This window comes from Pseudomonas sp. FSL R10-1350 (assembly GCF_009600525.1).
GTDB lineage: Bacteria > Pseudomonadota > Gammaproteobacteria > Pseudomonadales > Pseudomonadaceae > Aquipseudomonas > Aquipseudomonas helleri.
The window spans coordinates 1-57,671 of the sequence record NZ_WIVR01000014.1; the positions used below are offsets into that span (position 1 = coordinate 1).

At 55.9% G+C, this 57,671-nt stretch carries 43 protein-coding genes and 4 pseudogenes (1 of these 47 running past the window's edge); 26 read left to right on the forward strand and 21 right to left on the reverse strand.

Annotation, left to right across the window (positions count from 1 at the left end; all coding sequences use genetic code 11):
• The 4 genes from proB to rplU all read right to left on the reverse strand — a co-directional run.
• Window positions 1-666 (reverse strand): glutamate 5-kinase (gene proB, locus GHO25_RS09105; protein ID WP_153390662.1); only part of this gene is annotated, 666 nt, incomplete at its 3' end.
• 124 nt (window positions 667-790) lie between these two features.
• A complete protein-coding gene (cgtA, locus tag GHO25_RS09110) occupies window positions 791-2,017 on the reverse strand; it encodes an Obg family GTPase CgtA (RefSeq protein WP_048388086.1) in 1,227 nt (408 codons plus the stop codon).
• Window positions 2,018-2,212: 195 nt separating this feature from the next.
• Window positions 2,213-2,488, reverse strand: a complete 276-nt coding sequence (rpmA, locus tag GHO25_RS09115) for a 50S ribosomal protein L27 (protein WP_047273595.1) — start codon at window positions 2,486-2,488, stop codon at window positions 2,213-2,215.
• A 34-nt stretch (window positions 2,489-2,522) separates the two neighbouring features.
• A complete protein-coding gene (gene rplU / locus GHO25_RS09120; RefSeq protein WP_007950961.1) occupies window positions 2,523-2,837 on the reverse strand; it encodes a 50S ribosomal protein L21 in 315 nt (104 codons plus the stop codon).
• A gap of 241 nt (window positions 2,838-3,078) precedes the next feature.
• Between rplU and GHO25_RS09125 the strand changes: the two genes are divergently transcribed.
• The 3 genes from GHO25_RS09125 (at window position 3,079) to GHO25_RS09135 (ending at window position 5,155) form a co-directional block, all read left to right on the forward strand.
• Window positions 3,079-4,047, forward strand: a complete 969-nt coding sequence (locus tag GHO25_RS09125) for a polyprenyl synthetase family protein (RefSeq protein ID WP_048388088.1) — start codon at window positions 3,079-3,081, stop codon at window positions 4,045-4,047.
• Window positions 4,048-4,347: 300 nt separating this feature from the next.
• Window positions 4,348-4,689 carry a zinc ribbon domain-containing protein YjdM gene (locus GHO25_RS09130; protein WP_048367396.1) on the forward strand — a complete coding sequence of 114 codons (342 nt, stop codon included), beginning with the start codon at window positions 4,348-4,350 and terminating at the stop codon, window positions 4,687-4,689.
• A gap of 193 nt (window positions 4,690-4,882) precedes the next feature.
• Window positions 4,883-5,155: a hypothetical protein gene (locus GHO25_RS09135; RefSeq protein ID WP_153326866.1), complete on the forward strand. Its 273-nt coding sequence runs from the start codon at window positions 4,883-4,885 to the stop codon at window positions 5,153-5,155.
• 110 nt (window positions 5,156-5,265) lie between these two features.
• Here the strand turns inward: GHO25_RS09135 and GHO25_RS09140 are convergent, their stop codons facing one another.
• A complete protein-coding gene (locus GHO25_RS09140; protein ID WP_048367400.1) occupies window positions 5,266-5,883 on the reverse strand; it encodes an FKBP-type peptidyl-prolyl cis-trans isomerase in 618 nt (205 codons plus the stop codon).
• A 149-nt stretch (window positions 5,884-6,032) separates the two neighbouring features.
• On the reverse strand, window positions 6,033-6,521 hold the full coding sequence (locus GHO25_RS09145; protein ID WP_048367403.1) for a TIGR00645 family protein: 489 nt from the start codon (window positions 6,519-6,521) through the stop codon (window positions 6,033-6,035).
• 143 nt (window positions 6,522-6,664) lie between these two features.
• Here GHO25_RS09145 and GHO25_RS09150 point away from each other — a divergent pair, with 143 nt between their 5' ends.
• On the forward strand, window positions 6,665-8,497 hold the full coding sequence (locus GHO25_RS09150; RefSeq protein ID WP_153390626.1) for a hypothetical protein: 1,833 nt from the start codon (window positions 6,665-6,667) through the stop codon (window positions 8,495-8,497).
• 8 nt (window positions 8,498-8,505) lie between these two features.
• Here GHO25_RS09150 and GHO25_RS09155 read toward each other — a convergent pair whose 3' ends face one another.
• Together GHO25_RS09155 and GHO25_RS09160 are read right to left on the reverse strand one after the other, a co-directional pair.
• The gene (locus GHO25_RS09155; protein WP_153390627.1) at window positions 8,506-8,823 is read right to left on the reverse strand and encodes a hypothetical protein; all 318 of its coding nucleotides are present in this window, start codon (window positions 8,821-8,823) and stop codon (window positions 8,506-8,508) included.
• Window positions 8,824-9,049: 226 nt separating this feature from the next.
• The gene (locus GHO25_RS09160) at window positions 9,050-11,488 is read right to left on the reverse strand and encodes a Lon protease family protein (protein WP_048367409.1); all 2,439 of its coding nucleotides are present in this window, start codon (window positions 11,486-11,488) and stop codon (window positions 9,050-9,052) included.
• A gap of 269 nt (window positions 11,489-11,757) precedes the next feature.
• Here GHO25_RS09160 and GHO25_RS09165 point away from each other — a divergent pair, with 269 nt between their 5' ends.
• The 4 genes from GHO25_RS09165 (at window position 11,758) to GHO25_RS09180 (ending at window position 15,095) form a co-directional block, all read left to right on the forward strand.
• Window positions 11,758-12,249: a DUF3015 domain-containing protein gene (locus tag GHO25_RS09165; protein WP_048367410.1), complete on the forward strand. Its 492-nt coding sequence runs from the start codon at window positions 11,758-11,760 to the stop codon at window positions 12,247-12,249.
• Between the two features lie 73 nt (window positions 12,250-12,322).
• On the forward strand, window positions 12,323-14,176 hold the full coding sequence (locus tag GHO25_RS09170; protein ID WP_153390628.1) for a DUF4105 domain-containing protein: 1,854 nt from the start codon (window positions 12,323-12,325) through the stop codon (window positions 14,174-14,176).
• Window positions 14,177-14,191: 15 nt separating this feature from the next.
• Window positions 14,192-14,491, forward strand: coding sequence for a chorismate mutase (locus tag GHO25_RS09175; RefSeq protein ID WP_153326873.1), 300 nt, complete (start codon window positions 14,192-14,194; stop codon window positions 14,489-14,491).
• Between the two features lie 97 nt (window positions 14,492-14,588).
• Window positions 14,589-15,095: a GreA/GreB family elongation factor gene (locus GHO25_RS09180; protein ID WP_153390629.1), complete on the forward strand. Its 507-nt coding sequence runs from the start codon at window positions 14,589-14,591 to the stop codon at window positions 15,093-15,095.
• Here the strand turns inward: GHO25_RS09180 and gdhA are convergent.
• Together gdhA and ettA are read right to left on the reverse strand one after the other, a co-directional pair.
• Window positions 15,080-16,417: an NADP-specific glutamate dehydrogenase gene (gene gdhA, locus GHO25_RS09185; RefSeq protein ID WP_048367414.1), complete on the reverse strand. Its 1,338-nt coding sequence runs from the start codon at window positions 16,415-16,417 to the stop codon at window positions 15,080-15,082. The genes GHO25_RS09180 and gdhA overlap by 16 nt on opposite strands.
• A 329-nt stretch (window positions 16,418-16,746) precedes the next feature.
• On the reverse strand, window positions 16,747-18,441 hold the full coding sequence (gene ettA / locus GHO25_RS09190; protein ID WP_153351025.1) for an energy-dependent translational throttle protein EttA: 1,695 nt from the start codon (window positions 18,439-18,441) through the stop codon (window positions 16,747-16,749).
• Window positions 18,442-18,588: 147 nt separating this feature from the next.
• Between ettA and GHO25_RS09195 the strand changes: the two genes are divergently transcribed.
• From GHO25_RS09195 to GHO25_RS09210, 4 genes are read left to right on the forward strand one after another with little or no spacing between them, the layout of a single operon-like run.
• Window positions 18,589-19,854, forward strand: coding sequence for a site-specific integrase (locus tag GHO25_RS09195; protein ID WP_153390630.1), 1,266 nt, complete (start codon window positions 18,589-18,591; stop codon window positions 19,852-19,854).
• Window positions 19,851-21,437, forward strand: coding sequence for a tyrosine-type recombinase/integrase (locus tag GHO25_RS09200; protein ID WP_178110038.1), 1,587 nt, complete (start codon window positions 19,851-19,853; stop codon window positions 21,435-21,437). Before GHO25_RS09195 ends, GHO25_RS09200 begins: the two co-directional genes overlap by 4 nt.
• The gene (locus GHO25_RS09205; RefSeq protein WP_178110039.1) at window positions 21,434-23,662 is read left to right on the forward strand and encodes a hypothetical protein; all 2,229 of its coding nucleotides are present in this window, start codon (window positions 21,434-21,436) and stop codon (window positions 23,660-23,662) included. Before GHO25_RS09200 ends, GHO25_RS09205 begins: the two co-directional genes overlap by 4 nt.
• 2 nt (window positions 23,663-23,664) lie before the next feature.
• Window positions 23,665-24,063 (forward strand): hypothetical protein, encoded by a 399-nt coding sequence (locus GHO25_RS09210; RefSeq protein WP_016779401.1) that lies wholly within the window; start codon window positions 23,665-23,667, stop codon window positions 24,061-24,063.
• A 197-nt stretch (window positions 24,064-24,260) separates the two neighbouring features.
• On the opposite strand, the gene GHO25_RS09215 is transcribed toward GHO25_RS09210, so the two are convergent.
• Window positions 24,261-24,767, reverse strand: a complete 507-nt coding sequence (locus GHO25_RS09215) for a hypothetical protein (protein WP_256677190.1) — start codon at window positions 24,765-24,767, stop codon at window positions 24,261-24,263.
• On the opposite strand from GHO25_RS09215, the gene GHO25_RS09220 reads away from it, so the two are divergent.
• Together GHO25_RS09220 and GHO25_RS26870 are read left to right on the forward strand one after the other, a co-directional pair.
• Window positions 24,753-25,088: a helix-turn-helix domain-containing protein gene (locus GHO25_RS09220; protein ID WP_082158071.1), complete on the forward strand. Its 336-nt coding sequence runs from the start codon at window positions 24,753-24,755 to the stop codon at window positions 25,086-25,088. The genes GHO25_RS09215 and GHO25_RS09220 overlap by 15 nt on opposite strands.
• 440 nt (window positions 25,089-25,528) lie before the next feature.
• The gene (locus tag GHO25_RS26870) at window positions 25,529-25,696 is read left to right on the forward strand and encodes an antitoxin Xre/MbcA/ParS toxin-binding domain-containing protein (RefSeq protein WP_372240930.1); all 168 of its coding nucleotides are present in this window, start codon (window positions 25,529-25,531) and stop codon (window positions 25,694-25,696) included.
• 195 nt (window positions 25,697-25,891) lie between these two features.
• Here GHO25_RS26870 and GHO25_RS09230 read toward each other — a convergent pair.
• A protein-coding gene (locus tag GHO25_RS09230) for an IS5 family transposase (RefSeq protein ID WP_153390632.1) occupies window positions 25,892-26,744 on the reverse strand; the annotation gives its coding sequence in 2 pieces (ribosomal slippage) (window positions 25,892-26,389 and window positions 26,391-26,744; 852 coding nt in all).
• Between the two features lie 346 nt (window positions 26,745-27,090).
• Between GHO25_RS09230 and GHO25_RS26875 the strand changes: the two are divergent.
• The 5 genes and pseudogenes from GHO25_RS26875 to GHO25_RS09250 all read left to right on the forward strand — a co-directional run.
• Window positions 27,091-27,258: pseudogene (locus GHO25_RS26875) on the forward strand (PAS domain-containing protein); the annotation flags it as partial.
• Between the two features lie 177 nt (window positions 27,259-27,435).
• Window positions 27,436-28,545, forward strand: a complete 1,110-nt coding sequence (locus GHO25_RS09235; RefSeq protein WP_372240931.1) for a methyl-accepting chemotaxis protein — start codon at window positions 27,436-27,438, stop codon at window positions 28,543-28,545.
• 36 nt (window positions 28,546-28,581) lie between these two features.
• Entirely contained in the window at window positions 28,582-30,273 is a 1,692-nt protein-coding gene (locus tag GHO25_RS09240; RefSeq protein ID WP_153390634.1) for a bifunctional diguanylate cyclase/phosphodiesterase, read from the forward strand.
• Window positions 30,274-30,523: 250 nt separating this feature from the next.
• On the forward strand, window positions 30,524-30,793 hold the full coding sequence (locus tag GHO25_RS09245; RefSeq protein WP_153390635.1) for a hypothetical protein: 270 nt from the start codon (window positions 30,524-30,526) through the stop codon (window positions 30,791-30,793).
• A gap of 80 nt (window positions 30,794-30,873) precedes the next feature.
• Window positions 30,874-31,727 (forward strand): IS5 family transposase gene (locus GHO25_RS09250; protein WP_153390636.1). Its coding sequence is split into 2 segments (ribosomal slippage): window positions 30,874-31,227 and window positions 31,230-31,727, totalling 852 coding nucleotides; the frame shifts between segments, so codons are not numbered across the junction.
• A 196-nt stretch (window positions 31,728-31,923) separates the two neighbouring features.
• Here GHO25_RS09250 and GHO25_RS09255 read toward each other — a convergent pair.
• Together GHO25_RS09255 and GHO25_RS09260 are read right to left on the reverse strand one after the other, a co-directional pair.
• Window positions 31,924-32,727, reverse strand: coding sequence for an AbiJ-NTD4 domain-containing protein (locus GHO25_RS09255; RefSeq protein WP_169869560.1), 804 nt, complete (start codon window positions 32,725-32,727; stop codon window positions 31,924-31,926).
• A gap of 591 nt (window positions 32,728-33,318) precedes the next feature.
• Window positions 33,319-34,611: a carbohydrate porin gene (locus GHO25_RS09260; protein ID WP_047292077.1), complete on the reverse strand. Its 1,293-nt coding sequence runs from the start codon at window positions 34,609-34,611 to the stop codon at window positions 33,319-33,321.
• An 874-nt stretch (window positions 34,612-35,485) separates the two neighbouring features.
• On the opposite strand from GHO25_RS09260, the gene GHO25_RS09265 reads away from it, so the two are divergent.
• Window positions 35,486-37,885, forward strand: coding sequence for a membrane-bound PQQ-dependent dehydrogenase, glucose/quinate/shikimate family (locus tag GHO25_RS09265; protein ID WP_088500413.1), 2,400 nt, complete (start codon window positions 35,486-35,488; stop codon window positions 37,883-37,885).
• A gap of 791 nt (window positions 37,886-38,676) precedes the next feature.
• Here GHO25_RS09265 and GHO25_RS09270 read toward each other — a convergent pair.
• The 4 genes and pseudogenes from GHO25_RS09270 to tnpB all read right to left on the reverse strand — a co-directional run.
• Window positions 38,677-38,925 (reverse strand): annotated as a pseudogene (locus tag GHO25_RS09270) (integrase core domain-containing protein); the annotation flags it as partial.
• Window positions 38,926-39,400: 475 nt separating this feature from the next.
• On the reverse strand, window positions 39,401-39,919 hold the full coding sequence (locus GHO25_RS09275; protein ID WP_153390637.1) for a GNAT family N-acetyltransferase: 519 nt from the start codon (window positions 39,917-39,919) through the stop codon (window positions 39,401-39,403).
• Window positions 39,920-39,968: 49 nt separating this feature from the next.
• Window positions 39,969-41,494: pseudogene (locus GHO25_RS09280) on the reverse strand (IS66 family transposase).
• Window positions 41,495-41,556: 62 nt separating this feature from the next.
• A pseudogene (tnpB, locus tag GHO25_RS09285) lies at window positions 41,557-41,832 on the reverse strand (IS66 family insertion sequence element accessory protein TnpB); the annotation flags it as partial.
• Window positions 41,833-42,042: 210 nt separating this feature from the next.
• Here tnpB and GHO25_RS09290 point away from each other — a divergent pair.
• A complete protein-coding gene (locus tag GHO25_RS09290; protein ID WP_153390640.1) occupies window positions 42,043-42,369 on the forward strand; it encodes a hypothetical protein in 327 nt (108 codons plus the stop codon).
• Between the two features lie 541 nt (window positions 42,370-42,910).
• Here the strand turns inward: GHO25_RS09290 and avs1c are convergent.
• Genes avs1c through avs1a form a run of 3 tightly spaced genes read right to left on the reverse strand, consistent with a single transcriptional unit; the run spans window position 42,911 to window position 50,179 of the window.
• Complete coding sequence (avs1c, locus tag GHO25_RS09295) at window positions 42,911-43,177, reverse strand: AVAST type 1 anti-phage system protein Avs1c (protein ID WP_178110040.1); 267 nt, start codon at window positions 43,175-43,177, stop codon at window positions 42,911-42,913.
• Window positions 43,178-43,202: 25 nt separating this feature from the next.
• Window positions 43,203-49,001 (reverse strand): AVAST type 1 anti-phage system protease Avs1b, encoded by a 5,799-nt coding sequence (avs1b, locus tag GHO25_RS09300; protein WP_153390642.1) that lies wholly within the window; start codon window positions 48,999-49,001, stop codon window positions 43,203-43,205.
• Window positions 48,998-50,179: an AVAST type 1 anti-phage system MBL fold metallo-hydrolase Avs1a gene (gene avs1a, locus GHO25_RS09305; RefSeq protein WP_153390643.1), complete on the reverse strand. Its 1,182-nt coding sequence runs from the start codon at window positions 50,177-50,179 to the stop codon at window positions 48,998-49,000. The genes avs1b and avs1a overlap by 4 nt, the downstream gene beginning before the upstream one ends.
• Before the next feature lie 286 nt (window positions 50,180-50,465).
• On the opposite strand from avs1a, the gene GHO25_RS09310 reads away from it, so the two are divergent.
• The 5 genes from GHO25_RS09310 to GHO25_RS09325 all read left to right on the forward strand — a co-directional run.
• Entirely contained in the window at window positions 50,466-51,446 is a 981-nt protein-coding gene (locus tag GHO25_RS09310) for an IS5-like element ISPa16 family transposase (RefSeq protein WP_153390644.1), read from the forward strand.
• 640 nt (window positions 51,447-52,086) lie between these two features.
• Complete coding sequence (locus tag GHO25_RS26505) at window positions 52,087-52,209, forward strand: hypothetical protein (RefSeq protein ID WP_256677192.1); 123 nt, start codon at window positions 52,087-52,089, stop codon at window positions 52,207-52,209.
• A gap of 43 nt (window positions 52,210-52,252) precedes the next feature.
• The gene (locus GHO25_RS09315; RefSeq protein WP_153390645.1) at window positions 52,253-56,110 is read left to right on the forward strand and encodes a bifunctional diguanylate cyclase/phosphodiesterase; all 3,858 of its coding nucleotides are present in this window, start codon (window positions 52,253-52,255) and stop codon (window positions 56,108-56,110) included.
• A 92-nt stretch (window positions 56,111-56,202) separates the two neighbouring features.
• Window positions 56,203-57,456 (forward strand): serine hydroxymethyltransferase, encoded by a 1,254-nt coding sequence (glyA, locus tag GHO25_RS09320; RefSeq protein WP_153390646.1) that lies wholly within the window; start codon window positions 56,203-56,205, stop codon window positions 57,454-57,456.
• Window positions 57,457-57,660: 204 nt separating this feature from the next.
• Window positions 57,661-57,671: the start of a type II toxin-antitoxin system RelE/ParE family toxin gene (locus tag GHO25_RS09325; protein WP_048367422.1), read on the forward strand. The gene runs 283 nt beyond the window's last position; the window shows 11 of its 294 coding nt (coding positions 1-11); its start codon is at window positions 57,661-57,663; its stop codon lies off the right edge, out of view.

Sequence of the window (57,671 nt, forward strand, 5' to 3'; positions counted from 1 at the left end):
CAGCTTGGTCTGCATGCCGCCGCGCCCCAGCGCACCGCCGGTGCCGCCCGCCACTGCATCCAGCGCAGGATCATCGGCACGCGCCTCATAGATGAGATTGGCGTCCGGATTGTTACGCGGATCGGCATCGAACATGCCGTCACGGTCGGTCAGGATCACCAGCAGGTCAGCCTCGACCAGGTTGGCCACCAGCGCCGCCAAGGTGTCGTTGTCACCAAAACGGATTTCGTCCGTGACCACAGTGTCGTTTTCGTTGATCACCGGGATCACACCCAACTCAACCAGGGCGCGCAAGGTGCTGCGGGCGTTCAGGTAGCGCTTGCGATCAGACAGATCGTCATGGGTCAGCAGAATTTGCGCAGTGTGCCGCGAATGCTCGGCAAAGCTCGACTCCCACGCCTGCACCAAGCCCATCTGGCCAATCGCAGCGGCCGCCTGCAGCTCATGCATCGCACTGGGTCGGACCGTCCAGCCCAAGCGGCTCATGCCGGCCGCCACCGCGCCCGAAGACACCAGCACCAACTCTACGCCCGCCTCATGCAAGGCCACCATCTGCTCGACCCACACGCCCATCGCGGCGCGATCCAGGCCCTTGCCATCTGCTGTCAGCAATGCGCTGCCGATTTTCACGACCCAACGCTGCGCACCTGTCACCTTGCTCCGCATCATCATCCAACCTATGCCTGAGAGCAGCGCGACCGAGCGCCACCCATGGATTTATTCTTGATTACAGTTTCACAGATACCAAAACGCCGCTCAATTGAGCGGCGCTGTAGTTTACTGCAACGAATCAGTCGCGGACGTAAATGATTTCTGGACCATCTTCGTCATCAACATCTTCTTCGTCCCAGTCATCATCACCCATGTCATGGACGCTCTTCACGCCGCTGCGACGCAGGGCACGTTTGTCATCCAGGGCTTGAAGCTGCGCACGCGCTTCGTCTTCGATGCGCTGATCAAGATCGGCCAGCTCTTCCTTGTACACCGGATCATTGGCCAGACGGTCAGCACGATCTTCAAGATAGCGCATGATGTCGTGGCACAGCTTGTCGGTACCGATTTTGGCAATCGCCGAAATCACGTACACAGGGCCGGTCCACTCCAGACGATCAACCACTTCTTTAACGCGCGCATCGTGCTCATCTTCCGGCAGCGAGTCGCACTTGTTCAGCACCAACCAACGATCACGCTCGGCCAGCGAGGGGCTGAACTTGATCAGTTCGTTAACGATCACTTCAGCGGTATCAGCCGCGCTGTCAGTGCCTTCAACCGGCGCCATGTCGACGAGGTGCAGCAACAGACGGGTACGCGCCAAGTGCTTGAGGAAGCGAATCCCCAGGCCCGCGCCATCCGAAGCACCTTCGATCAAGCCCGGAATGTCGGCAATCACGAAGCTCTTCCAGCGATCAACGCTCACTACACCCAGGTTTGGCACCAGAGTGGTGAACGGGTAATCAGCCACTTTTGGCTTGGCCGCAGACACCGAACGAATAAAGGTACTTTTGCCCGCATTCGGCAAGCCCAGCAGACCGACGTCAGCCAGTACTTTCAATTCCAGCTTGAGGTCACGCTGCTCACCCGGCTTACCCGGTGTGGTCTGGCGTGGCGCACGGTTGGTACTGGATTTGAAACGGGTGTTGCCCAGGCCGTGCCAGCCGCCGTGTACAACCAGCAAACGCTGACCCGGAACCGTCAGGTCACCAATGATTTCCTGAGTGCCGGCGTCAATGACGGTAGTGCCAACCGGCACACGCAGTACCAGGTCTTCGCCCTTGCGGCCGGTGCAATCGGTGCTGCCACCGTTAGAGCCACGCTGCGCGTCAAAGTGACGGGTGTAGCGGTAGTCAACCAGGGTGTTCAGGTTCTCGTCAGCGACCATGTAGATCGAGCCGCCGTCACCACCATCACCACCGTTAGGACCACCGTTTTCGATGAACTTCTCACGACGGAAACTCATGCAACCGTTACCACCGTCGCCTGCTTTTACTTTGATCGATACTTCATCTACAAACTTCATAACAAAACACGCCTCTCGTCATCAGGACGAGCCGATAAAAACCAAGACATAAGACTCTTGCAAAAATGAGCGCAGCGACCCAATCAACAGCCGTTAAATCCAGCGCCTAAGCCCATACAAACAGTTTTGCAAGAGACTCACCCCACAAACGAAAAAGCCCCGTCGCAAGACAGGGCTCTTCCAGCTACCAAGCTATTACGCTGCGACGACTTCAGTCTTCGGAACGATGCTTACGTAGCGGCGACCGAAGGCGCCTTTAACCTGGAACTTGATCACGCCTTCCACTTTCGCGAACAGGGTGTGATCTTTGCCCATACCAACGCCGTAGCCAGCGTGGAATTGGGTGCCGCGCTGACGCACGATGATGTTGCCCGGAACGATAGCCTGGCCGCCATACATCTTCACGCCAAGGCGTTTGGCTTCTGAGTCGCGACCGTTACGGGTACTACCACCAGCTTTTTTGTGTGCCATGAGTCAATTCTCCTAGTGAGGAATTAGGCTGAAATTAAGCCTGAATACCGGTGATTTTGATCTCGGTGTACCACTGGCGGTGGCCCATACGCTTCATGTGGTGCTTACGACGACGGAACTTGATGATGCGTACTTTATCGTGACGACCTTGGGAGATCACTTCAGCAACAACAGTGGCGCCAGCAACAACTGGAGCGCCGATATTTACGTCGTCGCCATTGGCGACCAACAGAACGCGATCAAAAGTGACGGATTCGCCAGTAGCGACTTCCAGTTTCTCGATCTTCAGGTATTCACCCGGTGCTACTTTGTATTGCTTGCCACCAGTAACGATTACTGCGTACGACATGGTATTTCTCCGATAATCCTGCTCACCCAGCGCTTTATAGGTAAAGGTATTGGCTGGCATGGCTGCATGGGGCTGGAACGGCCCAAGTGCAATTGCGTAAGGCAGGTGCTGCCCAGGAAGTTCAGGGTGCGCGATTGTACGCAAGGCACGCGGGTGTTGCAAGGGGCCGTCCATCGCGCCTTGACAGGCCCAGCCCCCCGACCTAGCATGCCGCGCAACCCTTCTGGAGCACCTGTCGCTGATGCAACCCCAAGCTTTCTACCGCGCGGTGGCGGACGATTTTAGCGCCGTCGACGGCATCATCAAGAAGCAGCTGACTTCACGCGTACCGCTGGTCTCAAAAATTGGCGACTACATCACTTCGGCCGGCGGCAAACGCCTTCGTCCTTTATTAGTGTTGTTGTGCGGCAAGGCCCTGGGCCGTGAAGGCGATGACCTGCGCTTGCTGGCTGCCACCATTGAGTTCCTGCACACCGCGACTCTGCTGCATGACGACGTGGTCGACATGTCCGGCATGCGCCGTGGCCGCAAGACCGCCAACGCCACCTGGGGCAACGCCCCGAGCGTGCTGGTGGGCGACTTCCTGTACTCGCGCTCCTTCGAAATGATGGTCGAGCTGGGCTCGATGCCGGTGATGAAGATTCTTTCACAAGCCACCCGCATCATTGCCGAAGGCGAAGTGTTGCAGCTGTCCAAGGTCCGCGACGCCAGCACCACCGAAGAAACCTACATGGAAGTCATCCGCGGTAAGACCGCCATGCTCTTTGAAGCATCGACCCACAGCGCCGCCGCGCTGGCCGGTGCAACTCCTGAGCAACGCGAAGCCTTGCGCACGTTTGGCGACCACTTGGGCGTGGCTTTCCAGCTGGTCGACGATCTGCTCGACTACCGTGGTGACGCCGAAACCCTGGGCAAAAACGTCGGTGATGACCTGGCAGAGGGCAAACCGACCTTGCCGCTGATCTACACCATGCGTGAAGGCACGCCCGAGCAGGCTGCTCTGGTGCGTACGGCCATTCAAAAAGGCGGCATTGAAGACCTCGAAAGCATTCGTGCTGCCGTGGAAGCCTCGGGCTCGCTGGAATACACCGCACAATTGGCTCGCGACTTCGTTGCCCGCGCCATTGCCTGCCTTGAAGCCCTGCCGCCAAGCGAATACCGCGATGCGCTGGTTGAGCTGAGTGAGTTTGCGGTAGCCCGCACGCACTGATGGCGATCAAAGCAGCACTACGCGCAGGCGTGGTGCTGCTGCTTTTTCAACGACCCAAGATCAAAAGATCGCGAGACAAGCTCGCTCCTACCGCCCCATCGGCACGTACCACCCCTTGTAGCAGTTGACGAGCCTGCGAGGCTACGTCCGGCTGCGCAGCAGTCGTAAAACCATCCAACCAAGATCAAAAGATCGCGAGACAAGCTCGCCCCTACCGGTAAAAAACCTGTAGCCCCCCATCGGCACAAAAACCCTATATAATGCGCGCCTTTTAGCCATCCTGACTTTTAAGGAGCTTTAGTGAGCACGTTGCCACCCTGCCCAAAATGCAATTCCGAATACACCTACGAAGACGGCGCACAGCTGATCTGCCCGGAATGCGCCCATGAGTGGTCCGCCAACGGCGATGCTGACGAAGCCAGCGATGTAAAAGTCTACAAAGACTCCGCAGGCACAGTGCTGAACGACGGCGACACCATCACCGTGATCAAGGACCTGAAAATCAAGGGCACGTCCCTGGTGGTCAAAGTGGGCACCAAGGTTAAAAACATCCGCCTGTGCGATGGCGACCACGATATCGACTGCAAAATCGACGGCATCGGCCCGATGAAGCTCAAGTCCGAGTTCGTGCGCAAAGTCTGATCCTGTGGCTGACCTTCCTGCGCCTGCGCAGGAAGGGGTCATTCCCCGCAACACTCTCCCCGCCCTACCCTAAAGCCAGCTACGTTGACCCACGGCAGTTTTTACAAAGAAAAAAAAGAAATCCGCCAATAGGCACTTGCTATTAACTGAATAAGAATTATTCTCATTGTCATTCATCTAGGAGATGACAACGATGACTTATTTAATTGATGCATGGCTGGACCGCCCACACCCTTACCTGCGAATCCTGCACCGGGAAACCGGCGAAGTCTGCGCGGTACTGGAAGAAGAAGCGCTGAATGAACTGCAAGACCAGGGTGACCTGGACTTCAACGGCCTCAACTCAAGCGAGCCGCTGGTGCTCAAAGAGCTGGTGCGTAACCTGTTCCTGTTTTGCTATGCCCGGGCATTGCGCCCCATCGGCACCGCAGTCCATCACGAACACCACGCCAAAATAGAACTATGACCGCACAATGCTAAACGGTCCTGTAGGAGCGAGCTTGCCTCGCGAGCTTTTAAAAGATCAAAAGATCGCGAGGCAAGCTCGCTCCTACAGCTAGCTAGAGCGCTGTGTGCTTACAGAACGTCCAGCAGCTCAACGTCGAATACCAGCACGCTGTGCGGAGCAATGCTGCCAACGCCTTGCGCGCCGTAAGCCAGTTCGCTCGGCACGTAGATGCGCCATTTGCTGCCGGCGTTCATCAGTTGCAGGGCTTCGGTCCAGCCAGCGATCACGCCGCCAACCGGGAATTCAGCAGGCTGGCCGCGCTCGTAGGAGCTGTCGAACACAGTGCCGTCGATCAGGGTGCCGTGGTAGTGAACACGTACGGTGTCTTCGCGGGTTGGCTTGGCGCCTTCGCCAGCGGTCACAACTTCGAATTGCAGACCGGAAGCCAGCGTGGTGATGCCGTCTTTCTTGGCGTTTTCAGCCAGGAAAGCCTTGCCTTCGCCTGCTGCCGCTTCTGCCTTGGCAGCCGCTTCAGCTTGCATGATCTCGCGGATCACTTTGAAGCTGGCCGACATTTCTTCCTGGCCAACACGGCTTTCTTTGCCCGCGAAAGCGTCGGTCAGGCCCGCCAGGATGGCGTCCAGGCTAACGCCCGGTGGCGGGTTGTCGCGCAGTTGGTCACCCAGCTGACGGCCAATGCCGTAGCTAACGCGCGTTTCGTCGGTCGACAGATTTACTTCGGACATAACACTGCTCCGCTATAGAGCGACTCAAAAAAGCCGTTTTTCAACCGCTTTCTCCCAGCCGCCCAAAACCAAAAAAGGGCGAGCAGACTACCACAGCCCCCAAAGCCTTCGCAGCCCGGGTTCGTGTGCTGCCCGTCACGACAACCGCATCAGTGCTTGGTCAGCTTGTCGAGGTAGCCCATGGCGAACGCCGACACCACAAACGTCATGTGGATAATCACGTACCACATCAGGTATTGGGTTTCGATGTTGCGCGCATCCATGAACACCCGCAGCAGGTGGATCGAGGAGATGGCCACAATCGACGCTGCGACTTTCATCTTCAGCGAGGTAGAGTCCATCGTGCCTAGCCAGCTAAGCTTCTCTTTGTTGGTGTCGATGTCCAGTTGCGAGACGAAGTTCTCGTAGCCCGAGATCATCACCATCACCAACAGGCCGCCCACCAGCGCCATGTCGATCAGCGACAGAATGACCAGGATCAAGTCCGATTCAGTTAGCGCGAACACGTTTGGGATAACGTGAAACACTTCCTGGAAGAATTTCAACGCCAACGCCAGTAAACCCAGGGATAACCCGAAGTAAATCGGCGCCAAAATCCAGCGTGAGGCGTACATTGCATTTTCGATAAAGCGTTCCATTGAATCTCGCAGGCTGTAAAAAAAATGGGCGCGAGTATATCAGCCACAAATGGGCAGAGATAAAGCAGCAGACACAGTCAGTAAAAACATTTTCTGCTAGTGTCGACCTCATCAGCATCGTTTACGGACAGGAAAACTGAACAATGTATCTGCGATTCCCCTTGGTCTGTCTCGGGCTTTCCACCGCTTTGCTCATGACGGGCGGCTGCTCGCCTGGCGATAAACACCCGCAGGCCAGCCTGGAAGAAAGAACCGCAGCGTTCGAAAAGAGCCTCGATGCCATCAAGGACCCGCAGCTTAAAGACGCCGTGGCCGACCTCGGCGGCTCATTGCTGCTGCTGGAACGCGCCCGCATCAAGCTGGACGGCAAAACGGTCGAAACCGAATACGGCACCGATGAACTCGCGCAACTCAAGCACTACCCCAACAGCCAGGCCCTGAGCGACACCTACATTAACGGCCTGTTTGTGGTGCGCAAGAACTCCAGTTCCGACTACCTGACCGACCTGGAGCCGATCTTCCCGTTCAGCCAGAACAACGAATCCGATTTCCCGTTCCCGCATGCGCTGGAATGGCAGTCCGTGACGCTGAGCAACAAGCAAGTGGTGCCGTTCCAGGCCGAATGGTCAGAAACCGATTCAGGGATCCAGCTCAGCCCCTCCAGCGCCAACCTGAGCAACCCTGACGACCTGACCGTCACCTACCCCTACATCGACGGCGTCGAAACCTCGAACATCCAGCAGCCTCAGCCCGTCACGCTGCACGGCGAAGCCGAAGTCATCGCCCCCGGTAAAGTGGTCAACCTCACCCTCACCAGCAAAGACGTGGGTAAAACTCGCACCGAAGGCAACATCAGCGTCACCCTGCTGGCACTGGGTAAAAACTTTGCGGAAGTCGACATCAACAACAGCGCCCCGCTCGCCGAAGCAGTACGCGATACCGAACTCAACCCGCTGATCATCCAGGCCCGCGACGCGACTGGGCAGTACCTGGCCCGTGCAGGCTCCATCGACGAAAACGCCGAGCAACTGGCGTTCTATCAACAGCAACTGGCCGAAATGCTCAAGCAAACGGCCTGGAGCGATGAGTTCAGCAAAAAGCTCGACGACGAACAAAAAGCCTTTGATAGCCAACACCCGCATCACTACAGCAAGGTGTATTTCAACGGTCCGATTGAAAACGTCGACATCAGCGTGCTCGACTTCTCGACCGCCAACGTCACCCGCAAAACCCTCGATCTGCCCGTGGTGCGACTCGACAAAAACGTTGTAGGCAAAGACATCCAGGCGCTGCCGCTGTCGGTGGTGGTGTATGACGACCAAGCCGTCAACTACCTCAAAGACGCCACCCTGGACCCCGAGCAACTGAAAAAAAGCGTGGTCATCAGCCAGTCGGTCGATGACGCCAGCGCCGCCACCCTGGAGTTCAGCCACCCGCCGACCTTCAATGACGAACTGCTGGGCGAACTGCCTGACTCGGCCGACACCCCGGTAACCTTCTTTGCTGAAGACCAGAACGGTAAACGCGGCGAACCGCTGGAACTGCCGGCTGAAGCCTTCGACGCTGACCCAAAAACCGGTGTCATTACCTACGACCTCAACCTGTTCCCGGAAACTCCGGCCTACGCCATCGGCTCAATGCCGCTGTATGTGGCCGATATTGCCAAACACACCTTGGACGTCGCCCACCTGCCCAAAGGGCTGGAGCTAAAAGGCAACGCGCTAGTAGTCGATCAGGCGCTGTTCCCGTCCGATGCCTGGCGCTTTTATGCCAAGGACGATACCGGCAACTACCTCAAGGAAGTCCTGGCTGTTAGCCACGGCGAAGAACCCAATGGCCCGGCCATCTTCGACGTGCATTACTTCTACGGCCACCCGACCCAGATCGAGAGCTACGCACGCACCGCTCTGGAGCCTGTGGAGTACGGCTTTGAGGCCAAGCTGGAGAAAGTCCCTGAAGTCACGCCACCGCGCTGACAGACGCCTCAGCGCGAAGCCGGGCGGCGCTCACCATTGATCTGACGCAACTGTGCCTGCACATGCAGGCACCAGATTTGCGGCGTATCGGCTAACCGATAGCCGTGCAGGCTCAGGCTTTCAACAATGGATTGCAGAATGGTTTCGGCCACAAACGGGCCGCGAAACGGGCCCTGGGATTTGATCGTGGTCGGCTGCTCGCCCGACAAACCTGCCGCAAACAGCAAGGTCCACAGGCCGGTATTGCCTGCCAAGGGGCGAATACTGCACTCAATGCGGGTTTCCAGCCCCAGACATTGGCGGGTAAGGCAAAGGTTGCGCGACATGGCGGCGCCCCTCGTAGAGCCTGCTCAACAACACTTACCTGAGCATAGAAGCAAAACCCCGCCCGCAGAGGGCGCCAAGACCAACGGCTTAACACCTGCCCGCAACGGCTCTTGTAGCCGCTGACGAGTAGCGAGGCTGCGATGCGGGCCGCAGGACCGCCGTCTGACGGTCGTTTGGCACATCTCGCAGCCTCATGCTTCGGCAGCGACTACAGACGCCATGGGATCAAGCCGGCTTTTTCGCCGCCAGGGCTTCGGCCAGCAGTTCTTTCTCGGCTTCCTTGAGGTCGTCGTCGTTGACCATTTCGGCAATCACCCGCAAACGCTCAACCACCCGGGCGTTGACGCTGCCTTCGGGGAACTGGCCTTCTTCATCCGGCTCACCGGCAGGCTCGCCCACCAGCAGGCTCAAGGCTTCGTCCGCCTGACGCACGGCGTACACGTGGAACTTGCCTTCACGCACGGCCTTGAGCACCTTCTCATCAAGCATCAAAGTCGCAACGTTAGCTTGCGGAATAATGGCCCCCTGCTCCCCGGTCAGGCCGCGGGCTTCGCAAAGCCGGAAGAAGCCTTCGATCTTCTCGTTCACCCCGCCAACCGCCTGCACTTCACCAAACTGGTTGATCGAGCCGGTGATCGCAAAGCACTGCTTGAGCGGCGTTTTGGAGAGTGCCGAAATCAACGTGCAGGCTTCACCCAACGAAGCACTGTCGCCATCGACGTAGCCGTACGACTGTTCCAGGGCAATGCTCGCCGAAATCGCCAGCGGGAACTCCTGGGCATAGCGGCTACCCAGGTAGCCGGTCAAAATCATCACCCCTTTGGAGTGAATCGGCTGCCCGAGGTTAACCTCGCGCTCAATGTCGACAATGCCGCTGCCCCCCGGATACACCGTGGCCGAAATACGCGCCGGCACACCGAATGCCGAGTCACCGACTTCCAGCACGGTCAGCCCGTTGCACTTGCCGACCGCCGCACCGTCGGTGTCGATCAGAATGATCCCCGCCAGCATGTCGTCCAGAATGCGCGCCGACACGCGTCCGGTACGGGTCGCTTTGGCTTTGAGCGCACGCTCGATGTGGCCCGCATCGGTCATTTCATCGTTGGCCAGATGGCGGATAAAGTCCGCTTCGCTGACCAGTTGGAACAGGTCACCAATGCGCGCCGACAAGCGCCCCTGATGCTCGGCCAGACGCGCGCTGTAGGTCGCCAGACGCGCCACCGCACCTGCCGTCAGCGGCGCCATGCCTTCTTCTGACGTGCGGGTGGTGAGCAACTGGGCGAACTGCTCCAGGCTTTCATCGACCATCGGGATGTCTTCGTCGAAGTCCACCAGCACCCGGAACATCTCCTGGAAGTCCGGGTCCAGGTCTTGCAGCGTGTAGTACAGCTGGCGGGCACCGATGATGATGACCTTGACCTGCAGCGGGATCACCTGCGGGCTCAGGGTCACGGTGGCCATGCGCCCCAGTTCGCCCAGCGGCGATTCCATTTTCAATTTGCGCGATTGCAACGCACGCTTCAGCGCATCCCAGACAAACGGCTCGCTGAGCATCTTCTCGGCTTCAAGGATCAAAAAGCCGCCGTTGGCACGGTGCAAGGCACCCGGGCGCAATTGCCGGTAGGTGGTGTACAGCGCGCCTTGGTCGGTGCTGTATTCGATGCGGCCAAAGAGGTTGTCGTAGGTCGGGTGCGGCTCGAACACCACCGGCGCGCCGCCGCTCATCGGCTGGCCCACCACCAGGCTCGGCAGGTACTGCTCTTCCAGCAACTTGCGCGCCTGGGCGTCAGTTTTGCTGTCGTCGACCAGTTGCTCCACCACCGTTTTGAGCAGGTACACCTGCATGGCCTGCAAGTAACCGCACACCGCGCCATTTTCGGCGTACTTCTGCGATAACGGCGACAACAGGGGCTGCAAGGCCAGGGTGATGGTTTCTTCGTTCAGTTGGCGCAGCTGGTTGTTCGACTCACGTTTCCACTGCGGCAGGCTCGCCAGTTCTTCGTTGAGGCGCTCTTCAAGCCCGGAAATGTCCTCGTGAAAACGCTCACGTTCTTCTTCGGGCAACTGCGAAAACTCGGCCTCGTCCAGCGCCTTGCCGTCACTCATCGGGGTGAAGGCCACGTTGCTGCTGTCGCGGTACAGGGCCACGCCCTTTTCCAGCGCCAGGCGCTCGATCACATCCAGCGCACGGTCGTAGCGCTGGTTGAAACCACGGTCGATGGCGCTTTTGCGCTGCTGGTAGGTCGGGTGTTCAAACACCGCCGGGAACGTCGCCAGCAGGTTGTCGATCAGCCCGTTAACGTCCGCGATAAAAGCACCCGCCGTGCTCGCGGGTAGCTCCAGCGCGCGCGGCTCACGGGGCTCATCAAAGTTATTGACGTACACCCAGTCGCTGGGCGACTTGAGGCGTTTGCCTTCTGCCTTGAGGTAGCGCTTCACAAACGAGAAGCGCCCCGTACCCGGCTCGCCCATCACAAATACGTTGTAACCCGGACGCGGCATGGCCACGCCAAACTGCAAGGCTTCGACCGCGCGCTCCTGGCCGAGAATGCCGCGAAAGGGTTCTAAATCATTGGTGGTCGAGAAGCTGAACTGTTCAGCGGAAAAAGGACGGGTTAGCGCGTCAGGCGCTAGACGCAGGCTGGCAGCAACAGAATCAGGCATCGGGCTTCCTTACATCAGGCAGGGCAGATGGCAGCATTCTGGCGCTGGCTGCACGCCACTGGCAAGGCGCGTTACACCTGAATTATCGGGGCCCAATGTTTGCGGGCGAAAAAACCTCCCGCCCAACGATTGTTTTACAAAAAACCACGGAACCTGCTGATCGTGCCTAGACTCCTAAGTGTTGCGAGGCTGGATTGATAACCGGCCCGTTCTGGCTAATGACGGCCAGATACCCTTGTCCATTGGTTGCACGCATAGAGAACAATGATATGAAACGGATTCTTCTCGGCACTCTCTTTACAGTGGTTTCCCTCAACGCCATGGCGCAAGCACCCGGCGGCCCGAACTGCGGTTGGGGCAACATGCTGTTTGAAGGTCAGCGCGGCACCCCCGCCCACTTCCTGGCCTCCACCACCAACGGCACCTCCGGTAACGCGACCTTCGGCATGACCTCAGGTACCAACGGCTGTACCACCAAAGACGCCCTGACTTACGGCGGCAAATCGTGGATTGCCATGAATGGCATGATGAACGAGCTGTCCGAAGACATGGCCAAAGGCAACGGCGAAGCACTGACCACCTACGCGGTGGTACTGGGTGTGGCCCCTGAAGACCGCGAGCATTTTGCCGCAGTCACCCACGAGCACTTCCAGCAAATCTTCAGCAAGGCTGACGTGACCGCTGACGATGTGCATAACAACACACTGGCTGTTCTCAAAGGCGATGCCCGCCTGTCCAAGTACGCAACCGTTGCGTCGTAACTGAGACTTGCCCGCTCCTTCGGGAGCGGGTACTTCTGTTTCAATTCCATTCGCCTGACAACAGTTGCTCACCATGCTCAAACGCCTTGCCTATCTGGCGCTCTGTGCCTGCGCCCCGCTGTACGCCGCGCCTCAAATCGACAATCAACGTTTGCAGCAACTCGCCAACGACCCGTTCTGGATTTCTTTAGGCCATTACGAAGCCCGCAAACTGGGCGGCTGGCGCAGCTATGTCAGCGACGACAAATTTTTTCTGGCCGCCGACGGCGCCCACCACCCCGATGCCGAACTGCGCGCCACCGTAGAGGCGCTGTATGCCCCGGTGAGCCTGGGCGACAAACACCCGCAGTGCGTATACCCGGCCCGTACCCGCTGGCTCAAGGCGCAACTGAACCTCAACGACCTGCCCAAGGTTGAATGCGCAGAGTTCACCCAGTGGTTCACCGACGTCGCGCCGCACAGCACAGTGATGATCTTCCCGGCGGCGTACCTCAACAGCCCGTCGTCCATGTTCGGCCACACCTTGCTACGTATTGACCAGGCCGATGTGCAGAGCAACAAAACCGCGCTGCTCAGTTACGCGATCAATTTTGGCGCCTACATCGAAGGCTCCGACAACAGCATTCTGTATGCCTGGAAAGGCTTGGCCGGTGGTTACCCCGGCCTGTTTGCCCTGGTCCCCTACCAGGAAAAACTCTCGGAATACCGCAGCCTGGAAAACCGCGACCTGTGGGAATACCGGCTCAACCTGACACCCGAAGAAACCCAACGCATGGTTGAACATGTGTGGGAGCTGAAACAAATTCAATTCGATTACTTTTTCTTCGATGAAAACTGCTCCTACCGCCTGCTTGAACTGCTGCAAGTGGCCCGCCCCGGCTTGCAATTGACCACCCAGTTCCCGCTGACAGCGATCCCCACCGACACGGTTAAAGCGGTCAAAGAAGCCGGCCTGGTAGAAAGCATCGAATACCGCCCGTCCCGCGAACGCGAGCTGCTGGACCGGGCCAAAGTGCTCGACCCCGAAGAACAACAATGGGTACTGCAAGTCAGCGCCGATCAGACGCAATTGCAGAACCCGACATTCATGGCGCTGCCCAAAGCGCGTCAGGCACTGATTATCGACGCGGCCTATCGTCTTGAACGCTACCGGGCCAATGGCCTTGAGCGCGATACCGGGCGCTCGCAACGCAGCTATGAACTGCTGCGCGCCATCAACCAGAACCCGGCGCCAGAGCTGCAAGTCGAGCGCCCCGAGCTTCCCGAAAACGGCCACGAGTCACGCACCTGGCAACTGGGCGCGGGCAGCCGTGATGACAAAGCGTTCGCTGAATACGGCCTGCGCATGGCCTACCACGACCTGAACGACAACGCGCCGGGCTTCCCGCTGGGCGCGCAGATTGAAATCCTCCAGCTCAAGCTGCGCCAATACGAGGGCAACAAGTGGCAAGTCCAGCAGTTGGACCTGGCCAACATTCGCTCCCTGACCCCGCGTAACGCCCTGCTGCAACCCTGGTCATGGCAAGTCGGCGGCGGCCTTGAGCGGGTACTCGGCAAACATGGCAACGAGCGCTTGGTCACCCACGTCAACGGCGGCGCAGGCGGCACCTGGCAGTTAAGCGACAACCTGCTTGGCTTTGCCCTGGGCACCGTGCGGGTCGAGCACAACAACGACTTCGCCGCGTTTGTTTCACCGGCGGCTGGCTACAACACCGGCGTGTTGTGGCGTAACCCGGTGGGCAACCTGAGCCTGGAAACCAAGGCCGATTACTTCACCAACGGCGAAGTGCGCCGTAGCCTGAGCCTGAATCAGCAATGGGAAATCTCCCGTAATCTCGGCCTGCGGTTGACCGCGCAGCGTGAGTTCAGCCACCTTGCCTCACCGGTGAACGAAGTGATGCTCGAACTCAAGTGGTATCACTACTAAAAGGAGCTTTAGAACATGACGGTTAATTGTGATTCTCTGGATCAAGTGCGCGGGCACATTGACGCACTTGACCGCCAGATCGTCGGCCTGCTGGCCGAGCGTGGCGCCTACGTGTCCCAAGCGGCGCGCTTCAAAAAAGACAGCGACGCGGTACGCGCCCCGCAACGGGTTGAGCAAGTGATCAACAAGGTCCGGCACTTGGCCGACGAACTGGGCGCCAACCCGGAGGTTGCCGAAGCGGTATACCGCGCCATGATTGCCGGGTTTATTCAACAGGAGTTGGCCGAGCATTCGGCACTGGAAAAACCTCTGTAGGAGCTGCCGAAGGCTGCGATCTTTTGATCTTTAAAAGCAAAGATCGCAGCCTTCGGCAGCTCTACGGGAGATCACAGTTAACAAAGGGACTGCCATCATGAGCCGTGCATTTGTAAACGAAGACAGCGCCGCCAATCAGGCCGATACGCCGGTTGAGCGTCAGGTCAGCGAACAGCCGAACTACGTCACAGCCCAGGGCCTTGAGCAACTGCAAGCCAAGGTCGCCGAGTTGCAACGCCTGCACAGCCAGGAGGCCGCCCGCAAAGACTTGCCCGATAAACAGCACCTGGCCGACATGGAACGCGACCTGCGCTACTTCAATCAACGCCTGCACAGCGCACACGTGGTCGCCCCGGCGACGTCAACGCACAAGGTGCAGATTGGCAGCTGGGTGACGTACGTCGATGAACACGGCACGCAAAAGCGCGTGCAACTGGTCGGGGAAGATCAGGCCGATGCAGCGCAGGGCCTGATTAACTGGGGCTCACCGCTGGGCCGGGCGCTGTTGGGCGCGCGGCTGGGTGATGAAGTGCTGTGGATCCGGCCTGCAGGCGATCTGCAGGTCGAGATCCTCGCGATCGAACCGGATTACACCACGCCCTGAGCCAGCATGGCGTCAGCCACTTTGACGAAACCTGCGATGTTCGCGCCTTTGACGTAGTTGATACGGCCGTTTTCTTCGCCGTAGTGCACGCACGCATGGTGGATGGACTGCATGATGTTGTGCAGCTTGTTGTCCACTTCACCGGCCGTCCACAACAGACGCATGGCGTTTTGCGACATTTCCAGCCCGCTCACGGCCACGCCGCCTGCGTTTGAGGCTTTGCCCGGCGCAAACAGAATGCCCGCCTCGATAAACAGATCAACCGCCTCAAGGGTGGTCGGCATGTTCGCGCCTTCGGCCACGCACAGGCAGCCATTGCTCAGCAGCGTACGGGCCGCGTCGGCGTCCAGCTCGTTTTGCGTGGCGCATGGCAGGGCGATATCGCACGCCAGGTTCCACGGGTGCTGACCGGCCAGAAACTCCAGGCCAAACTGGCTGGCCAACTCGCTGATGCGGCCACGCTTGACGTTTTTGAGGTCCATCAGCGCGTCCCACTGCTCATCGTTCAGGCCCGCTTCGCAATACAGGGTGCCTTCGGAGTCCGACAGCGAAATCACTTTGCCGCCCAGGTCCATGACCTTGCGTGCCGCGTACTGCGCCACGTTGCCGGAACCGGAGATCGCCACGCGCTTGCCATCAATACGCTGACCGCTGCGCTTGAGCATTTCCTGGGCGAAGTACACGCAACCAAAACCGGTGGCTTCCGGGCGAATCAGGCTACCGCCGTAGCTCATGCCCTTGCCGGTCAGCACCGAGGTGAACTGATTGCTCAGGCGTTTGTATTGACCAAACATAAAGCCGATTTCCCGCGCCCCCACGCCGATATCGCCCGCCGGTACGTCAACGTCAGAACCAATGTGGCGGTACAACTCGCTCATAAAGGCCTGGCAGAAACGCATCACTTCAGCGTCGCTCTTGCCCTTGGGGTTGAAGTCCGAACCGCCTTTACCGCCGCCCATAGGCAACGAAGTCAGGGAGTTTTTGAAGGTCTGTTCAAACGCCAGGAACTTCAGCACGCCAAGGTTCACCGACGGGTGGAAGCGCAAGCCGCCCTTGTACGGGCCAATCGCGCTGTTCATCTGGATGCGGAAACCACGGTTAACGCGGACTTTGCCTTCGTCGTCGACCCATGACACGCGAAACACAATGGCACGCTCTGGTTCGCAGATGCGTTCAAGAATGCCTGAAGTCAGATAATGCGGATTGGCTTCAAGAAACGGCCACAGACTGCGCAGGACTTCTTCCACTGCCTGGTGGAATTCTGGCTGGTCCGGGTCACGTTTTTTCAGACGGGAAAGGAAGTGGTCGACGGATTCGATCATGGGAAAAGTCTCGGCAAATTTGTTGTCGTTAAACGGAGATTGGCCAGAACTTTAACAAGTCATGCCGCACCGCGACAGCGCAAAATGTCGCAGTTATGAATTTAAATGGTGCTTTTATATAAATAGCCCCGGTTTTATGCGGTTTTTGCGCACCAAAAAAGTGATTTATGTACCCAGTTTTGCACCAATAAAAACACGCAATTCTGTAGGAGCGAGCTTGCCTCGCGATCTTTTTAAACGATCAAAAGATCGCGAGGCAAGCTCGCTCCTACAGGATCCCCCAAAAAAAACGGAGCCCCGAGGGGCTCCGTTTTTCTTGCAAACCGGCCTTACTGGGCCAGTTTTTTGTGACGCACGCGGTGCGGCTGGGCAGCCGCTTCGCCGAGGCGCTTTTTACGGTCTGCTTCGTACTCGGTGTAGTTGCCTTCAAAGAAGACCGCTTGCGAGTCGTCTTCGTACGCCAGGATGTGAGTCGCGACGCGGTCAAGGAACCACCGATCGTGAGAGATCACAATGGCAGCGCCCGGGAAGTCCAGCAGCGCTTCTTCGAGCGAACGCAAGGTCTCAACGTCAAGGTCGTTGGACGGTTCGTCGAGCAGCAGCACGTTGGCGCCCTCTTTCAAGGTCAGGGCCAGGTGCAAGCGACCACGCTCACCACCGGACAGGTCCTTGACGAACTTCTGCTGATCGCCACCTTTAAAGTTGAAACGGCCCACGTAGGTACGCGACGGGATTTCGTAGTTGCCGATGCGGATCACATCGGAACCATCCGAAATCGCCTGGAACACCGACTTGCTGCCATCCAGGTCGTCACGGCTCTGGTCAACACAGGCCAGTTGCACGGTTTCGCCCACTTCGATGCTGCCCGAATCCGGCTGCTCTTTGCCCATCAGCATGCGGAACAGGGTCGACTTACCGGCACCGTTACCACCGATCACGCCGACAATGGCGCCTTTAGGCATCACGAACGACAGGTTGTCGATCAACACGCGATCGCCGTAACCCTTGGACACGTTCTTGAACTCGATCACCTTGTCACCCAGGCGCGGACCGGCCGGGATGTAGATTTCGTTGGTTTCGCTGCGCTTCTGGAATTCCTGCGATTGCAGTTCTTCGAAGCGTTGCAGACGCGCCTTGGACTTGGACTGACGCGCCTTGGCGCCTTTACGGACCCATTCCAGCTCGTCTTTCATGGCCTTTTCATGGGCCGACTGCTGCTTGGATTCCTGGGCCAGACGGTCGGACTTGGCTTCAAGCCAACCCGAGTAGTTGCCCTCGTAAGGAATACCGGCGCCGCGGTCGAGTTCCAGAATCCAGCCGGCGACGTTGTCCAGGAAGTAACGGTCGTGCGTAATCGCAACCACGGTACCCGGGAAGTCGTGCAGGAAGTGCTCCAGCCAGGCCACCGAGTCGGCGTCCAGGTGGTTGGTTGGTTCGTCGAGCAGCAGCATGTCCGGGGCCGACAGCAGCAGGCGGCACAGGGCCACACGGCGCTTCTCACCACCCGACAGGTGTTCAATTTTGGCGTCCCAGGCGGGCAGGCGCAGGGCATCGGCCGCCACTTCGAGCTGGCGCTCAAGGTTGTGACCGTCACCGGCTTGCAGGATCGCTTCGAGCTTGGCCTGTTCAGCGGCCAGCTTGTCGAAGTCGGCATCCGGCTCGGCGTATTCAGCGTAAACCTGATCCAGGCGCGCTTGCGCATCCTTGATCACGCTCACCGCTTCTTCGACCACTTCACGCACGGTTTTGCTGGCGTCCAGTTGCGGCTCTTGCGGCAGGTAGCCGACATTGAGCTCTGGCATTGGACGGGCTTCACCGTCGAACTCGGTGTCGACGCCAGCCATGATTTTCAACAGAGTAGATTTACCCGAACCGTTCAGGCCCAGTACGCCGATTTTGGCGCCAGGGAAGAACGACAAGGAGATGTTTTTCAGGATTTCCCGCTTCGGCGGAACAACCTTACTCAGCCGATGCATGGTGAAAACGTAAGAGCCTGTTTTGCCTGCTTTGTCACTTTTTGACATGGTTTGATTCGCCTTTAATCCTGTGTTTTCAGTGCTTTAATGGTAGCGAAAACGCTTAAATTCTGGAAAGCAAAACGTTAGGTTTTGCATTGACCTTACCCTATTCCTGACTATAATTAGAAAAGTTATGTTTTATGAGGGAGCAACATGGATTTCCAGCTCATAGAGCAGATTGTGAATGGTGCTCGTAGAAAGCTGCTGGTGCAAGACTGCATCCCGGTTTACTACCCCAATCTTTACATCACCATGGAGCACTCCGGCAGAGCACTGGAAACAACAAAGAAGTACCTTGAGCATCTGATTGTGCTTGAGCAGTTTCTGTCCTTTTCCTCCATTGATCTGATTTCTCGCCTCGAACAGCGCCCTCACAGCCAATACCTGACAGACAGTGAGCTTTCTAGATTTGTGTCGGACGCGGGGTTTCGCAAGGAAACCTTGGCCATGAAGTATGCGGGGATACGTTTACATCCGACTGCATACAGATCCGTTGGCAAAGCCCATGCGCAGCAGCGAATCGAAGCGGTACGCGACTATCTGGGCTTCCTCTATGACAAGTTGGGTGATCACTCAACACGATATGAGGCGGTGGACGATCTGAAGAAGCGCATCAACCGCAAGATCACAGCGGCCAGACCGGCATGGAAAAAAACGCGAATGCACGAGATAAAGGGGCTCACGAGTCAGGAGCGAACTCGATTGCTGGAAATCATGCATCCGAATAGCGCCGAGAACCCCTTTTCAGATGGCGCAATCAGGCTGCGTAACTACATCATTTTGCTGTTGGGACTCGACATGGGGCTGCGACGCTCAGAGATGCTGCTGATCAAGACCAGCGATATTCACTGGCACAGTCGTCAACTGGCGGTGGTCAACCTGGAGGATGAGAGCCTCGATCCGCGAACGATGGCTCCGCAATTCAAAACCCACGAGCGCATGTTGGTGATGACCGATGAACTCTATGGCGCGATCACTGAGTACGAATCGAAATATCGCCAAAGAAGGCCCCGTAGCGGCACATCGCAAGCGAGGAAGCATCCGTTTTTGCTGGTGGCGCACAAGCGAAATGAGGGCGGGCCTCTGACCATCAAGGCAATCGATGGCGTTCTGTCCAGGGTTCGAGAAATAGCGCCGGAACTGGCTCATGTGCACCCGCATATTCTCAGGCATGACGCGGTCTACACGATGCTGGAAAGCATGCGTGAGGAGCTGGCAGCGTTCACGCCGGAGGATCGCACCACGCAAGTTCAAAAGACCCTCACATGGATGTTCGGCTGGAGTCCCGAATCGAACATGCCCGGCCTCTACGGCGCGAAGTTCTGGAAGGAGGAGGCAGACAAAGCGATACAGAAACGGGCCGAGCGGTTTAAGGCCAATCGTCAGAAAGCCGGCACGACACCAGGAGGTTCAGCGTGAACATCGCCGTCGAAGCACTTCAGGCACCCACGAAGGACAGCCTCGATGTATGGCTGGGCGCGCCTCGCTTGCCGAAATGTGGGGAGGTGTTCACACCCGCAGAACCGATGTGGAAACCGGATAAATCGGCCAGACTCTCAGTGAACTGGGAAGCGGCCCTTGCCTGCGTCTCGCCGGATTGGCAGCCCTGGTTGCACGCCGCCCTGGCGTATCGAATGGCCGATCAGGCAGCGGACTCGGTTGCTCAGCTCGCCAGTGTGTTGTCGCGGGCTGCTCAGGCCGGGCTTGACCCGCTCAACGAGAATCACCTGATCGCTCTGCGGGAGCGCTTTAACGGGAACGAATCCAGTACTCTCGGCGCTTTCATGGCCTTTTGGCACGACTGCGAATCCCTCGAACAACGTCCGCCGCGACCCCTGATCGAGGCCTACCAGGCACTGCCCAGGAAAAAGGGTTCCAGCAAGGATGTGGTCCTCAGCCTGGCCCCCGAAGAAGGCCCGTTCACGCAGGTGGAGCAGGACGCGCTGCACCAATGGATACATGAGCAGTTCTGTCACGGTCAGCTAGATCCCGAGCAGTACCTGTATCTGCGCCTGTTGATGATTTACGGGCAGCGTGGCGCTCAGGTACGCATGATGGTTTTTGGTGATTTCACGAAAACCGACCAGGGCTGCAAGGTCAGGTTTCATTGGGCAAAGCAAAAAGACGACGAGGCGGGTTGGCGAACAAAGTCCGAAACCTTCAGTCTGGATGAGGACCTCTACAACACCGTGCAGGCTTACAAGGACATGGTTCTGGCGCAACTCTGGCAAACCTATCCAGACGGTGCCGACTGGAATGCAGCCATTGAGAATGTGCCGCTCTTTCGTCGGAAGCTGGATGATGAGGCAGAATTTTCGGAGCGGCTTGCCCCCCCTGTTTTGCTGGATAGCCCCCTGCAAAAAGCCCTCGAAGAGGCACCGCAGCCGATCTTTCATGTTGGATCAGCCACGGTTCGGAGATGGCATGAGCGAATCGAGCGGATGGAGGGCTTTCCGATTTCGCCTCGCACCCATCAGCCGCTGAAAGTGACACGGGGACACCGGTTCAGGCACACCCTCGGCACGGACCTGTCCAATGCGGGGCTGGACGAGTGGTCGATGGCCCGCGCATTGATGCACAAAAATACTCAGACAGTGCGAAAGTACCGCCAGGTGTCGGCTGAACTGCTGGCGTTGATCGACGCGAAGATGAGCGACCATCTGGCCTTGGTTGTGAATGCGTTCACCGGGATCATCGTCACGGATCGCACCTCAGCAAAGAACGGGGATCGAGCGGATCGACAAATCGAGGATGTGGCAGTGTGCGGTGCCATTGCCACCTGCCATCTCGATGCCCCCTTCACTTGTTATCCCTGCGGAAAATTCCAACCCCTGCTGGACGCCGATCACGGCGCGGTTCTGGAGCGGTTGGAGCGTCGTCGGGCGCAAACCCTTGCCACGGATAAAACGACCGGCGTGCTCTGGGATCGGGCCATTCTGGCGTGCCGCAAGGTGATTCTGGATTGTGAGGCCATGCGCCAATCAGGGAGGAAAGGCGAGTGACCGAAGCGTTTGATTCTGAGCCGACGAACAATATTGTCGATTTTAAGCCCAGGAGCCAACTGGCTGCGGAGGCTCAGCTCGCGGCGTTTATCCAATGGGCAAAACAGACCCTGCCCAAAGGCATTCCCAATCGCGTGCACGAGAGTATTTGCTGGGAAGACGGCAGTTGGCACGAGCATGGCCTCAAAAGCTGTAGCTTCACGGCACTGGGATCGACCAGAGTTGCCCCGAAGGCGATACAGGCACCCTTCACGGAGTTTGCCAAGGCCATCATGGTGTACCGGCGGGTGTATTTGCAGAAAAAGGCTGTTGGAGAGTGGCTGGATGCCCTGAAGGTGCTGGAAGCCGCCCTGTTCGAGTTGACCGGCACGCGGGATGTGACGCAGGTGTCCGCCGCTGTCTGTGATAAAGCGTGCGAGCACCTGAACCGTCACTGGGCAAAAGGCGACACCGCATACCGTTCCGGGCTGGCACTTGCGGCCCTCATCACCCTGATGCGGGCCAAAAAACTGCTCAAGACCGATTTTCGGTGGACCTCTCCGCTGACGCTGAAGCCCCGTGGCACACTCAAGCAACAAAAAGCGGATCGGGAACAGAAGCTGCCCAGGCCCGAAGCGATCAAAGCGCTCGGGGAGATGTTCAATAACGAATTGACACGCCCGCTCGATATCGTTGTGACATCCGCCTGTGCGCTGTTGCTGAGCGCCCCGAGTCGTGTGGGTGAATTGGCGGATGTTGAATTGGATTGCCTAGTGTTCAAAGAGGACACCCAGGGTAAGGGGCGCCTGTTCCTGCGCTGGTATGCGGAAAAGATAAACCAGGTCACGCTGAAGCCCGTCGTTAAGCCCGAGATGGAGCCGGTCATCGAGAGGGTCATCACCTTACTGCAACCGATCACCGATGAGGCGCGGGCTTACGCCGCCTGGCTGGAAGACCATCCCGATGAGTTCCCGCCCCATGAAGGGCTGCCCCCCAAGGGACCTGATGAACCGCTCACCTGTGCCGAAGCCTGTGCCGCGCTGAAACTCTCCAGTCGTGAGAACGCTTGGCGATCCCAATTCAATGCCAACTTCCTCAAACCCCTGGAGCAGAAAAAGGCGCTCAGCCCCGCCGCCCGAGACCTGTTGGCCGAAATCCGTGAAGGATGGGATACCAGCACAGGGAAGCAGATCCGCGCCAAGGGCAAGCTCCAGGGTGTTGAGTTTGACGACCGGTGTGTGATCACGCTGCGCAAGCTCAATGTGCTGTTGCGGGAGAAGTATCTCCCGAAGGATTTTCCATACACCACTCCGTACACGCAGGGTAAAGCACGGGTGAAGTATCGTGATGCCTTGTTCACCGTGCGCACGGGAGCGCTGGCTGAAGACTCAGGCCACATTGCTGTGACACACGGGTTTGGTGTAGAGATCGCGGTGAGCACTATCCGAATGGCTGTGGAATTAGGCGGTTCGAACAACCCGGTAAGGAAAAGTCTGTTCGAGCGCCATGGATACCCCGGTGTCAAGGTCAACACGCACGCGTTTCGGCACGAATTGAACACGCGGATGCACCAGGCCGGTCTGTCGCAGCTGCTGATTGACGCCTTCTCCGGGCGCACGACGATGGGATCGGTCTACAACCACGAGACCATCGAGGAACGCACTCAAGGGGTTGCGGCGTACCACCCCAAAACCAAGCAGAGCACAGCGACTCAGCGTCTGGAGAAGGTCAAAACCAATCAGCCGCTGAGCCTGATTGAGGTGATGGAACTGCGCGAGGGTGAGCAGGACCGCATTATCCATCAAACCCATCTCGGCGTTTGTGTGCACAACTTCGCGTCCGAGCCCTGCCCGAAAATGGGCGCTTGTCTGGACTGCGGGCGGCTTGGCTGCGTCAAGGGGGATGAGGTGAAGTTGGCCAACCTCAAGGAAGAAAGCGACGACCTCAAACGCCGCCTCGATAAAGCCCTGGATGCACGGTCTCGGGGTGTGTTTGGGGCATCGGAGTCGGCCAAAAAACTGGGTGAGAAGCTCTTTAAGTGCGAGGCGCTAATCCAAATGCTGGAAAACTCCGAACTCGAAAACGGTGACATTGTGTGGAACGCCGATAACGGTTGGACGCTGACCAAAAATGCCGCCGCAATGTCGGGGCTGATCGAGGTCAAAGTCATTGAAGAGAACCAGGCGCAAGAGGCGTTGTCATCGTTGGATGACGTCTTAGCTTTGCTTGATGAGATCGAGGGTTAACGATGGGGCATTTAACGCCAAAGGATGAGAAACGCATCATTAAGCTGATTGAGGAATGGTCAGAGCCGAAGCTGACCTGGCCTTTGCTCGTTGAGGCCTGCAAAGAAAAACTGGGTATCAGTCGTGCTCGCCAGTCCCTGATGAATCTACCTGCCGTGGATTTAGCGATGAAGAATTGCAAGGCGGCATTGAAGGCTCAGAAGCTGAAACCGGGCTGGATTAGCGATATTCAGGCAGCCAACGAGCACATTGAGAAACTGACAGCAAACAATCAGAAGCTGTTAGCTGCTGTTCGAGATATGCATAGCCGTTTTTTGATCTGGCAAGCCAATGCCGATATGCATGGGCTAACGCAATCAATGTTGGAGCGGCCGGTTTCACAGCTTCAAAAGAAGACATGATTGCGCAATAGCGCGTACTGACCAGCCGTTCGCATTCCAGCTGACTTGGAGTTGACCATCTTCACATCTGTCGTTTGGTCAACGACCTCGTAGTGTCGACCAACAGTTACCGTCACGATGTCTCCTGCCCAAGAAACTTTATAGCAATCAGCCCCCTCCCAAGAGATTCCTGATTCGTGGCCGGCTGCTAAGGACTGTTACCCTCCATAAGCTCGCAAATCGCGATCTGCGGAGAAAATTATCTCAGTCACTTTTAGGTTGCTGTGATCGCGTGAGTGGTGGGTGCTGTAACTGACTCCTCCCGCAACCTTGAACAGATACCCTTCGACCTCACCTTTATTGTCTTGAGCAACACCTACCTCAATCAGTGGCTCCATTTTCCAGTTGTCACCTCCTCGTAGATGGCCAGGAGACATCAGGTGTGCTTGGCCGAACCATGAGCGTTCATCCAACTCCGAAAGCATCTGTTGAAGTATCGGCACCGTTGGGACCATCAACATGCTGCCCACGATGTCGTCGCCATAATCCCTCACCAATTCGATGTAGAACCAGGGATGGTGTACCTCCAGCTCAACGAACTGCCAGTAGCTGGCGACGCCACCACCGAAAACGGCTGCAGGGCTGAGCTCTGCATGTCTATACGTTTTGAACATTGAAAAAACCCCAAAAATATTAACAATAGTTAATGGATGTCTGACGTTCAAGACGGCTTCATCATTCCTTTTATGGGAATGAAAAAAATGGAGCTGAAACAGGCATTTGGTAAGGCGTTGAGACAGATGAGGAAGTCTCGTCATCTCAGCCAGGAAGACTTCGCGGGGCATAGCAGCCAGACTTACCTGAGCCAATTGGAAGGCGGCGGAAAGGGCCCTACGCTTGAAATGGTTCAAGCGCTGGCCGCTGCCATGGGTGTACATCCTTTGACGATTTTGACGCAGTGTTACCTTTTTATGGACGAAACCGTCACGCTGGACTCAATGATGGATCGAATTCGAACGGAAATTATTGGGCCTTCACCCCGATAAGCTGTCTTGGTGTGGGCGCTTCCGGCCCTACCATCACTCGCATGGGCCGCAGCAAGGGCTGAGCTATCCTGTGCGGTGTGACTATGGTGCGCGGTGCGTAATTCGGCGGCTGCTGATAGTAATGATTACTGACATTGAGGAGATGGAATGAAAGGCCGGCGCAAAATCAAAACCCGTAAATGGCATGATGCCGCTCAAATGGAAGCGGAAGCCCGAGAGCTGCTACAGAAGAGGTCTGAAAAACGAGGGAGGTTACTCGAAATCGCCGTGCAGAAAGGTAGGGAAATAGAACCGATTGGCAGGCTGTGCGGTTAAACGGTGACATCTTCGAGATGTAATCTATGAATGATTTGCAGATAGTTGCGTTAAGCCCTAGCGCCCCAATTGCGTGCTGGAGCATGGTTCACAGGTGCTTCGCGGGGCGGTCCGAGCAGGTTCTGATGATAGCAACGCGGGTATTTGGAACGCGCAAGCATGCCGAACGCTGGTTGCGTGATCCGGCCTACGGGCTAGGATGGCAAGTCCCATGCGATATGTTGTCGACGCGTTTAGGTTATGAAGATGTGGATAGGTTATTGAATCAGATTGAACATGGCGTTTACGTCTAACATCCTTATGATTGGCGTTGCCCTGTGGAGGTGTTGTCGAATCCTGAACTCGGCTTGTCTATGATGACCGACTGTGGCAGCCGGCAAACGCATAGCCCTAACATTTATTTCAAAGTCCTATGGGATTCCCCATCCCTTCGTCATTGCCGAGTCCTTATCGCATTCACCAGAGCAACGCTCGCCCGATGGTCAGCCCTAGGCTTTGTACGAAAAGTATTGCCGCATGCAACGTAGGCTGCAGGCCAAGGTGACCATGGCTGCAAAGCTCTTGGCCAGCTTGTCATAGCGAGTGCCGATCCTGCGATTTTCTTTCAGCCAGCCAAACATCCGCTCAATGATGTTCCGTTGCCGGTATTTGGGCCGGTCAAACAGTCGGGGCAAGCCAGGTCGAGGTTTGCGCGGCATAGCGCGCAATGGGATTACCGGCTGCATTCGATAACGGTCGCAGTACTGGCGCAGGTGCTCGGCATCGTATCCCTTGTCAGCCAGCAACCACCGGCTACGTTTGCGCGGTCGTCCTGGCTTGCCAGCAATTTTTACAGCATCCAGCAGCGGCTGAGCGTGGGAGACATCACTGGCTTGTCCTGGTGAAAGCCTGAAATGCAATGGCACGCCATTGGCATCGCACCCCATGTGAATCTTGGTAGTCAGACCGCCTCGACTGCGCCCGAAGGCATGGTCTAACGGTTCTTCAGGCCCCCTTTTTCCCGGCGCCTGAAGAGGCTCGGGTTGCTCGTACTGCGGTGGAGTCGATCATCCAGGTGTCCAAGTCGATCAGTCCTTCCCGGTTCAGCCGAATATGCAGACGCTCCAGTACTCGCTCGAATGTGCCGTCGTCGCGCCAGTCACGAAAACGCTGATACACCGTTGACCAAGGCCCAAAGCGTTCAGGCAGGTCGCGCCAGGGAGCGCCCGAGCACAGGATCCACAGAATTCCGTGGAGAACCTGACGATCATCGTTGCGAGGACGGCCCATTTTCTGTTCTGGAGAAACCAAATCCTTGATCAGCTCCCATGACGCATCAGAAAGTTCGTAACGCCTTGCCATACGGGCCTCCAACCGGTCATGGCGGCAATTTTAGCCACAACGACTTTTCGTACAAAACCTAATTCGCACTGGCAGGGGGACTTCAACCGAAGTCACCAGTGTCAGATAATGGTTGCAGCTGAGAACCATGGCTTAGCGTACAAACATCTCAGTGCTCTGTGATTTCCCTTTATTTCGCATGACCCGTTAGTCACGCCCTATGGCATAATGCCATTATTGCTCATGGAGACTCATCTTGCGCTCGAACCTGCCTGTCACAACCGTTGAACAAATATTTCCAGTCCAGCAGCGATTGATCTCTGCTACGGATACGAATGGGAATATTTCCTATGTGAATGACGAGTTTATGAGAATAAGTGGCTATTCTCGTGAAGAGTTGTTGGGCAGTCCGCACAATTTGGTTCGTCATCCCGACATGCCTCCAGCTGTTTTCGGGCTGATGTGGGGCTATCTGAAGGCTGGCAAAAGCTGGATGGGTATCATCAAGAATCGCTGCAAGAATGGTGACTTCTATTGGGTCAGTGCGTATGTGACACCTATTCTCGAAGATGGCCGCTTAACAGGCTACGAGTCCGTTAGAGTCAAGCCGACTCGGGAGCAAATTGATCGCGCACAAAAGCTGTATGACCGGTTGCGTGCAGGTAAAAATTCCATTCCCCAAAATCGTCATTATGCGGCATTCATGAGGAGGATGGTCTTACCTACAACTGCGGCTGCGTTGGCAATAGGTGCGGCTAGCGTGCTGCCAAGCCTGGCAGCACAAGCGGTAACTGCCGTGCTCTTTCTCGTTACAGGATGGTGGTCCTATACGCGGCTGGAACATCAGTTGAGTCATATCATGAAATGCGCCCCTGACGCTTTTTCAGATCCGATTAGCGCCATCACTTACAGCGATACGTATGGCCCTTCAGCGCAGTTGGAAATGATATTGATTAGTGAGGATGCACGCCTTAAAACCGCACTGACTCGGCTAAGCGATCTGGCCAGCCAAGTGGCTGAAGCCGCTGCGCATTCCTCCTTACTCTCGAACCAAACTGAAAATGCCTTGCTGGAGCAGCGAGCGGAAACGGACATGACGGCAGCCGCCATGACGGAGATGGCGGCCTCAATCAACGAAGTGGCAGGGCATGTTCAAAAAACCGCCATGGAAGCGCAAGCAGCAAATGAACTGGCTGAACAAGGTGATAAAGTCGCCGGTACTTCCCGTGAGGCCATTCAGTTGCTGGCCAGTACCGTCACGAATATCAGCACTGCTGTGGATTACCTTGCCAATGAAACCCAGCAAATTATGGCTGCTGCGGGGGTGATTCAAGCCATTGCTGATCAAACCAACCTACTCGCTCTCAACGCTGCAATTGAAGCGGCTAGGGCTGGTGAGCAGGGTCGTGGTTTTGCGGTAGTAGCTGATGAAGTCCGGGCCTTGGCCGCTAAAACCCGCGTATCGACTCAACAAATTCAAAACGTCATTGAAACCCTTAAAAAAGGCGCAGATGAGGCTGTGAGCATTGCCAAACTCGGTATTCGCGAGGCCGACCACGGTGTACAGCAAGTTATAGAGGCGCAGTGTGCTCTCCAAGGCATTCGCGATGCTGTTGAACGGATCAGTGGTATGAGCCAGCAAATGGCAGCCGCTTCAGAAGAGCAGGCTAGTGTCGCTGAAGATATTGCTCGGCAGATTAATAACGTAGCGGGAACGGTTGAGAGAACAGCGAAGAATGCTAACTCCGCCGTGATTCGTGGCCGCGAACTTGAAAGTACATCCCGTGGTTTAAACTCGTTGGTTGAACGGTTCAACAGGTAGTGACCTTATGACTATTTTGGTGAATTAGGTTTATATATGAGTGCAAGATACCGTGCAGCGGTGGATGCGGCAGCTATTTTCTCGGAAACCGATAAATCCGGAATAATCACCTATGTCAATGAACAGTTCTGTGATATTTCTGGCTATAGCGCACAGGAGTTGATTGGGCAAAACCACCGCATACTAAACTCAGGGCAGCATCCCCCTGAGTTCTTTATTGATATGTGGAAAAAAGTTTCACGTGGGCAGGTATGGAAAGGTGAAATTTGCAACCGTAAAAAGGATGGCAGCCTGTATTGGGTAGAGAGCACCATTGTACCCATGTACGATGATGCCAGCCAGCGGGGGCAGAAATACGTTTCCATTCGTTTCGATGTGACCGAAAAGCGGAAGTTTCTGGAAACCTTGCAATGGCAGGCTGAGCACGACGAGCTGACGGGTCTTCCAAATCGTTTTTTGCTGTCCAAAGCGCTTGATCAGGCTATTGTCAAAGCAAAGAGCCAGCCCAGCACGGTTGCCGTGGGCGTGCTTGATCTCGATGGGTTTAAGCAGATTAACGACCGCTATGGCCACGAGATAGGTGATCGTCTGTTAGTGGCGGTGGCTGATCGCCTGAAACATAGTATGCGTATCGAAGATACCGTAGCCCGTTTGGGAGGCGATGAGTTCGTGCTGATTTTGGGTGTGCGGGATCCCAAGGTGTTGGAAAGCGCCCTGCAGAGGCTTTTAGCTGCCCTTTCCGCCGTCTACATCATCGATGGCATAGGCATTAATATTTCCGTCAGTATCGGTGTGACGCTCTATCCAAACGATAATGAGAGTGCCGATACACTGCTACGTCATGCTGATCAGGCTATGTATAAGGCCAAACAAAGTGGCCGTAACTGTTTCCATTTGTTTGATGTATCAAAAGATAAGATGGATAAATCAGCTTTTGATACCGTAATACGGGTTCGCCAAGCGTTACATGATGGTGAGTTATGCTTGCATTATCAACCAAAAATAAGTTTGAGCAGTGGGGCAGTGATTGGTTTTGAAGCACTATTGCGTTGGCAGCATCCGCGAGATGGACTTATATTACCGCAGTATTTTATACCGTTGATTGAGCAGAGCGATCTGATCGTGGAGATCGGCGAGTGGGTCATAGATCAGGCGCTCAGTCAAATAGAACAATGGGCGGACTTGGGTCATTCGTGGTCTGTGAGTGTAAACATTGCAGCATTACATTTGAAAAAAGAAAACTTTGTAAAGTCCCTAAAGTTTTTGCTGGACAGCCACCCTAATGTTTTGCCGCAGATGTTGGATATTGAGATTACCGAATCAGTGGTGATAGAACACTTATCACATGTCACTCAGTGCCTCATTGCTTGCCAGGATCTGGGTGTGACATTTTCGTTGGACGATTTTGGAACTGGGTATTCATCGCTGAGCTACCTTAAACAACTGCCCACGCAGTCAATCAAGATAGACAAATCTTTTATACGCGACATACTCATCGATAAAGACAGCTTGGGGCTGACTAAGGCGATCATCGGCCTAGCGAAATCGTTTAACCGCGAGGTTATTGCTGAAGGGGTGGAAACGGTTGAGCACGGAGTGTTGCTGATGAACCTAGGTTGTGATGTAGCGCAAGGCTATGGTATTGCGAAACCCATGCCGGTAGAAAAAGTGCCATCTTGGGTGGCGAAGTTTGTCCCTGCTCATTTATCTAGAGGGGGTAATAGATAAACCGCACCGTCCACGAACTGATTGCGTCGTCGCAACCTAGTGGATTGAGCGGTTAATTCATTTATCCACCGGTAACGATATACTGTGCGTCCAATGCCATGGATTGGTTATGCGCATGGCTCGACCGACTTTCCCCATTCGCTCGAAATATATTTTTTATGATACACTATCCCAGCTGTTTTTTTCTGGAACAACGAAATAATTAATATTATCATAAACAACAAATCGATAATAATAAAGAGGATCATATATGTCGGATCAAGAGTTAATACTAGAGCAACTCCGTAACGTGAATTATGATAAGTTAAGCAAACAAGATATCGTAACAATGCTAGATGCAGGGGAACAGACTCTAGAAAATATGGCAGCATCAAGAAAAACTGCCGTTGATATAATAGCAGAGGCAATGAACCAAACAAAGAATACGCTTGAGGCACTTGATTATTCTGGAAAGGTAGAAGCTGAAATCAGGAAAAATCTCAGCATACTGAGAGAGCTACTGATGACTGGCGATCTATAGCCCCCTAGACTGGGCGAATTAGGTTTTGTACGAAAAGTCGTTGTGGCTAAAATTGCCGCCATGACCGGTTGGAGGCCCGTATGGCAAGGCGTTACGAACTTTCTGATGCGTCATGGGAGCTGATCAAGGATTTGGTTTCTCCAGAACAGAAAATGGGCCGTCCTCGCAACGATGATCGTCAGGTTCTCCACGGAATTCTGTGGATCCTGTGCTCGGGCGCTCCCTGGCGCGACCTGCCTGAACGCTTTGGGCCTTGGTCAACGGTGTATCAGCGTTTTCGTGACTGGCGCGACGACGGCACATTCGAGCGAGTACTGGAGCGTCTGCATATTCGGCTGAACCGGGAAGGACTGATCGACTTGGACACCTGGATGATCGACTCCACCGCAGTACGAGCAACCCGAGCCTCTTCAGGCGCCGGGAAAAAGGGGGGCCTGAAGAACCGTTAGACCATGCCTTCGGGCGCAGTCGAGGCGGTCTGACCACCAAGATTCACATGGTGTGCGATGCCAATGGCGTGCCATTGCATTTCAGGCTTTCACCAGGACAAGCCAGTGATGTCTCCCACGCTCAGCCGCTGCTGGATGCTGTAAAAATTGCTGGCAAGCCAGGACGACCGCGTAAACGTAGCCGGTGGTTGCTGGCTGACAAGGGATACGATGCCGAGCACCTGCGCCAGTACTGCGACCGTTACCGAATGCAGCCGGTAATCCCATTGCGCGCTATGCCGCGCAAGCCTCGACCTGGCTTGCCCCGACTGTTTGACCGGCCCAAATACCGGCAACGGAACATCATTGAGCGGATGTTTGGCTGGCTGAAAGAAAATCGCAGGATCGGCACTCGCTATGACAAGCTGGCCAAGAGCTTTGCAGCCATGGTCACCTTGGCCTGCAGCCTACGTTGCATGCGGCAATACTTTTCGTACAAAGCCTAATCAGACCTCTCCCCCAAGCGTTGATAGCGTCGCTCGAACGCCTCCGCGCCTCCCTCCATCACTTGCGTTCCACCTGGGCAAGTTCTTCATCAGACAGGGCACTGGCCGTTTTGAGGTGCTCAAGACGATCTGCCATCTCTAGCAGCGGTTGTTTCCAGTACCAGCTCTCCCAGATCATCTTGTGAGCCCTCTTAAGTCACTTCGATTTCTTGATCAAATAGCTGCTGACCGAGGCGCACAGGCCAACTACGAGCTCTGCGTCTTCGAAAGACGGCTCACGCCCCTCTTGGATGTGCCGCCCGAACTCCGAGGCATACGCCCAGGTTTTGATGACAGCCTGATCCAATGGCGCTGGAATCAGAGTTCGGGAATCATTCATGATCTTCCCGAGGGTCGCTTGTTGGTCACCAGTGACCTGCCGAGCGACACACTCCAGCGAAGCCATGGCATGCTGTATTGCCCCCGTCGGGTCTGGAGACGGTCGGCGTGAGAGATCAGCAATCGCCTGGTGCAATTCCTTGCTGGCCGTGACGTGCCCATGTTGATGCTCAGTTTCTTTCGCCGAGGTCAAAACCTGCTCAAAGGATTCAGAACCACGGATTTCGATGCGACCTTCCAGCAGCTTCCACCCTATGCCGTGCTCTATAAAGAACTCGTTCAGCTCAGTAGTGAAGTGCTCGTACACGCCAGAGTCATAGTTACGGTTGCCGAGGTAATCATCGAGCCGCTCAATGACGTCATACACCTTGAACCACTTGCACTGCTCAAGCCGCCGAACGTTTTCCTCGTGGATATTGGGCCTCTCACTCCAGTTCTGTTTGTCGGGCAAGACCTTCAATGTCTGGCAGATTATTTGGCGCAGGTCTGATGGCTTGAGACCACATTCGTAGCTCAATTGAATCAGATACTCCTGCAGCGCTTGCGGTGCGTCTTCCCGGACAGTGATTTCGGCTTCATCGACCTGCGAGAAACCGTGACGCCTTGAAAATGAGTCCTTCACCTTACCCCCCGCCTAACCTAGTCCACTGGCAAATCGCCAAAGCGATCTGGCGCGATAATGCCTGACATTCCGGGCTTGGGATAGATAACGGGGATCGACGCTTGACTTGGCCTGAAGACTACGCACTCACCCGCAGCAATCGATTCAAGCCACGACCTTTGAGGAGCGGCCTCAGGTCTGGCCCGAGGGATTCTCGGCGAGGGCATCAGATTCAGTAAGGCCGAGGAGCAACTGGCGCAGTCAATCATTTACAACACCATCAATATTGAGAGGATGCGGTACAGAACCTGCGACGTCTGGCCAAACTTGCATCTCAAGGGCCACCTTCTACGGGATAGGTGCGCCTGCACGAAGCAAAAACCTCAAACTAACCCATTAACAGAGCAGCAAAGGTCAACGAAGGGCCGAGAAACCACTCAATGTGGTTATTAGGTTCTCCGGTGGTGGTCCTGCCTGAGCTCCGGCGAGCTGAAAATCCGATTTTTTCAACAGAATCGACCCATAGCGGCCCTTTGTGAGGGGGCAGAAACCGGCCAAAAGCAGCCGCTCAAAGTTATCTAGGAAAGCCGGGGCGATTCAAACTCCATTTGTTTAAAACGTCGCTTTGATCTGTAAGCCCACGGCCAAAGCGTTGCCTCTTTTTTTGCCGGAGAACGCTCCAGGCTCAATGTAGTACTGCAGGTCAGGACGCAGCAGCAGCCAAGGGGTGACCTGCGCGCCATAGTTAAGCTCAATCATCTGCTCGCCATTGTCGAGGTTGGCAATCATCTCGTATTCGCCGAAGCTGGTCGCCGCCGCTTCTTGTACATCACGCGTACGGGAGTTGAGCACGGCCCGGCCATAACCCAAAGCAATGCTGTCATGCGGGCGGCTGGCAAAAGGCTTTTGCTTAACCAGGCCGACCGAGTACCAGCGACGCATTGGTGAGGTGGCTGCGTTGCTGGTGGCTGCCTGGCCGAAGAGGCGTAGCACCCTTTCAGGGTCTTGTTCATCCCTCCAGATTGCCTGGTCCATCAACACGTAAGCCCCGGTGCGATTGCTGCTTTTTTCTGTGCTGCCAATTTTTTGCGAGTTAGAGCTGTCGTAGTACCAGCCGACTTTGTATTGGCCATTGAGAAAGGCGTTATTATTGAAGATGGCTTCCAGAGGCAGAATGGCCCCGGTGGAGTCGTGGCTGGGCATGGAAAACGCTTCAGAGGGAAGGCTGTTGTGCTCTGGGTTGACCTGGAATACCGCGGTTTGCAGCGTCAGTGAGTCGTTGACGTCGTAACGCAACTCTCCACCCCAGTGGGCCGTCGGGTAGTTGCCCCACCCGCTGCCGCTGGACATGGTCAATGGGTGTGCACAAAAGCCGGCGCTCACAAAGTTGGTCAGGATCGGCATGCCACCAAAATCGGTGCCCATCACCATGTAACCGATTTTGGCAGACACGTCCGGAGAAAACAGATTGCGCTGGTAACTGAACTCGGTCAGTCGCGTGTATTCGCCACCGTAGTTTTCTTGCGCAGAAAGGCGGTTGCCGAGCAAGTCTTCCGTGGCGCTGTGGCCGCGACGGTCGTTAACCAGAATTTGCACAAATCCAGCGTCCGGGGTGTCCAGCAGTTTACTCAGATCAAACTTGGCGCCCACGCGTATTTGTTGCGCATAGCGCGTACCTCGCTTGATCCCGCCATGCAAGTTGGAAATCGTTTCAGAGCTGTAGTCACCGGTCAGTGTGATGCCCTTGTCCACCAGTTTTTGGCGCTCCCCCCCCCAATCGCCGGTTAGTGTAGAACGACTCATCAGGTCGGAAGTGTCAGCCAGTGCTGAAGTCGGGCTCAAGATACACAGCGACAAACCGCTGCACAGGCTGGTGGTCAGCAGCGCGCGGAAAGAAAAAAACATTGGGGTGTGCTCCGTTGCAAAAAATTTTGGTGTATCGCTCAACGACACGCTGGCACGGCAGGAAACTGGCCCGCTTTAGCTTTTCTGGCCTGATACCGTCTTGAGAACTGCGGTGTCATAACCTGAACCCGGGCCGAGTTGATCCCTCCTTGGCTGTGCAAGAGGGTGTCCATGAGCGGGTATATGACGGGGGTGCGGGTGCTCGAAACCGTTCGGATGTTCGCTTCACATGACTAACAGGCCCTGAAAGTGGCAGGGCTGGTGAATGTCATCCCGTGTGAGCCGTAAGGCTAAGTTTATGTCGATATTTTTTTCAGATAAATCCAGGGAACTAAGAAACATTATTGGGGAGACAGTAATAATCGCGGTGGCGATATCCGGCCTTTCGCTTGCAGAAACGGCGATCGTTAGTGTTCAGCGCTTATTGCTTTTGAGGTCACTCGCACGTCAAAAAGAAGAGAAAACATTTGGGACTTCAACCCCCCTCCTTACCATGGATTATTACTGTTTCACCAACAATGTTTCTCAAACCTTTGGATTTATCCCAAGAAGCACCTGTATAAACTAGCTCAGAGTCTTCAGCTCACTCTCGGAACGTCGAGCCAGCAGTGCCCGGACAAACACCTTCCCGCGTTTCGTAGAGCCTTCGGCATATTCATTGCGACTGCAGCAACCTGCTACACTGATTGCCGGTGCTCGCTTGCTGTCGGCAGGGCGGTAGTTCTGATTCCAACACCTGCCATGCCCAGTCCTGTTCGGGTTGAACTGAACATTTGACCCAGCTGTTCGCACAGCGTGCGGGCAGTTTTGTATTCACCCATAGAGCATTCACTAAATGACGAATGACCAACCATCTCAAACTTCAAGACGCTCAATGAGCACTATCGCGAGGGTACTCTTTTCCCTATTTGTATTTGCCGTGGCACTAGCTTTGATTTATGGCGGGGTCAAACTAGTGGCGCTGGACGGGTCAAGTTATTACTTGATCGCAGGCTTGACTTATCTCGTACTGGCGGCACTATTTCTGTTTCGCAAGCGTTCGGGTATTACTCTCTCTGTTGCCATATTCCTTGCGACCTGTGCCTGGGCCTTTTATGAAGTGGGTCAGTTCAGCTATTGGGAACTGCTTCCACGCTTGGTCATTCCTGCCATCATCCTGACACTCAGCCTGTGGGTCGGCGCCGCATTGCCGGACACGTCCTTGAGCACCCGGCGCGCCGCTAACCGGTTCGGGTTTGCCGTATTCCTGGCACTGGTCGCGACATTTATTGCTGCGTTCTACCCGCACGGCGGGATCTCGAACCCGGTCGCCGCCACTGACGCACCCAAGGCAGAAGAGCCCTCCAACGTCCCTGAAAACTGGGAGTTCTTTGGGCGTAATGCCTCGGGAACACGGTTTGCTCCTTACACGCAAATCACCTCGGACAACGTCAAGGACCTGCAGGTTGCCTGGACCTACAGAACAGGTCGTCGCACCACAGGTGCCGGCGCGGGTGTAGATGAAAATACACCGTTGCAGATCGGCAATGTTCTGTACTCGTGCACACCGGAAAACCTGATTACCGCCCTGGACGGTGATACCGGGACCCCGCTCTGGAAATTCGATCCCAAAGCCAAAAGCGAAGAGCACGTGACTTGCCGCGGCGTGGGTTATTACGACATCGATAAAGACGACAGCCTAAGCGCTGAAGTCAAGGCGTCATATGGCAATGAGCAGCAGTGCCGCCAGCGTATACTGGTGTCGTCTGTGGATGCCCGTTTGTTTGCGGTTGATGCGCATACCGGCACCCTGTGCCCGAGCTTTGGCGACAACGGTTATGTCGATCTCAAGAAAGGCATGGGCCCGACTGAAAACAGCAAGCGCTATCACCCCACCTCGCTGCCGGTTGTCATGGGCCACCTCACCGTGGTCGGCGGCTGGGTACGGGACATTGTGGCGGGCGAACCTTCCGGTGCCGTACGCGCATTCGACGTTCTGACAGGTGCGTTGGTGTGGGCCTGGGATGTAGGTGCACCCGAGGGCAAGAACGCAGTGGCAGACGATCATCAGTTCGCTCTGGAGACGCCTAACGTCTGGACAATTCCGACCTACGATAAAGAGTTGAATCTGGTCTACCTGCCTACGGGCAATGGCCCGCCCGACTACTGGGGTGGTGATCGCAACCAGGTTAAAGAAAAGTTTGGTACGGCCGTTGTTGCAGTCGATGCATCAACCGGTAAAGCCAAATGGGTTTATCAGATCGTTCACCACGACGTCTGGGACTATGACCTGCCTTCGCAGCCTGTGCTCTATGACATCAAAAACGCCCAGGGCGAGAAGACTCCGGTCTTGATCCAGACCAGCAAGACAGGCAACATTTTTGTGCTGGATCGCCGTACCGGCAAGCCGGTTACAGAAGTTGAAGAGCGTGCGGTTCCTACCTCTCCAGCAGCAGAAGGCGAGCACCTGTCGCCTACCCAACCGTTCTCGGTCGGGATGCCGACCATTGGTGTCGACCCGCTGACCGAGAAGTCGATGTGGGGCGTGACAACTTTCGACCAACTGTATTGCCGGATCATGTTCAAAGACTCCGTCTACCTGGGTCCGTTTACACCGCCAAGTGAAAAACCGTACATCGAATGGCCTGGCTTGCTGGGCGGTATGAACTGGGGTGGTATCTCCATCGACGAAAACACCGGCATGATGTTCGTCAATGACATGCGCATGCCGCTGCGGATGTCACTAGTCAAAAAGGAAGACACCAAGAAGTTCAACGTGTCGACCGATGAAGTCCCGGGTTTCATGGGAACCATTCGCCCACAAGTCGCCGGTATCTATGGCGGGGTGAAAATCGACATTCTGCAGTCGCCACTGGGCGTACCGTGCAACACACCTCCCTTCGGCAGCATGAGCGCCATTGACCTCAACACCCAGAAACTGGTCTGGCAGGTTCCGTTGGGCACCGTCCAGGACACTGGCCCTCTGGGGATCAAAACGCACATGCCAATCCCGCTGGGCATGCCAACACTGGGTGGCCCGACCTCAACGGCATCTGGCCTGGTGTTCTTCGCCGGCACCCAGGACTACTACCTGCGAGCGCTGGATTCGGCCACCGGTAAAGAAGTCTGGAAAGCCCGCCTGCCGGTTGGCGCGGTTGCAGCCCCGCTGATCTACAAATCACCCAATACCGGGAAGCAGTACGTAGTCATCTCCGCAGGTGGCATGAGCCACTCGCCTGATGTCGGTGACTACATCATTGCCTATGCATTGCCGGACAGCATCATCCAGAAATAACCTCTTAATTGACGTTAACTCAAATGGCCCGCCTGCTCTCCAACAGGTGGGCTTTTTTGTTCTATACCAGTTGTTGTTCGGCTTCGGCCTAAATAACGCATTAAATTTTGTGCTTGTTACGAGAAGAGGACTTCGACTGATCTCATAGGTCCGGTAGTCTGCTTTCGGCCCAGGCTGTGTAAAAACGTTTTTCGGTGCGAAAGTTACTCAAAACCAGACTGGAAACCGCGCTTCTACCCCAAATCCACATCTGCTGATGTGCTGATGAATTTCAGATTTAACGCAGAAGCGCGCACTTCGAATTTGGCGACTCGTTTTTACACACTCTGGGCCATAAGCAGTCGCTCAAATGTTTCTACGAAACCAGGGGCGATTCAATCCGAATGAATCGCCCCTTGATTGTAGGCATACCCAATCGTCCGCTTTTGGCCGATTTCTGCCTGTCACGAAAGGCTGCAATCGGCCGATTCTGTTGAAAAAGTCGGTTTTCTCAAACTGCCGGAACATTGATCGGTGAAAGCGCCTTTTTAGCACGCTGCTACGTGAAATCTAAGCCCGAAAACCTCTGCAAAGATTCAAGATTTCAATCTCAGATGCGCTCTTTTTTGACCCGAAAACCGAAGCCGACTTTTTCAACACAATCGGCCATAAGCGGTCATACTTAGTTGTCTCCGAAACCCGGGGCGGTAGTGCGGTTCACCACCCGTAGAATACCCTACAACTCCGTTTGCTAGAGAGTCAGGGCAGATCTGCGTAGTAGTCGAAGGTTTCTTGGCTGCCCCCTGTAGTGGTCAACTAATCCCGGACACGACGTTAAGTTTTTTCTCGGCCTGAGCCGGTGGCAGCCCACCATTAAATTGGTGCGGTCGAATCCAGTTGTACCAGTGCATCAAAAAATGGCTGATATCCCGCTGAGCTTGTTGGGCCGTCGTGTAGCCAGTGTTCGGTATCCACTCGGTTTTCAGGCTCCTGAACACCCGCTCCATCGGCGCATTATCCCAACAATTTCCTCGCCGGCTCATGCTCTGACGCATGCGATATGTAACCGTCCGGCCAAGTCACCTACCGAACTCCAGCATTAAGGACGATGGTGTCCGCGTTTTTTTAAGCGAGCGCGCTCACCCTTATCGCCAGGATTTCCATGCGCCAACGTAGCTCTTATCCCAAACCGTTCAAAGCCCAGGTCGTCCAGAAAGCGCAATGCGGCAAGGTGTGATTGCGGGACGCTTACCACCAATAAGCGGAAAGCCCAAAATAGTGGTTGCGCGGCCATTTACGGTTAACATTTTCTGAGTGTTCGGCGCACATTTTAAGAAAATCTTGGCGCGGTTAAGAAAAACTTGCCTACGACAGGGGAAAAAATGGGAAATCTAGTGGGGTACGCCCATTTGATCAATGCGATGGAGTTACCCACTGGCACGGCAGCAACTGTCTAACTTCAATGGCCATCTGTGTGTAAGCGTCCGGCAAATACACGTTTAACGGCTACCAACGTAGGTGCCTGAAATTTTCTGTTCAAGTCACTGGCCATACCATTGCGCATCGATTTCCCGGAGTGAATCCGTGCTTGTACTCCTCGTGCAGAATCGCCGCTAACCTTTGATCCAAATCTGTGCTGGTATCAGCCTTGAATCCCATCCGCGAGTAAAATGGTGCATTCCAAGGCACGTTTTTGAACGTGGTAAGCGTTACGAAACGCAGTCTTTTTGAGCGAGCATAATCCTTCGCGGCCTCAACCAGACTTCGCCCCAAACCTTGTCCTTGCATTGATCGCATGACCGATAATTCGAAAATGTGAAGATCGTCACCGTGGCGCTCAGCGCTGAGAAATCCTTGCGGCCGATTTTCGACATCAAGGGCAACCCAGCATGTCGATAGAGCGATGAGCTGGCGGTGTCGCTCAATGGACATGGGAGGCGAATCAGCCAGCCAGCTCAAGTCCTCAATCATGCGGAATGCTTGCGCAGCGGAGGTTTCAATGGCGGGCAAGAGTTGTGCATCTTCCGGTACAGCATAGCGAATGGTTGCGGACATATGACGCCTTTAGTGAGGAGGGTGAATCGTAAGTACGCCGTTGCACGATTCAGGCAGATACCCACTGATGCGGCAGTAGTTGCTCAATCTCACTCGCTCGCTGCGTCGGCAACCGCGTCAGCACATCTTTGAGATAGGCATACGGATCATGCCCATTCATGCGCGCTGACTGGATCAAGCTCATGATCTCCGCCGCCCGTTTTCCGCTGCGAAGCGAGCCGGCAAACAACCAGTTGGAGCGTCCGAGTGCCCACGGTCTGATTTGATTTTCCACCCGGTTGTTGTCAAAGGGCACAGCCCCATCTTCCAAGTAGCGCGTCAGCGCTACCCAGCGTTTAAGGCTGTAATCCAAGGCTTTGGCCGTTGCTGATCCGTTGGGCACAAGATCGCGCTGGGTCAACATCCAGTTGTGCAGTGCTTTCGCTAACGGCGCTGCTTTTTCTTTCCGTATTCGCCAGCGATCTTCATCACCCATGTCCCGCGCCTTGCGTTCCACTTCGTACAGGCCGCCAATCGAGTGCAGTGCCTGTTCTGCCAACTGACTTTTATTCGCTACGTGCAGATCGAAGAACTTGCGGCGGGCGTGGGCCATGCAGCCGATTTCGGTCATGCCTTTTTCGAAGCCAGCCTTGTAACCAGCAAAGTCGTCGCACACCAGCTTGCCATTCCAGGAGCCAAGGAAGTTACGCGCATGCTCACCGGCACGGCTCGGGCTAAAGTCATAGACCACGGCCTTGAGGGCCGAAAACGGCGTGGTGCAGTAAGCCCAGACATAAGCACGGTGAGTTTTCTTCTGTCCGGGGGCAAGCATCTGCACCGGCGTCTCGTCGGCGTGGACGACTCGCTGCGCCAGGACAGCTTCTCGCAAGGCATCAACCAGCGGCTGAAGCTGTACACCGGTCTGCCCGACCCATTGGGCCAGCGTTGAGCGAGGGATCGCTAAACCGGCGCGCCCGAAGATTTTCTCCTGCCGATACAGCGGCAAGTGGTCAGCGAACTTCGCCACCATCACATGGGCCAGCAGGCCTGCGGTTGGGATGCCCTTGTCGATCACGTAGACTGGCACCGGCGCCTGGATCAATGCTTCGCACTGACGACAGGCCCATTTCCCACGTACATGTTGCTCGAAGGTGAACACGCCCGGTGTGTAATCGAGCTTCTCGCTGACGTCCTCGCCGATGCGCTGGAGTTGGCAGCCGCAGGAGCACTGAGTGTTTTCCGGTTCGTGATGAATGATAGTGCGTGGAAACTGTGGCGGCAGCGGTGCGCGCTTTGGTTTTTGGCGCGCCTCTTCTGGAGCCGGAACCGGCTGGAGTGCCGTCAGCTCAGCGGCGATAGCCTCAAGATCAGTGTTAAGCAGGTCGTTGAGCAAGCTGCCTTGTTCAGGACTGATCTGTTCGCTGCGCTTGGCAAACCGGTGCCGCTTGAGGATCGCGATTTCGTGGGTCAGCTGTCCGATAATTGTTTCATCGCGGTGAATCTTTCTGCCCATGGTGTCGACCTTCGACAGCAACTGCGCAGCGAGAGTGCGCAGTTGGTGGGGGTCATTTGGTCGAGGTTGGGCAAGGAAGTCATGGCGTGGATTTTACCAAAGCAGACCACCTACGGCAGCAGATTCAGCGTTAATTACAGCCTTTTTAAAGGATCGTGATTGCACCACCAGCCCCTACGCGCTGCCACGGCAGGCCCAGCACCAAAGCCTGAAGTTGCTCGGCATCCAGTTCCAGCTCGCAACCTTGTCGAATGCCTGGCCAGTGGAATTTTCCTTGGTTCAACCGCCGTGCCGCCAACCAAACACCAATCCCGTCATGAACCAGCACTTTCATGCGATTGGCCCGGCGATTGGCAAACAGATAAGCGCAGTGCGGCTTCGCCGCACCGAACACCGCAATCACCCTGGCCAATGCGGTCTCGGTACCCGGTCGTTACCCGACTCGAGGGCGTTCGACGCCCCCCCCAAAAAAAACCGCTCTATGTCAGTAGTTTCGGGGTAGATGTTTATTCAGGCTTTCAGCAAAAAATCCCCAATTTCGTGGATCTCCGTGCTGGACTACAACGCCCCATCCACTCATATTGGCAAAGTGCCGGCCCAGCCGACATCTTCATCAACCAAGGAGTAAGCAATGAAGTTCAACTTCTACAACGTCGACCAGACCGCTACTTTTCTGATCAAGAATGAGTCTACTTTTGAAAAGAGCTACCCGCTGCAGGCAAATGCGGTTCAGTTTCTCAAAAACGCGGCAGTTAAGAAATTCGAGACGCATTGCGGCCCAATGCAATCGCCGATGAATATCGCTGACGGCGTACTGCAAAACGTATGGCGAGGAGCTGGCGTTACGTTCCAAAGCGTTAGCAATACCAATGCACCGACGGATAACGTCACCCTCACCGTCAAAACCAGCCTGCCTGACAGCTCGATCATCGAGGTCTGTTTCTGGGTTATGCCGTAGCCTTAAGATGAAGAGTTTCGTGAACGCAGCCCGGCCAGTTAATACGGGTGCGGGTTTTGCATAGAGTCACATAGCTCTTCCTACCCCGTGGCATTATTCGCGGGGTGGGAAATCAGTAAACTGGAGATGCCACTCCATGGAATCGAAAATGCAAAGCAGATCCAGCTTGTGAGCGAGCATCAGGGCGAGTCGCTTCTGTGGATGAACACCATCTGTAGGCGCTGATGCGGAATTGCCCCACCTTCTGGGGCGAGACTGCCCCAACATAAACAGGTATATAGCCAGCACAAACGGCCAAAGCCTTGAAGGCTGCCTGGGTCAGCGATTTCTCAGCAGTTGGATCAATTCCTCATCAGCGCCTACAGCAAGTGTCTTGTAGGTAAGGTGGGTGTAGGTTTTAGTCGGTCCGGACACTGGGGGGGAGTGTGAAGTGGAGGTTTGATTGGCCGTATGATCGTCAGCAAACGACCCAAAGCTGCCATGCCGGCGGGGAGTTAACGACCAGAAAGGACTGCTGATTATCTACAAAATCAGGGCCTCTTCAGTCATCCTCACTTAGCCTTTCGTCAGGGAATTTGACCATCGCTAGGAAGTCTTTATTCAGCATCTGATAGGCCGTATTGATCTGTACCCGAACGGATTCATCGATACTCAGCAAGTCGACGCGACCATTAGGCAGCGTGCGTACGGCTAGCACGTCTTCCTCGGCATCTAGCCCTTCTGCGAAATGCATCAATCCCAAACGCATTTGCTCCTGATAGAGATGCATGCGCTCTTCAAATTCCACCCGGGTTTCGGGTCGGGTCATAGTCGTCATCTTCGGGCCCATACTTTCAGTACCTGTCTAGAGTTGCCACGATGTCGTTGTTCACACGTAATGCCCATCCTATGCGCCATCCAGGGGGAAGTGCGAATGCCCCGCGGCGAACGGCCAACAACGATGCTTCATGTTGACGGCCTCCTGACGTCGATCCCGAAACGATTCCATCCCGCCAGTGATACCTGACGGTTGCGGAGGAACCAACGCCGAGCAGTTGCAGAAACTGAGGTGTGGGGACAGCAGGGGTCAGCGTTCCAAAGTGCGTCATGACTGGATGAACACGGCCACATACGGCTAATCTAGCATCGTGCCCGGCATGAGGCATTTCAACCGATGTGAATGACCTATCAAAAGGTGGTCGCATTGCTTGGGGCATCGATGGAATGAGTCGAGATACAAGCTCGACTTGTATTGAGTGATGCTTAAACTCGGTGACGAATTTAAAGTCGAGATACACCCAGTCTTTGTCAGAAGGACGGTAAGTTTGTGGGTTTGCGCTAAAAACTGCTTGAGTAAGATTTTCGATCAGTTGGCGCCCATTGGTGGGTTCCGTCAGTGAAGCTGGGTTGTAGCTACGCAGTGCAGCCTCAACCTGAAAAATGCACTCCACACCAGCATAGGGGAAGAGTGCGACATTCATCGCATACCGCAGTTTGCCTGTCCAGCGACCGACAGGAAATGTTGCGGACTCACGAGAGCCTTTGGCGATCAACCCTTCAAGTTCATGGGCGACCGATACCTCCAATGGAGCACAGACGGTTGCCAGCGTAGATTCAAACCGTCGTATGGTGGCATGATCTAGAGCGCCTGTTTCGATCAACGTTTGCCAAACGGCATCCAGAGTAGACGGCCAGTAAGCAGGGATCTCGGGCGCAGCACCCCTCACAACGGAGGATGTGGATACCAATGTCTCACGAAGCGAGCCGGCAAACGCCGCTGCACTAAGCTCTTCATGTGATGCGGCCCGTTCCGCTATTCGAATAAGCGTGGCATAACGGCCCGCATGCTGGCATTCATTAATAATTCGGTCAGTATCCAGAAAACGAGATACCCGCTGCCAGAGCACAACTGGCTTCTCTATGGAAAGCTTATCGAGTACGGCGGACGCGATGTCTGCCCGATTCTGAGCAGTCATCGAGCATGCCAGCGTGGCAACCTCCTTGAGGTAGGTGTCGTCGAAGCGAAGCAGCCAGAGCAACATGGCAGCCGCGCTGTCACGGCGCTCCCATTTCGGGTGATCCAAGCTCCAAAGGATCAGATCGAACGCTGCCGATGATGGGTCGCCCTGATCGTTGGCGCCCATGTAGGTGAACGGCGCGACAGATGCTTCGCCAATGATTTGGCTGATATGGTCAATTGCCGCCGATGTCACGCTGGCGTGCTGCACCGCATTGAGCTTGCTCGCGAACAGTTCTGTCAGGCGAGACGCGATGCGCCAGCGCTCGGAATATCGTTCCTGCAATGCTAAGGGGCCGTAGAGTTGCGTCAGATCCTCAGCGGTTTTGGTATGACTTTCTATCAAGGCCACTGCCTCGCGGGTGCTAGCGTCGGCGTCCCATACAGACCACCCTCCAGACTGTAGCACTTTGATTGATTCAAGACAGGCACTGATGCCTACCGCTTCATTTTTCCGTTTAAACTGTTTCTTTGCCTCATCGAGCGCCCGGCGGGACTCGGTGATGGCGGACTGTTTGCCGAACGTCCCCGGAAGGTAAAGAGCATCCAGGTTTGGGTCTTGGCTAGATTCGTCGGTATCGGGGGCCGTTTTCTGCTTCTTGGTTTCCAGCGGGCCATAACGTCCAGCGTACCCGGAAACCAATCGATCAAGCTGTTGCCTGGAAAGGTTGCCTTGGACCTTCTCCAGAATCGCTTTAAACGGAGCTGCACACGAGTCTGGCAAGATGTGAACCATGCCCCGTAGCATGAACCAGGCATTTTGTGCATTCATCGAATTACATATGATCTGCACGCGCGACGTCACCCACGCAATGTCGGTTGGTTGCTGATTAATACTGAGAACAATGCGCGCGTATGCCTCGCCCCACTCCCCTAGATGCCGCTTATCCCCATTTTGGTAGATCTCCAGCAGCGCCCAGCACAGTCGCCAGTCTGCATGTCCCTGGATGTTCTTGAGGATTTCCAGCAGCGATGCCTGCTCTTCCAGTGATCCTCCTGGATAACGCATGCCTACCAGGTCGGATACTCGATCAAGATCTCCTGTGCGTGCTTGCTCAAGCAATTGTTCCACGGATCCGCAGGACTGATGTTTGAAATAACTGATGGCGTCCGTATAGCGCTTACGGCGACACAGCTCGCCAATGAAGTTTCCCTTCTCTGCACGGACGTAGCGCTGGAAGGTCATCTCGCCGCTTGCGCGTTCAAGGTTCGCGGCGATCTGTTGATACGCTGTATCGGACACGTCCGTATACTGGGGAAACGCCTTCAGGGTCCCTGACATTAACGAAAGCTGATCCTCCTTGTACCAACTTGGTCCCATCGATACTGCGAGCACTTCCCGATAAACTCTCAAAGCCTCCTCTGATGCTCCCAGCTGGGTGAACAGAGGGATCATCTGGAGCATTTCAGGAATCAATTCGTATCGGTTCTGAACATTCGACTGAATATAATCCTTCCAGCGAAACATCAGGTCCAACAGTTGCTCATTCAATTCCTCGCCCAAGTTCGCTTTGGCGAATTGGGCAGTGAAGGAACGCAAGATCTCTCTGAAACCCTCCTGGTAAAGGCCGAGCTGAGTGCTGAACGCCTGATCCATGTGGTCAAGCATCCGTTTGGCGTCGGATGGCAGACAATCCACATAGAGCCGGGTCAGGTGATCGTAGAGCAACGGTACAATATGCTCGGGAATGAAGTAGCTGTTTTCCCAGGTGATGCGTACTGACAACGAGAAAGCAAGTTCAGGGAAAATCTTCTGATTCAGGAAGCTGCGGACCTCATCCAAGGCGCCCAGATCCGAAGTGACTTTGGCTCTTCTTGCGGTGCCGTCACACCAGGCGATTGCCTGTCCAAGGGACTGAAGTGCGCTTTCCCAGCCTGAAACTCCATGGTCCAGAAGAGTCGGTGGAATGCTCCATACACTCAGAAAAGATCCGGCGCGCAGCCTTACATACGCCTCATCAAACGCAGTCTCATCGGGCATCGCTCTGTTCTTTGTGAAAAGGGGCAGGGCTTGCGGGTCCAATGCGACACCATTAACAAATTGTGTCACTAAGGCGGGTGAGGCTCCCACTGAAATCAATACGTCGACAGTAGCGAGACTGGTGTCCGTCGGGGCTAATGGTGCGTCAATCTGCTCCTCGATATCCGATAGCACCAACTGAAGCCTATCGCTAAGGAGTGTCATACCGTAGTCACACGCGTAGGTGTGAGCGTGTGACAACAGATTTCGTAGCATCACCACTCGTTGACGTCGATCCGCATCGGGTGGCAATGGCACTGCCGCAAGTGGCGTATATTTTCCTTCGAAACAGAGCGCTGCGCCCAGCATGTCACCTACTAGGCTCAAGGTAATGCCTTCTCTTGCGCTTTCGGAAAATCCGTTCCGAGCGTGACGCAGAATATGTCCGATGTTGAGGAGGAAAGGTTTGAAGTACGCCTCCCCACCGGCCAACTTGACTAGCGCCATAAGGTGCAACTGCAGACAAGTGACGTCAAGAAACTCCTCCTGGCTCTGTTCGCGGTCGGCCAGGGCTGCCAATGCCGTTTGGATTTTTTGGATGAGCGCCCGTGCCTCATCAAGCCTTTGAGTTTGGATAAGCATGACGACAACCGCGAACGCGTCGTCAGGCGTCACAATCAAGTGCTCGTATCGTACAATATGGCGGAGCGCCTGTTGTGTCTCTCCAAGAGCAATCAACGCTCTGGCAACCAGGGCCGCAGACTGCGCGAATAGGGTGTTGTAGCGAAAGGTCAGTCGCTGAGAGAGAAGCAACAAGCGAATTAACTCTGCCGCAGTACCTAGACGCGCTGCTGCGGCGAGTGCGTCGTCAATATCGCCCAACAGTCGATCGGGTTCTGCGCCCAACAGTACTGATCGATCGACCCACTCCTGCTTGCATTCCCTCAATGCCGTGGCTTGCCTCTCAGCATCAGCCAACAGCCCATGGTAAATCCTGTTCAGCGGCCCATACTCGGCACTGGCGGTTAATACGCAAAACTCCATCAGCCTGCCCTGAATCCATTCGTCCAGCGCTAGGGTCTTTTGCGCGATGAATTCGGAAAACGAGGAGTGATAAATTTCCGTTTTATCAGGATCACGCAGAAGGTGACGAATACGGGCCATCGTGGGGACAAACGCCGTTGATTCAGCTGCTGTGAGCATCGACGTGATTGCAGACGTCGCTATTCCCCAACGCAGCCTGGCAATGATTCCGAGTAGGTTCACCGCTTCTTGGTCGTTCAACAGCTGCGACCAGATGGTCTCGTAGTAGTCCTGGATAGCACCCGTGAATGGCGGGATCGCGTGCAGGTCGTCGTCGGGGATGCCTTGGTTAACTATATCGATCAGATAGTGCAAATACAGGGGATGGCCCTGCGCTCGGCCGCAGATAAAAGCGATCATTTGCCCAGTGTTGTGATCTTGCCGAAGCAAGGACGCACACAGCGCTTGCTGCTCGTCCAGATCCAGGATTGGAAGTGTCAGTCGCTGAGCGCCTTTGGCGAGAGCGCCAAGGTCGCTGGTAAGTGCCTCCAGACCAACACCGGTGATGATTATGACAATCCCTGTCGGTAGCACCGGGGGCAATAGATCCACAAAGCGTCGCAAGGCGTCGCCACTTACTCCAGTGGCTTCGTTGATGCCATCGATGAACAGTACACTTACATTGCCACTCTCCGCAGAGCGATCTGCAAATGCCTGAAGTATCGAAGCGGTACTCTGTATAAGCTGGGAATAGGGACGCTCGGCCAATCGTGCAGGCCTGCCTGTCACCCTGGACGACCACAACGACTCCAACCATCCTACAAAGATCTCGGGCTGCGACTGGAGCGCAGGCGTCCAGCCGCGACTTCTGTCCGAAAGTGCATAAACGCCGATAACGTCAACCGTTGCGTTCCGCGGAGTGAAGTTGCGGCAGTAGGTCGACTTGCCAATGCCATGGGCGCCGTCCAACAGCAGATAGCCTGTACCCATCGCTAGCACACGTGATTCCAATAACTCGTCAAAATCTGGCCTTTGAGCGGCGTGGACGTCATCAACGGAGTCAGATGCAGGTTCTGTAATCACGCCGTGGGACCTTAGGAACTCTGCCAGATTCACAAAACTAACTGCCCCTAGAGACCTGTCCACACTGACGCGAAGCAATCCGCAGCAACGAGAACCTACCATCAAGGCGGCGCCAGACATTCCTGAATAGTCAGACAACTCGCTGCCCGTCTGAACCGATACGTCAAGATCGATCCCGAGCACCCGTTCACTAAACACCTGCTGCAAAATGCCATGCAAAATATGCCCAAGTTCCAGCTTCACCCCTGGGTAACCGAAGGCATAGCATCGAGCGCCTGGCTGCGGACGATGGAGTTCTATCGGGATAGGACGACAAAGCGCCGCGACCGATAGTTTAAGAAGACAGATGTCCAGGTCGGGATCAAGTGCAGAGATTATTGCCTCATGGTCAAAGGCAGAAGCACCCGCACCGAAGCGAACGCGCACCATGTCGCCCACCACCGGCTCCTCGCAAAAATCAACGCAGTGATAGGCGGTCAGGATGTGCTCGGGTGAGACGAGCCATCCGGTCCCGGACTCACCCGTAGCCAATATTTGGCAGGTGGCAAGCTTCACTTCTTCTTCTGTCATACATCACTTTCCTTGAGACTGATCCAGTCATTTGCCTCTGTGTGGACGCTGAACCGTGCGCCTGACCTGGAGCTGTGATCTCGCAGGCGTCTGGAAGCTTTAGACTCATGACTGAAATACAATTTGCGTTCAAAATCGGCCGGGCGATCAACTATCTCGGCCAAGACCTCAAAATCGGGATGATCGTGATGAGAACCGTCGGATGAAATGAAATAAACAGGGGCATCTATAAGTGATAAAAGCTCGACATTCGTACTGCGCAGGCTTCCGTGGTGAGAAACCTTGATCGCGTCGAACTGCAGAGAAGAGCCATTTGCAGCTACCTGTCGAAGGGCTGTCACCATATCTTCAGCCCGGGTATCACCCAGAAACAGGGCCTTGGTCCCGCACGCATTCAAGATGAAGGCAATGGAGCTGGCATTGGTGGGCGACGGATCGACTGTGTAGGCTTCCTGAAGACGCCGAGCGTGATGAGTTGCAATAGGGCGGATGGATGGCGTAGCAGGCTCCGATGCCGTGGCGCATAATATTTCATAGGCGTCGTCCAGCAGATCGTCGCCAGCAGGATTTCCCCTGAAACCTAATCGACGTAGTTCTCTGAGCCACCATTTGCGCAGTGCTTCCAAGCGAGCCAAAGTGGGCCCTATCACGCTGATCTCAACACCATTGGCGTAAGTGCGGTATGGGGTATCGTTTGTGATGCAATCCGTTCCATCTCCGGTGTTCCAGCGATAGCCTTTTTCCCTGAGCGCCTTAGCTAACGAGATACCGTGCTTCGCGCCGATTGGGTTAGCACCCGGACCGCGCTCCAATGGAAATCCGCGTCTCTGAATGGACTCTAATAGCTTTCGATCTTCTCCATCGCTGGGGAGGTTAGCCTGTATCGAGAGCGAACGTAGGCTGTTATGCCAAACGTCCTTGACTTCGATGATCTCTCGACCCTGCGGCGAGCCGTTACGCGACACGAACTCGATGATGCCTCCGATGTGATCCAGATCGATGTGTGTTGCCATCATCACATCGATACAACCGCCATTCTTTGAAATCAACGCCAGATCAGGCGCTATATAGGTGTTAAAGGTGCTGGCATAACCCGCGTCAACAAGGATGTGAGTACCGTTTGCATTGACCAGGAAGGCATCGCCGTTTTTGGCGGGATACATCTTTATTTTTAGCATAATTCCCCGGCCGTAGGAGGGCGCAGTCGTTCGGACGTCAAGCATATCGTAGGCAGCGGCGTGTTTGGGCGGCAGACCGCCCCGGATGGGCATTCAAGCGTCAGATCGGCGCGCTTGGGCATATACACGACTTTGGGATCAACGCTGCGTGGCTAATCGGAGGGTCGACGCAGTTGGACGCTGGACGTTGCAACTGCTTATCCTCACCTCAGTCTTCCTAGGGAAGGTCTGAAAAAGACTTCCCGAATCTGGTGAAATACGCCGATCCCGCCAGCCGAGTTTTTCCATGAAGCAGATGACCTTCGCCGACGCCGAGTACGCCGGCAAGCGCAAGCAGACCCGTAAGGAATTGTTCCTGATCGAGATGGATCAGGTGGTGCCGTGGAAGGGATTGATTGCCCTGATCGAGCCACACTACCCAAAGGGTGAAGGTGGTCGTCCAGCCTATCCGCTGATGGCCATGTTACGTATCCATCTGATGCAGAACTGGTTCGGCTACAGCGACCCGGCCATGGAAGAAGCGCTCTACGAGACGACCATCCTGCGTCAGTTCGCCGGGCTGAGCCTGGAGCGCATTCCCGACGAAACCACCATCCTCAACTTCCGTCGTTTGCTAGAGAAACATGAGCTAGCAGCCGGCATCCTCGGCGTAATCAATGGCTACCTGGGGGATCGCGGCCTGTCGCTGCGCCAGGGCACTATCGTCGATGCCACACTGATCCACGCGCCCAGCTCGACCAAGAACCAGGACGGCAAGCGCGACCCGGAAATGCACCAGAGCAAGAAAGGGAACCAGTATTACTTTGGCATGAAGGCGCACATCGGCGTGGATGATGAGTCGGGGCTGGTACACAGCGTGGTAGGCACGGCAGCCAACGTGGCGGATATCACCCAGGTCGACAAACTGCTGCACGGTGACGAGAACGTCGTCTACGCCGATGCCGGCTACACCGGCGTCGAAAAGCGCCCCGAACATGCTGGCCGCGAAGTGATCTGGCAGGTCGCAGCACGCCGCAGCACCTACAAGAAGCTCGATAAACGCAGCGCCCTGTACAAAGCCAAGCGCAGGATCGAGAAGGCCAAGGCACAAGTGCGAGCGAAGGTCGAGCACCCGTTTCGAGTGATCAAGCGCCAGTTCGGTTACGTGAAGGTGCGCTTCCGTGGCCTGGCCAAGAACACCGCTCAGCTGGTGACGCTGTTCGCGCTGTCGAACCTATGGATGGCGCGCCGACATTTGCTGACTACCGCAGGAAAGGTGCACCTGTAATGCGGAAAATGGCTGCTGCGAGGTGCTCGCGGCGGCCAAAAACGGAGAACTGAGCGGGTTACCTGGTCGATTTTGATCGACGGCCCGCTTTCAAAAGCAGCGAGGGCTGAAGTCGACCGGAAATACAGGGTTACTTCAGACCTTCCCTAGGCATACAGTTGCGAGATTACGACGTGCCAGTGGTTCAGTGATGATGCTAAAGGGCTTCGCTTAACGAGGGATTCGGAACCCATCCTCCGCACGTTCCGCAGAGTCATCGGCTTCGGCACATCGGCGGTGATATCTGCATCGTGATACCTGACCAGGAGCAATCAGAGGTACGCTTACAAAAAGTTAGGTTTTGGAGCCGAAATTGGCTCAAAATCATCAAAAGCTAACTAAAAGCTAGGCCCTGACGCACGATTGTGAGCAAAAAAATACTGATTATCCTGGAGAACTAGTAACAGTCAGGCCTCGGCTTCAGATCGTAAAACATGACTAAAATCTAATAGGGTAGATCCACGCATTGAGCCATGGATAACCTAGCGTCAGTGACTGATGAATAAGGCGCGAGCGATGCCCTGATCAGGCCATAGCACAAAGACAGAAATTGAACGGATCAATGCCTGCTCGCAGAAAAAGCCTGAGTGTAGGAGCTAAAATGCCCTCGCGTAACCGGCAAAGCTACCTGAATGCGCGGGACAGGGCAAACCAGCGCGAGCCACGGCACTGGCACTTTGCCACGACCCAAGGCATGCTAGCCGTCCCGTACGCGTCCAGCTAATAATACGTGTTGCACCTTAGTCGCCAAACCGCAGGATCGCAGCTTGCCTAATGTAGCTCCGCCAACACTCACCCATGTGCCAGGCCAAACCCTTGGCCCACCCGTGCGCGGGACGTTAAAGGGTGCCTTGGCAGCGCTGGTGCTGTTTTTGCTGGGGATCCTGATTTGGTTATTAATTGAACAGTTCCAGGAAACCCTCGAACAAGAGCACTTGGCCAGCGTCCATTACAGCGCAGACCTGGCTGACCACATCAGTTTGAGCCTGGCGCTCAAGGCCGAAACCGCCCTCAACCAGCTCCCGCTCTACGAACTCCCCCGCACCCCAAGCCAGCAGCAAGCTGTGGTCAACCAACTGCGTGCAGTGGTGCCGAATGTGCAAAGCCTGGCCTTGCTCAGCCCAACTGGCGATATTGTGCTCGACAGCAGTAGCGCCAGCCCTGACGCGGCTTTTTTGAAAGAGTGGGTACGCAGTAACCCGCCGCAAGGCCGGGGCGACGTTTATTACTACGGCAATAACCATGATGCCAGCGTCATTTACCTGCGCTTGCGCCCGCCTAACGACACCTTCAACGGGTATTGGCTGCTGCGCCTGAGCACCGGCATGCTGCACTCGCTGACGCGCCGAACCGCCGAGAACAACCGCCCGCAATGGCTGATCGAAAACGGCCAGACCGACACCGTGCTCAGCCGTATGGCAACCGCCTCCAGCGCCAGCACTGTCACCCCGGGCGACGAAGCCTCGACGGTGCTGCTGGTGCCTTTGAGCCACAGCGACTGGGAACTGCGCGGCCTGTTCGATCGCAGCGAGGCCAAGGCGCATCTGCTGCCCGGCCTGATCGGCAAATGCCTGCTGGGCCTGATGTTCTCGTCGTTGCCGCTGCTGGCGCTGCTCAACATGCGCCGGCGCCAGCGGCAACTGCATGAAGGTCGACGACGCTACCACGACATTTTCGAAGGCACCGGCGTGGCCTTGTGCGTGCTGGATCTGGCCGGTTTGCCGGGCCTGCTGGAGCGCGAAAAACTCCACGACCGCGAGGCGCTCAAGCAATGGCTGCAAGACAACCCCGAACGGCGGCGCCTGTTATTTGAGCAACTGCGCATCACTGAAGTGAACCAGGTGGCGTTGCAACTGCTGGGCATCAGCTCGGGCCATGAAGCCTGGATAAAACTGATCAACGGCTGCCCGGCCAACCCCTCAGCCATTGGTTATCAGTTGGCTGAAGCGGTGCTTGAACAGCAGCACCAGCTTGAACTGGAAATAACCCTCACCGATGCCCAAGGCCATGACCAGCATTTATGGCTGGTGCTGCGCCTGCCCGAAGACCGACAGGACTACCACGCGGTCATCTTAAGCATCAGTGACATCACCAGCCGCAAGCTGATTGAGCTGTCGCTGCAAGAGCGGGAAAGCTTCTGGTCGGACGTAGTGCGCACCGTGCCTGACCACCTGTACGTGCAGAACGTGATCAGCCAGCGAATGATCTTCAGCAACCACCATTTGGGCCAAACCCTGGGCTACAGCAGCGTTGAGTTGCAACAAATGGGGCCGTACTTCTGGGAGTTGTTGCTGCACCCCGAAGACGCCGAGCATTACAGCCAACTGCGCCAACAACAACGCGACGGCGGCTATGCCCAGCAACTCGATTGCCAACTGCGCTTTCGCCACCACAGCGGGGTGTGGCGCCGCTTTGATATTCGCGAGCAAGCCCTGGCCCGCGGCACCGGCGACCAAGTGACGCGCATTGTCGGGGTCGCCAAAGACATTACCGACCAAATCGAAGCCAGCGAGTCCTTGCGCGACAGCGAGCATCGCTACCGGATGCTGGCCGAGAGCATCAGCGACGTGATTTTCTCTACCAACAACAGCCTGCAACTCAACTACGTCAGCCCCTCGATAGAAACCGTGTTGGGCCATGACGCCGACTGGGTGCTCAAGCACGGCTGGCAAGCCACCATCGCCAAACCACAGCAACTCACAGGGCTGTACAGCCTGATCGAACGGGTCAAGAGCGCGCTCGACAAGCCGGCGCAACTGGCGGCCTTGCGCACCCAATTGCAGACCCAACTGTTCCTGCTCGACTGTGTGCGTGCTGACGGCCGCAAAATCCCGGTGGAGCTGCGTCTGATTCTGGTGTGGGATGAGCACGATAAATTTGAAGGCCTGCTCGGTGTTGCGCGTGATATCAGTCAGCAGCGCAGCGCCGAAAAAGACCTGCGCATGGCTGCCACGGTGTTTGAGCATTCCACCTCGGCCATCCTGATCACCGACCCGGCGGGTTACATCGTGCAAGCCAACGAAGCCTTTAGCCGGGTGAGCGGCTACTCCGTTGAGCAGGTACTCGACCAACTGCCGAACCTGCTGACTGTCGATGAACAGCAGCAAGCGCACTTGCAGTACGTGATCAAGCAACTGAATCAGCACAACACCTGGGAAGGTGAAGTGTGGCTCAAGCGTCGCAATGGCGAACATTACCCGGCGTGGGTCGGGATTACGGCGGTGTTCGACGACGAAGGCGACCTGGCCAGCTATGTGTGCTTCTTTAGCGACATCAGCGAGCGCAAGGCCAGCGAACAACGCATCCACCGCCTGGCCTACTACGATGCCCTGACGCACCTGCCTAACCGCACGTTGTTCCAGGACCGCCTGCACACCGCCTTGCAGCAGGCCGAACGGAACAAGTCGTGGGTGGTGTTGATGTTCCTCGACCTCGACCGCTTCAAGCCGATCAACGACTCGCTGGGCCACGCCGCGGGCGACCGCATGCTCAAAGACATGGCCACGCGCCTGCTGGCCTGCGTGGATGACGACGACACCGTTGCGCGCATGGGCGGCGACGAATTCACCCTGCTCTTGCAACCCCGCGCCACCCGCGTCATGGCGCTCAACCGGGCGGTCGGGGTGGCTGAGCAAATCCTCGCCAGCCTGGTGCAACCGTTCGTTCTTGAGAGCCGCGAATTTTTCGTCACCGCCAGTATCGGTATCGCCTTGAGCCCGCAGGACGGCAACGAACTCAGCCAGTTGATGAAAAACGCCGACACCGCGATGTATCACGCCAAAGAGCGCGGCAAAAACAACTTCCAGTTCTACCAGGCCGACATGAACGCCAGCGCCCTGGAACGCCTGGAGCTGGAAAGCGACCTGCGCCATGCGTTGGAACAGCAAGAATTTATCCTCTATTACCAGCCGCAATTCAGTGGTGACGGCAAGCGCCTGACCGGGGTTGAGGCGCTGCTGCGCTGGAACCACCCACGGCGCGGGCTGGTACCGCCGGGCGACTTTATCCCGGTGCTGGAAGAGTTGGGGCTGGTGGTGGATGTCGGTGACTGGGTGCTGGCCGAATCGTGCCGCCAGCTCAAGCGCTGGCACCAAGAGAAAGTGCGCGTGCCTAAAGTCTCGGTCAACATCTCGGCACGGCAATTCTCGGACGGCCAGCTTGGCACGCGGATCGCCAGCATCCTCAAGGAAACCGGGCTCTCCCCGGCGTGCCTTGAGCTGGAACTGACCGAAAGCATCTTGATGCGCGAAGTCAGCGAAGCGCTGCAAATTCTCGCCAGCCTCAAAAACCTCGGCCTGAGCATTGCCGTTGACGACTTCGGCACGGGTTATTCGTCGCTCAACTACCTCAAACAGTTCCCGATCGACGTGCTCAAGATCGACCGCACGTTCGTCGACGGCCTGCCGTCAGGCGAGCAGGATGCGCAAATTGTCCGCGCCATTATTGCGATGGCCCACAGCCTCAACCTGGCGGTGATCGCCGAAGGCGTCGAGACCCACGAGCAGCTCGAGTTCCTGCGCGAGCACGGTTGCGACGAAATTCAGGGCTACCTGTTTGGCCGCCCCATGCCCGCGCACCTGCTGGTCAAGCAATTGCAGGCCTATGGTTTCAAGCTTGCAACGTGATCACGCACGCCGTGAATCGCTTTCATATGCCAGTTAATACCCATTGGGTTAGAATGCCCTCCTTTTCTGCCCCCCGATCCTTGAGGACCGCCATGTTCAGCCGTGATTTGACACTTGCCAAGTTCGACGCCGACCTTTTTGCCGCCATGGAGCAAGAAGCTCAGCGCCAGGAAGAACACATCGAGCTGATCGCTTCGGAAAACTACACCAGCCCAGCGGTGATGGAAGCTCAAGGCTCGGTCTTGACCAACAAATACGCGGAAGGCTACCCAGGCAAGCGTTACTACGGCGGCTGCGAATACGTCGACGTGGTTGAGCAACTGGCCATCGACCGTGCAAAAGAACTGTTCGGCGCCGATTACGCCAACGTTCAGCCGCACGCTGGCTCCCAGGCCAACAGCGCTGTTTACCTGGCCCTGCTGTCGGCCGGTGACACCATCCTGGGCATGAGCTTGGCTCACGGTGGTCACCTGACCCACGGCGCCAGCGTTTCGTCCTCGGGCAAGCTGTACAACGCTGTTCAATACGGCATCGACGCCAACGGCCTGATCGACTACGACGAAGTTGAGCGCCTGGCGGTTGAGCACAAGCCAAAAATGATCGTGGCCGGTTTCTCTGCCTACTCGCAGATCCTGGACTTCCCGCGTTTCCGTGCGATCGCTGACAAAGTTGGCGCGTACCTGTTCGTTGACATGGCTCACATAGCCGGTCTGGTGGCTGCTGGCGTTTACCCGAACCCGGTTCCATTTGCTGACGTCGTAACCACCACCACGCACAAAACCCTGCGCGGCCCACGTGGCGGCCTGATCCTGGCCAAAGCTAACCCTGAAATCGAGAAAAAGCTGAACTCGGCTGTATTCCCGGGCGGTCAAGGTGGCCCACTGGAGCACGTTATCGCCGGTAAGGCCGTGTGCTTCAAAGAAGCTCTGCAGCCTGAGTTCAAGGTGTACCAACAACAAGTGGTGAAAAACGCCCAGGCCATGGCCTCGGTGTTCATCGAGCGCGGCTACGACATCGTGTCGGGCGGTACTGAAAACCACCTGTTCCTGCTGTCGCTGATCAAGCAAGACATCTCCGGTAAAGACGCTGACGCCGCGTTGGGCAAAGCTTTCATCACCGTGAACAAAAACTCCGTGCCTAACGACCCACGCTCCCCGTTCGTCACCTCGGGCCTGCGTTTCGGTACCCCGGCTGTGACCACTCGCGGCTTCAAAGTTGAAGAGTGTAAAGAGCTGGCGGGCTGGATCTGCGACATCCTGGACGACATCAACAACGAAGCCGTGATTGATGCAGTTCGCGAAAAAGTAAAAGCTATCTGCAAAAAGCTGCCTGTTTACGGCAACTGAGTGTAATTAGCTGAAAAAAAAGCCCGGCTCTTGAGCCGGGCTTTTTTGTGCCCACCCTGTAGAAGCGAGCTTGCCTCGCGATCTTTTAAAGATCAAAAGATCGCGAGGCAAGCTCGCTCCTACAGTAAAACGACAGCCGGAGTTCTCTGGAGTGCGAAGCCGTGTAGACTTGCCATCTGTCTCCGCACGGATACACTCATAACAATGAATTACAT

Bases quoted from the DNA above. Each gene is read 5' to 3' on its own strand.
- cgtA (WP_048388086.1), bottom strand. From the start codon at position 2,017: ATGAAGTTTGTAGATGAAGTATCGATCAAAGTAAAAGCAGGCGACGGT.
- rpmA (WP_047273595.1), bottom strand. From the start codon at position 2,488: ATGGCACACAAAAAAGCTGGTGGTAGTACCCGTAACGGTCGCGACTCA.
- rplU (WP_007950961.1), bottom strand. From the start codon at position 2,837: ATGTCGTACGCAGTAATCGTTACTGGTGGCAAGCAATACAAAGTAGCA.
- GHO25_RS09125 (WP_048388088.1), top strand. From the start codon at position 3,079: ATGCAACCCCAAGCTTTCTACCGCGCGGTGGCGGACGATTTTAGCGCC.
- GHO25_RS09135 (WP_153326866.1), top strand. From the start codon at position 4,883: ATGACTTATTTAATTGATGCATGGCTGGACCGCCCACACCCTTACCTG.
- GHO25_RS09140 (WP_048367400.1), bottom strand. From the start codon at position 5,883: ATGTCCGAAGTAAATCTGTCGACCGACGAAACGCGCGTTAGCTACGGC.
- GHO25_RS09145 (WP_048367403.1), bottom strand. From the start codon at position 6,521: ATGGAACGCTTTATCGAAAATGCAATGTACGCCTCACGCTGGATTTTG.
- GHO25_RS09150 (WP_153390626.1), top strand. From the start codon at position 6,665: ATGTATCTGCGATTCCCCTTGGTCTGTCTCGGGCTTTCCACCGCTTTG.
- GHO25_RS09155 (WP_153390627.1), bottom strand. From the start codon at position 8,823: ATGTCGCGCAACCTTTGCCTTACCCGCCAATGTCTGGGGCTGGAAACC.
- GHO25_RS09160 (WP_048367409.1), bottom strand. From the start codon at position 11,488: ATGCCTGATTCTGTTGCTGCCAGCCTGCGTCTAGCGCCTGACGCGCTA.
- GHO25_RS09165 (WP_048367410.1), top strand. From the start codon at position 11,758: ATGAAACGGATTCTTCTCGGCACTCTCTTTACAGTGGTTTCCCTCAAC.
- GHO25_RS09170 (WP_153390628.1), top strand. From the start codon at position 12,323: ATGCTCAAACGCCTTGCCTATCTGGCGCTCTGTGCCTGCGCCCCGCTG.
- GHO25_RS09175 (WP_153326873.1), top strand. From the start codon at position 14,192: ATGACGGTTAATTGTGATTCTCTGGATCAAGTGCGCGGGCACATTGAC.
- GHO25_RS09180 (WP_153390629.1), top strand. From the start codon at position 14,589: ATGAGCCGTGCATTTGTAAACGAAGACAGCGCCGCCAATCAGGCCGAT.
- gdhA (WP_048367414.1), bottom strand. From the start codon at position 16,417: ATGATCGAATCCGTCGACCACTTCCTTTCCCGTCTGAAAAAACGTGAC.
- ettA (WP_153351025.1), bottom strand. From the start codon at position 18,441: ATGTCAAAAAGTGACAAAGCAGGCAAAACAGGCTCTTACGTTTTCACC.
- GHO25_RS09195 (WP_153390630.1), top strand. From the start codon at position 18,589: ATGGATTTCCAGCTCATAGAGCAGATTGTGAATGGTGCTCGTAGAAAG.
- GHO25_RS09210 (WP_016779401.1), top strand. From the start codon at position 23,665: ATGGGGCATTTAACGCCAAAGGATGAGAAACGCATCATTAAGCTGATT.
- GHO25_RS09220 (WP_082158071.1), top strand. From the start codon at position 24,753: ATGTCTGACGTTCAAGACGGCTTCATCATTCCTTTTATGGGAATGAAA.
- GHO25_RS26870 (WP_372240930.1), top strand. From the start codon at position 25,529: ATGATAGCAACGCGGGTATTTGGAACGCGCAAGCATGCCGAACGCTGG.
- GHO25_RS09235 (WP_372240931.1), top strand. From the start codon at position 27,436: ATGGTCTTACCTACAACTGCGGCTGCGTTGGCAATAGGTGCGGCTAGC.
- GHO25_RS09240 (WP_153390634.1), top strand. From the start codon at position 28,582: ATGAGTGCAAGATACCGTGCAGCGGTGGATGCGGCAGCTATTTTCTCG.
- GHO25_RS09245 (WP_153390635.1), top strand. From the start codon at position 30,524: ATGTCGGATCAAGAGTTAATACTAGAGCAACTCCGTAACGTGAATTAT.
- GHO25_RS09260 (WP_047292077.1), bottom strand. From the start codon at position 34,611: ATGTTTTTTTCTTTCCGCGCGCTGCTGACCACCAGCCTGTGCAGCGGT.
- GHO25_RS09265 (WP_088500413.1), top strand. From the start codon at position 35,486: ATGAGCACTATCGCGAGGGTACTCTTTTCCCTATTTGTATTTGCCGTG.
- GHO25_RS09275 (WP_153390637.1), bottom strand. From the start codon at position 39,919: ATGTCCGCAACCATTCGCTATGCTGTACCGGAAGATGCACAACTCTTG.
- GHO25_RS09290 (WP_153390640.1), top strand. From the start codon at position 42,043: ATGAAGTTCAACTTCTACAACGTCGACCAGACCGCTACTTTTCTGATC.
- avs1c (WP_178110040.1), bottom strand. From the start codon at position 43,177: ATGACCCGACCCGAAACCCGGGTGGAATTTGAAGAGCGCATGCATCTC.
- avs1b (WP_153390642.1), bottom strand. From the start codon at position 49,001: ATGACAGAAGAAGAAGTGAAGCTTGCCACCTGCCAAATATTGGCTACG.
- avs1a (WP_153390643.1), bottom strand. From the start codon at position 50,179: ATGCTAAAAATAAAGATGTATCCCGCCAAAAACGGCGATGCCTTCCTG.
- GHO25_RS09310 (WP_153390644.1), top strand. From the start codon at position 50,466: ATGAAGCAGATGACCTTCGCCGACGCCGAGTACGCCGGCAAGCGCAAG.
- GHO25_RS26505 (WP_256677192.1), top strand. From the start codon at position 52,087: ATGCCCTCGCGTAACCGGCAAAGCTACCTGAATGCGCGGGACAGGGCA.
- glyA (WP_153390646.1), top strand. From the start codon at position 56,203: ATGTTCAGCCGTGATTTGACACTTGCCAAGTTCGACGCCGACCTTTTT.